Origin of the sequence: Enterobacter cloacae complex sp. 2024EL-00214 (assembly GCF_043945575.1) — a bacterium.
Classification (GTDB): Bacteria; Pseudomonadota; Gammaproteobacteria; order Enterobacterales; family Enterobacteriaceae; genus Enterobacter; species Enterobacter cloacae_P.
This window is the reverse complement of sequence record NZ_JBIMRC010000012.1, coordinates 114492-170027: the sequence shown is the minus strand read 5'-3', so window position 1 is coordinate 170027 and position 55536 is coordinate 114492. Positions and strand designations below refer to the sequence as shown.

The 55536-nt window shown below is 50.8% G+C and carries 49 protein-coding genes, 1 tRNA gene and 3 pseudogenes (1 of these 53 cut by a window edge); 28 read left to right on the top strand and 25 right to left on the bottom strand.

Translation table 11 applies throughout. The features are described 5' to 3' along the window. Positions 1-304: 304 nt before the first annotated feature. Both ACHHZ6_RS15040 and ACHHZ6_RS15035 read right to left on the bottom strand, forming a co-directional pair. A pseudogene (locus ACHHZ6_RS15040) lies at positions 305-1264 on the bottom strand (S8 family peptidase); the annotation flags it as partial. A gap of 640 nt (positions 1265-1904) precedes the next feature. Then, entirely contained in the window at positions 1905-2987 is a 1083-nt protein-coding gene (locus tag ACHHZ6_RS15035) for an AAA family ATPase (protein ID WP_395122537.1), read from the bottom strand. Positions 2988-3283: 296 nt separating this feature from the next. Here ACHHZ6_RS15035 and ACHHZ6_RS15030 point away from each other — a divergent pair. Further along, positions 3284-3702, top strand: a pseudogene (locus ACHHZ6_RS15030) (transposase); the annotation flags it as partial. A 108-nt stretch (positions 3703-3810) separates the two neighbouring features. On the opposite strand, the gene ACHHZ6_RS15025 reads toward ACHHZ6_RS15030, so the two are convergent. From ACHHZ6_RS15025 to ACHHZ6_RS14990, 8 genes are all read right to left on the bottom strand, one after another. Further along, entirely contained in the window at positions 3811-5064 is a 1254-nt protein-coding gene (locus tag ACHHZ6_RS15025) for a tyrosine-type recombinase/integrase (RefSeq protein ID WP_395122535.1), read from the bottom strand. Positions 5065-5638: 574 nt separating this feature from the next. Next, positions 5639-7972, bottom strand: coding sequence for a primase-helicase zinc-binding domain-containing protein (locus ACHHZ6_RS15020; protein WP_395122534.1), 2334 nt, complete (start codon positions 7970-7972; stop codon positions 5639-5641). A gap of 13 nt (positions 7973-7985) precedes the next feature. Then, positions 7986-8306 (bottom strand): DUF5375 domain-containing protein, encoded by a 321-nt coding sequence (locus tag ACHHZ6_RS15015; protein ID WP_182919334.1) that lies wholly within the window; start codon positions 8304-8306, stop codon positions 7986-7988. Beyond that, entirely contained in the window at positions 8303-8563 is a 261-nt protein-coding gene (locus tag ACHHZ6_RS15010) for a hypothetical protein (protein ID WP_395122533.1), read from the bottom strand. The genes ACHHZ6_RS15015 and ACHHZ6_RS15010 overlap by 4 nt, the downstream gene beginning before the upstream one ends. 71 nt (positions 8564-8634) lie before the next feature. Beyond that, positions 8635-9084: a hypothetical protein gene (locus ACHHZ6_RS15005; protein ID WP_395122531.1), complete on the bottom strand. Its 450-nt coding sequence runs from the start codon at positions 9082-9084 to the stop codon at positions 8635-8637. Then, entirely contained in the window at positions 9077-9370 is a 294-nt protein-coding gene (locus tag ACHHZ6_RS15000) for a Derepression protein (protein ID WP_395122529.1), read from the bottom strand. The genes ACHHZ6_RS15005 and ACHHZ6_RS15000 overlap by 8 nt, the downstream gene beginning before the upstream one ends. After that, positions 9363-9923 carry a host cell division inhibitor Icd-like protein gene (locus tag ACHHZ6_RS14995; protein WP_395122527.1) on the bottom strand — a complete coding sequence of 187 codons (561 nt, stop codon included), beginning with the start codon at positions 9921-9923 and terminating at the stop codon, positions 9363-9365. The genes ACHHZ6_RS15000 and ACHHZ6_RS14995 overlap by 8 nt, the downstream gene beginning before the upstream one ends. Next, a complete protein-coding gene (locus ACHHZ6_RS14990; RefSeq protein ID WP_395122526.1) occupies positions 9920-10186 on the bottom strand; it encodes a helix-turn-helix transcriptional regulator in 267 nt (88 codons plus the stop codon). Before ACHHZ6_RS14990 ends, ACHHZ6_RS14995 begins: the two co-directional genes overlap by 4 nt. A 550-nt stretch (positions 10187-10736) precedes the next feature. On the opposite strand from ACHHZ6_RS14990, the gene ACHHZ6_RS14985 reads away from it, so the two are divergent. The 4 genes from ACHHZ6_RS14985 to ACHHZ6_RS14970 all read left to right on the top strand — a co-directional run bounded on the left by ACHHZ6_RS14985 (position 10737) and on the right by ACHHZ6_RS14970 (position 14775). Continuing rightward, positions 10737-11471: a glycoprotein 3 gene (locus ACHHZ6_RS14985; RefSeq protein ID WP_395122524.1), complete on the top strand. Its 735-nt coding sequence runs from the start codon at positions 10737-10739 to the stop codon at positions 11469-11471. Further along, entirely contained in the window at positions 11468-11695 is a 228-nt protein-coding gene (locus ACHHZ6_RS14980; protein WP_395122522.1) for an ogr/Delta-like zinc finger family protein, read from the top strand. Before ACHHZ6_RS14985 ends, ACHHZ6_RS14980 begins: the two co-directional genes overlap by 4 nt. A gap of 18 nt (positions 11696-11713) precedes the next feature. After that, positions 11714-12280, top strand: coding sequence for a phage polarity suppression protein (locus ACHHZ6_RS14975; RefSeq protein WP_395122520.1), 567 nt, complete (start codon positions 11714-11716; stop codon positions 12278-12280). A 506-nt stretch (positions 12281-12786) separates the two neighbouring features. Beyond that, the gene (locus tag ACHHZ6_RS14970) at positions 12787-14775 is read left to right on the top strand and encodes a hypothetical protein (protein WP_395122518.1); all 1989 of its coding nucleotides are present in this window, start codon (positions 12787-12789) and stop codon (positions 14773-14775) included. Between the two features lie 105 nt (positions 14776-14880). On the opposite strand, the gene ACHHZ6_RS14965 is transcribed toward ACHHZ6_RS14970, so the two are convergent. Both ACHHZ6_RS14965 and ACHHZ6_RS14960 read right to left on the bottom strand, forming a co-directional pair. Beyond that, positions 14881-16140: a tyrosine-type recombinase/integrase gene (locus tag ACHHZ6_RS14965; RefSeq protein ID WP_395122517.1), complete on the bottom strand. Its 1260-nt coding sequence runs from the start codon at positions 16138-16140 to the stop codon at positions 14881-14883. A 678-nt stretch (positions 16141-16818) separates the two neighbouring features. Beyond that, positions 16819-17277 (bottom strand): helix-turn-helix domain-containing protein, encoded by a 459-nt coding sequence (locus ACHHZ6_RS14960; protein WP_131824837.1) that lies wholly within the window; start codon positions 17275-17277, stop codon positions 16819-16821. Between the two features lie 122 nt (positions 17278-17399). Between ACHHZ6_RS14960 and ACHHZ6_RS14955 the strand changes: the two genes are divergently transcribed. The 3 genes from ACHHZ6_RS14955 to ACHHZ6_RS14945 all read left to right on the top strand — a co-directional run bounded on the left by ACHHZ6_RS14955 (position 17400) and on the right by ACHHZ6_RS14945 (position 20027). Next, a complete protein-coding gene (locus ACHHZ6_RS14955) occupies positions 17400-18152 on the top strand; it encodes a hypothetical protein (protein ID WP_063137463.1) in 753 nt (250 codons plus the stop codon). Between the two features lie 235 nt (positions 18153-18387). Beyond that, positions 18388-19503 (top strand): hypothetical protein, encoded by a 1116-nt coding sequence (locus tag ACHHZ6_RS14950; protein ID WP_063137464.1) that lies wholly within the window; start codon positions 18388-18390, stop codon positions 19501-19503. Beyond that, a complete protein-coding gene (locus ACHHZ6_RS14945; RefSeq protein ID WP_395122514.1) occupies positions 19500-20027 on the top strand; it encodes a hypothetical protein in 528 nt (175 codons plus the stop codon). The genes ACHHZ6_RS14950 and ACHHZ6_RS14945 overlap by 4 nt, the downstream gene beginning before the upstream one ends. A gap of 199 nt (positions 20028-20226) precedes the next feature. On the opposite strand, the gene ACHHZ6_RS14940 is transcribed toward ACHHZ6_RS14945, so the two are convergent. Beyond that, positions 20227-20787 (bottom strand): recombinase family protein, encoded by a 561-nt coding sequence (locus ACHHZ6_RS14940; RefSeq protein WP_395122513.1) that lies wholly within the window; start codon positions 20785-20787, stop codon positions 20227-20229. Positions 20788-20928: 141 nt separating this feature from the next. Next, a complete protein-coding gene (locus tag ACHHZ6_RS14935; protein WP_395122511.1) occupies positions 20929-21735 on the bottom strand; it encodes a DUF6602 domain-containing protein in 807 nt (268 codons plus the stop codon). Positions 21736-22623: 888 nt separating this feature from the next. On the opposite strand from ACHHZ6_RS14935, the gene ACHHZ6_RS14930 reads away from it, so the two are divergent. Both ACHHZ6_RS14930 and ACHHZ6_RS14925 read left to right on the top strand, forming a co-directional pair. After that, positions 22624-23196 (top strand): hypothetical protein, encoded by a 573-nt coding sequence (locus ACHHZ6_RS14930; protein ID WP_270755010.1) that lies wholly within the window; start codon positions 22624-22626, stop codon positions 23194-23196. Between the two features lie 102 nt (positions 23197-23298). Continuing rightward, on the top strand, positions 23299-23850 hold the full coding sequence (locus ACHHZ6_RS14925) for a DUF4468 domain-containing protein (protein WP_050437741.1): 552 nt from the start codon (positions 23299-23301) through the stop codon (positions 23848-23850). A 257-nt stretch (positions 23851-24107) separates the two neighbouring features. On the opposite strand, the gene ACHHZ6_RS14920 is transcribed toward ACHHZ6_RS14925, so the two are convergent. Continuing rightward, complete coding sequence (locus ACHHZ6_RS14920) at positions 24108-24638, bottom strand: hypothetical protein (RefSeq protein WP_395122509.1); 531 nt, start codon at positions 24636-24638, stop codon at positions 24108-24110. Positions 24639-24728: 90 nt separating this feature from the next. Here ACHHZ6_RS14920 and ACHHZ6_RS14915 point away from each other — a divergent pair, with 90 nt between their 5' ends. After that, positions 24729-25013, top strand: a complete 285-nt coding sequence (locus ACHHZ6_RS14915; protein WP_395122544.1) for an NIPSNAP family protein — start codon at positions 24729-24731, stop codon at positions 25011-25013. 134 nt (positions 25014-25147) lie between these two features. Here the strand turns inward: ACHHZ6_RS14915 and ACHHZ6_RS14910 are convergent, their stop codons facing one another. The 5 genes from ACHHZ6_RS14910 to rraB all read right to left on the bottom strand — a co-directional run bounded on the left by ACHHZ6_RS14910 (position 25148) and on the right by rraB (position 29367). Further along, complete coding sequence (locus tag ACHHZ6_RS14910; protein WP_395122508.1) at positions 25148-27097, bottom strand: tyrosine-type recombinase/integrase; 1950 nt, start codon at positions 27095-27097, stop codon at positions 25148-25150. Positions 27098-27187: 90 nt separating this feature from the next. After that, positions 27188-27272: transfer RNA gene (locus tag ACHHZ6_RS14905), tRNA-Leu, on the bottom strand. Between the two features lie 105 nt (positions 27273-27377). After that, positions 27378-28109 carry a topoisomerase II gene (locus tag ACHHZ6_RS14900; protein ID WP_395122506.1) on the bottom strand — a complete coding sequence of 244 codons (732 nt, stop codon included), beginning with the start codon at positions 28107-28109 and terminating at the stop codon, positions 27378-27380. Between the two features lie 30 nt (positions 28110-28139). Next, complete coding sequence (gene miaE / locus ACHHZ6_RS14895) at positions 28140-28898, bottom strand: tRNA isopentenyl-2-thiomethyl-A-37 hydroxylase MiaE (RefSeq protein ID WP_395122504.1); 759 nt, start codon at positions 28896-28898, stop codon at positions 28140-28142. Between the two features lie 46 nt (positions 28899-28944). After that, on the bottom strand, positions 28945-29367 hold the full coding sequence (gene rraB / locus ACHHZ6_RS14890) for a ribonuclease E inhibitor RraB (RefSeq protein ID WP_182273565.1): 423 nt from the start codon (positions 29365-29367) through the stop codon (positions 28945-28947). 99 nt (positions 29368-29466) lie between these two features. On the opposite strand from rraB, the gene ACHHZ6_RS14885 reads away from it, so the two are divergent. Together ACHHZ6_RS14885 and argF (ACHHZ6_RS14880) are read left to right on the top strand one after the other, a co-directional pair. Further along, positions 29467-29562, top strand: coding sequence for a hypothetical protein (locus tag ACHHZ6_RS14885; RefSeq protein WP_230857839.1), 96 nt, complete (start codon positions 29467-29469; stop codon positions 29560-29562). Next, on the top strand, positions 29532-30536 hold the full coding sequence (gene argF / locus ACHHZ6_RS14880) for an ornithine carbamoyltransferase (protein WP_395122501.1): 1005 nt from the start codon (positions 29532-29534) through the stop codon (positions 30534-30536). Before ACHHZ6_RS14885 ends, argF (ACHHZ6_RS14880) begins: the two co-directional genes overlap by 31 nt. Before the next feature lie 188 nt (positions 30537-30724). On the opposite strand, the gene ACHHZ6_RS14875 is transcribed toward argF (ACHHZ6_RS14880), so the two are convergent. Continuing rightward, entirely contained in the window at positions 30725-31177 is a 453-nt protein-coding gene (locus ACHHZ6_RS14875) for a YhcH/YjgK/YiaL family protein (RefSeq protein ID WP_182273563.1), read from the bottom strand. Positions 31178-31850: 673 nt separating this feature from the next. Here ACHHZ6_RS14875 and arcA point away from each other — a divergent pair. The 5 genes from arcA (at position 31851) to ACHHZ6_RS14850 (ending at position 37158) form a co-directional block, all read left to right on the top strand. After that, the gene (gene arcA / locus ACHHZ6_RS14870; RefSeq protein ID WP_182273562.1) at positions 31851-33071 is read left to right on the top strand and encodes an arginine deiminase; all 1221 of its coding nucleotides are present in this window, start codon (positions 31851-31853) and stop codon (positions 33069-33071) included. A gap of 10 nt (positions 33072-33081) precedes the next feature. Beyond that, the gene (gene arcC, locus ACHHZ6_RS14865; protein WP_182273561.1) at positions 33082-33993 is read left to right on the top strand and encodes a carbamate kinase; all 912 of its coding nucleotides are present in this window, start codon (positions 33082-33084) and stop codon (positions 33991-33993) included. A gap of 152 nt (positions 33994-34145) precedes the next feature. Next, positions 34146-35150 carry an ornithine carbamoyltransferase gene (gene argF, locus ACHHZ6_RS14860; protein ID WP_182919319.1) on the top strand — a complete coding sequence of 335 codons (1005 nt, stop codon included), beginning with the start codon at positions 34146-34148 and terminating at the stop codon, positions 35148-35150. Between the two features lie 48 nt (positions 35151-35198). Continuing rightward, positions 35199-36602 (top strand): YfcC family protein, encoded by a 1404-nt coding sequence (locus tag ACHHZ6_RS14855; protein ID WP_182273559.1) that lies wholly within the window; start codon positions 35199-35201, stop codon positions 36600-36602. A 76-nt stretch (positions 36603-36678) separates the two neighbouring features. Beyond that, positions 36679-37158: an arginine repressor gene (locus tag ACHHZ6_RS14850; protein ID WP_182273558.1), complete on the top strand. Its 480-nt coding sequence runs from the start codon at positions 36679-36681 to the stop codon at positions 37156-37158. Positions 37159-37161: 3 nt separating this feature from the next. Here the strand turns inward: ACHHZ6_RS14850 and ACHHZ6_RS14845 are convergent. Next, positions 37162-37279, bottom strand: a pseudogene (locus ACHHZ6_RS14845) (hypothetical protein). Here ACHHZ6_RS14845 and ACHHZ6_RS14840 point away from each other — a divergent pair. From ACHHZ6_RS14840 to ridA, 4 genes are all read left to right on the top strand, one after another. Then, positions 37259-37363, top strand: coding sequence for a pyrBI operon leader peptide (locus tag ACHHZ6_RS14840; RefSeq protein WP_168769597.1), 105 nt, complete (start codon positions 37259-37261; stop codon positions 37361-37363). The pseudogene ACHHZ6_RS14845 and the gene ACHHZ6_RS14840 sit on opposite strands and share 21 nt — an antisense overlap. A gap of 34 nt (positions 37364-37397) precedes the next feature. Then, the gene (gene pyrB / locus ACHHZ6_RS14835; protein WP_182273557.1) at positions 37398-38330 is read left to right on the top strand and encodes an aspartate carbamoyltransferase; all 933 of its coding nucleotides are present in this window, start codon (positions 37398-37400) and stop codon (positions 38328-38330) included. A gap of 12 nt (positions 38331-38342) precedes the next feature. Further along, positions 38343-38804 carry an aspartate carbamoyltransferase regulatory subunit gene (gene pyrI, locus ACHHZ6_RS14830; protein ID WP_182273556.1) on the top strand — a complete coding sequence of 154 codons (462 nt, stop codon included), beginning with the start codon at positions 38343-38345 and terminating at the stop codon, positions 38802-38804. 73 nt (positions 38805-38877) lie between these two features. Then, a complete protein-coding gene (gene ridA / locus ACHHZ6_RS14825) occupies positions 38878-39264 on the top strand; it encodes a 2-iminobutanoate/2-iminopropanoate deaminase (RefSeq protein WP_014068687.1) in 387 nt (128 codons plus the stop codon). Between the two features lie 682 nt (positions 39265-39946). Here the strand turns inward: ridA and ACHHZ6_RS14820 are convergent. Both ACHHZ6_RS14820 and mgtA read right to left on the bottom strand, forming a co-directional pair. After that, positions 39947-42322: a beta-N-acetylhexosaminidase gene (locus ACHHZ6_RS14820; protein ID WP_395122497.1), complete on the bottom strand. Its 2376-nt coding sequence runs from the start codon at positions 42320-42322 to the stop codon at positions 39947-39949. Positions 42323-42505: 183 nt separating this feature from the next. Then, positions 42506-45214 carry a magnesium-translocating P-type ATPase gene (mgtA, locus tag ACHHZ6_RS14815; RefSeq protein WP_182274615.1) on the bottom strand — a complete coding sequence of 903 codons (2709 nt, stop codon included), beginning with the start codon at positions 45212-45214 and terminating at the stop codon, positions 42506-42508. A gap of 387 nt (positions 45215-45601) precedes the next feature. On the opposite strand from mgtA, the gene treR reads away from it, so the two are divergent. The 4 genes from treR (at position 45602) to ACHHZ6_RS14795 (ending at position 50698) form a co-directional block, all read left to right on the top strand. Next, positions 45602-46549 carry a trehalose operon repressor TreR gene (gene treR, locus ACHHZ6_RS14810; RefSeq protein WP_395122495.1) on the top strand — a complete coding sequence of 316 codons (948 nt, stop codon included), beginning with the start codon at positions 45602-45604 and terminating at the stop codon, positions 46547-46549. A gap of 128 nt (positions 46550-46677) precedes the next feature. Beyond that, a complete protein-coding gene (gene treB / locus ACHHZ6_RS14805; protein ID WP_395122542.1) occupies positions 46678-48096 on the top strand; it encodes a PTS trehalose transporter subunit IIBC in 1419 nt (472 codons plus the stop codon). Positions 48097-48147: 51 nt separating this feature from the next. Continuing rightward, complete coding sequence (gene treC / locus ACHHZ6_RS14800) at positions 48148-49803, top strand: alpha,alpha-phosphotrehalase (RefSeq protein WP_196390744.1); 1656 nt, start codon at positions 48148-48150, stop codon at positions 49801-49803. A gap of 148 nt (positions 49804-49951) precedes the next feature. Continuing rightward, positions 49952-50698, top strand: a complete 747-nt coding sequence (locus tag ACHHZ6_RS14795) for an oligogalacturonate-specific porin KdgM family protein (protein ID WP_182273552.1) — start codon at positions 49952-49954, stop codon at positions 50696-50698. Between the two features lie 8 nt (positions 50699-50706). Here ACHHZ6_RS14795 and ACHHZ6_RS14790 read toward each other — a convergent pair whose 3' ends face one another. Then, positions 50707-51366 (bottom strand): MurR/RpiR family transcriptional regulator, encoded by a 660-nt coding sequence (locus ACHHZ6_RS14790; protein ID WP_182273551.1) that lies wholly within the window; start codon positions 51364-51366, stop codon positions 50707-50709. Between the two features lie 178 nt (positions 51367-51544). On the opposite strand from ACHHZ6_RS14790, the gene ACHHZ6_RS14785 reads away from it, so the two are divergent. Both ACHHZ6_RS14785 and ACHHZ6_RS14780 read left to right on the top strand, forming a co-directional pair. Further along, the gene (locus ACHHZ6_RS14785; RefSeq protein WP_182273550.1) at positions 51545-52942 is read left to right on the top strand and encodes a PTS fructose transporter subunit IIC; all 1398 of its coding nucleotides are present in this window, start codon (positions 51545-51547) and stop codon (positions 52940-52942) included. Between the two features lie 10 nt (positions 52943-52952). Beyond that, a protein-coding gene (locus tag ACHHZ6_RS14780; protein WP_395122491.1) for a glycoside hydrolase family 38 C-terminal domain-containing protein crosses the window boundary here: on the top strand, positions 52953-55536 show its 5' portion. Its footprint extends 35 nt past the window's final position; 2584 of the gene's 2619 nt are visible here — the first part of the coding sequence; its start codon is at positions 52953-52955; its stop codon lies off the right edge, out of view.

Sequence of the window (55536 nt, the reverse complement as noted above, 5' to 3'; positions counted from 1 at the left end):
TGGTGGAAAAAATAGCCTAAATAGGCTGATTCGATGTGTTTGCGGGAAAAAAATCGGCCCAGATCCGCGAAATTTTAATCAGCGAGTCAGCTTGGGAAGAAATGACCTGCTTATTCGCACCTTCCCTTGAGAAGCAGAATGTTGCCCTCAAATTCACACGACCTTTCATTAAAACTTCGGGAACAGGAATAAGCGCTCGCATGTGTTGGGATGGCTTCAGTTTTCCTTGATAGATAACTTTTACCTCATCATCCCCGCAGAATATCACTTGACTCAGATCATGAGGGAAACGGCCCCAACCTACCTCATGGCGATTAAGTTTTCTACATTCAGCATGATGTATAAGGAGTGCCTTAGAAGTCAGAGGCGTGATGTTGTATTGCAGTGATGAACTTAACGCTATCGCCTGTCGCAACACCAACGGTGCTGAAAAACTCGTTCCGGCGGTGCTGGCAAGCCCATTAACCATTGGACTGTATACCTGAAAAGGTTCATCCTCATTCCCGCCAAATGCGACCCCATCAGGCTTTACAAAGCCGGGGCTTCGCCCAGGACCTATGCAACTGTAATAACAACGCTCCCAGTCATCAGATAAAGATGTCGCCGCACCGACAGACAAACCATTAACTAAGTCTGCCGGAGGCTGGATTCTGTTCAGTTGCGCAGGGAGATGACCATCATTTCCTACTGCGATAGTGCAAAGCGTTTCACCAGTTGCAAGAATTTCCTCAAGCGTAGAAGTCCACACATGAACATCATCATCATCTACGGGTAATCTTGGCCCTAAGCTTAAATTCACATAATCATAATGATTCTGCTCCAAAACACTTTTAATTCGGATCAGAACATCAAAAAGATCAACATCCGAATTATTTACATTGGAGTCCAATACACGATAATGATCAATATTGCAAAATGGCACCGTCAATTTTTCGGTTTCCGCACCCAGAACACCAAATAGAACGGTAGAAGTTACATCCTGCCCATGGGAGAGTAGCTTAGCACTTGTGGCAGAATTACCATTAAAGGTGTATTCAGTAACCCACGGGCTGAAATCATCTACCCCAAGGCCGCCGTCAAATATAGCCACCTTCAAATTTTGGTTTATAGCCCCTTCTGTCGGCAAACTAAGATGAGATATTTGTTCCACAGAGCGCGCGATAACTGGTTCACTCAATCTTAATTCTGGAAGTTCTCTTAACGTTCTAAGGAAAGAAAACTCCGCAAGTTTCAAAGCAACATCTTTACTTGCTTTAATTGGCATAAAGGTTAAGCCTTTAACCTTTATGCTTCTTGCTGTATCAATGACTGCACCATTTTGCAAAGCAAAGGATTCAAAAATATCAATTACGCTTGAAGTATTTTCTGGTGTATGCAGTGCCACCTCAATGCTCATCACTTCATGACCATTGATTGCTTTTACTTTATCAGAAACTTCAAGCATCGAAATGCTTTCCAGCGTAATAAAATCATCCTGCTGTCCCTTCGTTAATGCATCTTTATTGATAGCATCAAGGAATTGCTGAAAATCTTCCTGCTTACCGGAAACATAAATACAGGCCGTAGTATACTCGTCTTTTCGCCCTTTCTTCTTGATATCCTTTCTAGGCTTAATTTTAATAGCTTTACTACCGATGCTACTGAGAGAAAATCGGTCCAACAACCCTACAGGAAAATAGCTTTTAGCTAGAAATGTTGGGTGTAATACAAATTTTGCCACAGCCTTACCTTCCGGCATTGCTGAAATCGAAATTTTATTGATTTCAGCAATCAGCTCACTCAACTGCTCGGATATAACAGGTTTATTTTCAGAGTAGGTATAAGGTTTATTCTTATTACCACCGCCCCGGTTCAATTTAATTGAACCAGTAAGAGTTTCCCCATATCCTAGCAACATATTTTTATCATTCATTTCCTTCACCCTCTGCCTTCACAAACTTACTGACCTGAGTTCTAGGTATACCTAGGTCACGTGAAATCTTCCTTTGCGAAACATCTTCAGCCAACATTGTTCTAATAACATCTTCAATAGACTCACCTTCTAATAGTTCATCTATCAATGATGAACTTAAAGGAGAGCTTTCTATAATAGAATTACGCTTCGCCTGGTTAATTGCTCTTTCAATTACAGCGTAAGAAACCTTATCTAATCTAGCCGAAACATACTCAGCCAAATTATCACCAATATTTTTAGACATTAAATATCTTTTGATTAGGTCTTTTGTTGGATAGTCAAAATCAATCACTCTATCAAATCGTCTCCAGGCCGCTGGATCGAGTAATTCTGAATGATTTGTAGCAGCAATTAGTACAGAAGTATTAGGCCACTCGTCAATAGCTTGTAAGAGCACAGTAACTAATCGCTTGAGTTCTCCAACATCTGTTGCATCATCTCTTTTCTTAGCAATTGCATCAAATTCATCAAGCAGCAGCACACATGGAAATGACGAAGCATAATTAAGAACCGCTTTTATGTTATTCCCCGTTTTTCCTAAATAGCTGCTCATTACACTCGCAAGATCAAGTGTAAGAAGAGGCATATCAAGCTTACAAGCCAACCATTTTGCAGCTAACGTCTTCCCAACTCCCGGAGGCCCTCCCATGAGAAGAGACCTGGAAGGGTGAAGCCCCTCTTTATAAAGACGTTCTTTCATTTCCCATTCGATCACAAACCGATTTAATTGCACATCAGTTTTGCTAGGCCAGACAGGTTCAACATCAATAACCACAGGATAAGTTTCAACTAACAACTTTTGCCTACTGTCAGCATCAACGGGAGCGGCTTTAGGTATAAGTGGCTGGGCGCGCTCAATAGCAACGGCACCACTGGTATGCATCAGCAAGCTTTCCAGTTTGTTCGCTAACTCTGGAGATTCTTTCTTGAGTTTTTTTGCCATAACTCTCAGTCGCATGAGAAGGCTTTCCCTCTTCCCTGCAAGAGCATCACTGACTACATCAATGAGCATTTCATTCGTAACATTAATCATTCAACCACCTTCACGGCAAACACCAACCACAATGAAAACAATCATACACCAATAATGCTAAATAGCAGCCAGGCCAGAGCCAAAAAACCGAATAACCCAACCAGTTTGACCAAAAACCGAACCACATCACGCATGCAATGAGAATGATGTAAAAATTACATCCAATTACTGCCATCAGCGCGCACTCATATCCTCGCCACGCCTGCCCGCTTTATGTAGCGATCATACATTTGCATAACTGGTCTAACCCGCCTAGCAGACAATCCTGCCCTATAGTTTGAGCAAAGGAGGACCGTATGGGCACACCACGATTTAGACTTGAATTTAAGGAAGAAGCCGTCCATCAAATAACGGAGTGTGGCTATTTCGTGACTGAAGTTTTCGACCGGCTGGGCGTTTCTGCATACAGCCTCTACAAGTGGCTACGGGCTATCAAACCTGATAACAGCGAGCAGCATGCCCGGGATTTACTGAAAGCCAAAAGCGAGATCCTGAAACTCTGGGCGCAGCTAAAACGCACCGAAGAAGAACGGGATATCCTGAAAAAGGCCGCGCGGTACATTGCAAGGGAGCCCGACTGAAGTACCGCTTTATCAATGAGCACCGCTCTGTATGGGGTGAGATGACGATGTGTCGGGTACTGAATGTCGCCCTAGCCGGGTTATATGCGTGGCTGCACAACCTGCTCCCGGCGTTACAGTCATCTCGGCGGCGTCAGTCCGGAGGCCTTTGAACAGGCCTCGTCGTGATACGAGAAATGTCTACGATTATGGGGTCATTCCCAAAGCTCTCGTTGTGCCGTGAAACTGAGTATCCTAGTAATTCAACGACGTTTCGCAAAATCGAATGGGTTTACCCCCTTCTCCCGATTCGCATCCAGATAATCAGCCCACCACTGCAACATTAGCCTACGCTCCCCTATATGCTCCGCCTTATGAATATAAGCCGCCCGAACAGAGTTGCGTTCCTGATGACTCATCTGCCGCTCTACCGCATCTCTAGACCACAGCCCCGACTCAATCAACGAACTACACGCCATCGTCCTGAAACCATGTCCACAAACTTCCGTTTTCGTGTCATAGCCCATCACTCGCAAAGCCTTGTTCACCGTGTTCTCACTCATGGGTTTACGCGGATCATGATCACCAACAAAGATCAGCTCTCGATTTCCATTCATGCTTTTGATCTTTTCCAGAATAGCTAAGGCTTGGCGCGACAAAGGAACAAGATGTGGAGTCCGCATCTTCGAACCACGCTGAGAATGTTTAACACCTTCCAGCGGTTCACGCTCACCTGGAATCGTCCACATGGCCGTTTCAAAATCCACTTCTGACCAACGGGCAAAACGCAGTTCGCTTGAACGAATGAAAACCAACAATGTGAGTTCGACAGCCAGTCGAGTTAACGGCCTACCGGAGTAGTGATCAATTCGATGAAGTAATTCAGGAATGCGGTTAAGTTCTAATGCCGCACGATGCTGTCTTTTAGCCGTAGCAACCGCACCGGCAATTTCTTGCGCAGGGTTGTAGTCGATTAACCCACTCTGCACAGCAAAGCGCATAATCGCGGTAGTTCTCTGTTGCAAACGAGCCGCAACTTCGAGACGCCCGGATGACTCCACCGCTTTGATGGGTACAAGCAAATCCCGTGTCTTCAACTCAGCAATGTTCCGCTTACCGATAGCAGCGAAGAGATTATCTTCCAGGCTTTTCAATACACGAGCACTATGCGATGCCGACCACTTTTGATTGCTGGCGTGCCAGTCTCTGGCAACCACTTCAAACGTTATCGCCTCTTGCTCCTGCTCTACCTTAACGGCTTTCTTGTTCTCACTGGGATCGACGCCATTAGCTATTAGCTTACGGGCTTCATCCCGGCGACCCCTGGCATCGGCCAGCGAGACTTCAGGGTATTTCCCCAGCGCCAGCATCTTCTCCTTACCGCCAAAACGATAACGAAGCCGCCAGTATTTGGAGCCGTTAGGGTGAACCAGCAAAACCATGCCTTCACCGTCAGTTAGTTTGTAGGCTTTTGCTTCAGGCTTTGCCGAACGAACCTTCACATCACTCAGAGCCATGATAAGTATCCTTTCAAGGTTTCTGTGTGGGTACAAACACTATCGAACCGGGATATACCCGCAGTTGTACCCGCATCAGTAAGTTGATGTAAATTGAATCAGGTTGACTTAGGTTGAGTGAAAAAGCGAGGAAAGCCTTGCGGATACTGGATTTCAGGCACAAAAAAAGACGTCCGTTGACGTCTATTGATGTTCCGATGGTGCGAAGGCCGGACTCAAATCACAATGTAACATATTAAATATAAACAGTTTATTTGTATATGATCATTAAAGTGCCCCCTTTTGTGCCCCCATCAATTTTTTACCCCCTCCCATATGCAACACATTGATAAAAATGGTAAAGAGCTCTAAAGGCACTCTTCGGTTTGGATCCGTGCTACGGATCCAAACCGAAGATTTGAGAGCACGCAAAAAAACTTTTTTTTAGAAAAACTGTTCACACTGTTCACTCGGTATTATTTTCTATTTATTTCAGTAAGATAGGCAGTGAACAGTCCGTGAACAGTGAACACTTTACTGTTCACTTTCCGGGATTACAGGTAAAAAAAGACCGGCTGATGCCGGTCAGGGTAGGTTACAGGGCTGTGGTTTCGTCACACCGGGGCAGCCAGTCGGCGTTGCTTTCGTCCCTGAGGGCGAGATTGGTCTGCATCCCCTGATTCGTTCGCCGCTTGCCGTAATTCAGCCCGTATTCTTTCAGCATGGCCGACAGCCCTTTGCCGAACATGGTAAGGCTGAGCGTATTCTTGTAGCCGTGCGCCTCCATATAGACCAGATAGGCGTGATAGAGATACAGGCGCGGCTGTTTCGGAATGATGTTCGCATTTCCCATATACATACCGTCAGGCTCGGGCAGCGCTTCAAGGTAGCCACAAAAATCAAATGTCGGGTCTGAATCGCGTTTGATGCTGAGCGCCTCATCGGAGTTTTGCTGTGACTGGAGCAACGTGCGCGCCGTCATCGGGTCGCTGAATTTCTGCATAAGCTGACGCACAATGACGGCCAGCTCGCGTGCAATTTTGTCTTTCAGTTGCGGGTCGCGCTCTTCCGGAGCGATTTGCTCCGGGAAGTGGATTATCACCCGGCGACGGGAAACGCCGCCGCTGCGGTCGGTGAAGCGCATGGGGTTATTGTTCACGGCCAGAATCACCGCCGGGATATGCGTTGAATACGCATCGCGGTATTTCGGGTCAACCGACACCGCATCGCCGCCGGTGATGGCCTTAAGCCCTGCACCGTCCCCGCTCCATTTCTCCTGGTCAGGCAGGCGTATCAGCGAAAAGCCAATCAGCGCCGCACGTTCGCGTGGTGATTCCAGCGTCTCAATGGTCGCCGACGTGGCGTTATCCTCCCCGGCCAGCATCGTCGCGATTTCGGCCAGAATACTTTTCCCGCTGCCACCGGGGCCGGTGACTTCGAGAAAGAGCTGCCAGTCATAGCGGTTCGCCAGCACCATAAACAGCGCGGCAAGTATCACGTCACGCTTGTCAGCACGTGAACCGGCTGCGCGGTCGAGCCAGCGCCAGAAGTTCGGCGCATGGGCTTCCAGTGTTTCCCCCTTCACCGGCGGGGTAAAATCCACATCGCACAGGGTACGCAACCAGTGTGCCTTGCTGTGCGGGCTGAATACGCCGGTGCTGGTATCGAGTACGCCGTTGCGAAAGCCAATCAGGCGACGCGCCGGGGCATCCTGCTGGGGAATAATCAGTTTCAGGGTGTCGACCACCGAGGCGATTTTCCCGGATGAGAACGGGGCGCGCAGGCGCTGGAAAAGTCCTGCCACATCACGTGCAAAGTCCGACGGCGGAATAATTTTCCATATCCCGGCCTCATAGCGGGACAGGAGCTGGCCGTTTGCATCCACGGCCAGCGCTTCGCCGTAATGCTCATGCACCCGCATCGCCTTTTCACTGGTGCTCATGGCGGTAAACTCCGCCTCACTCATGGTAGTGAAAGGGCTTTCAGTCGCTGGCCGGATGGCGTCATAAATCGTTTTGCGCGTGGCCTCCTCCCCTTTCTGTATAAACGCATCATTCCAGTCACCGAACACCGGCGGGAGGGCAACCGTGCCCTCACAGGCCTGTGCGGCTGCTGCGGCTCTGGTCTGGCCGTCGCCGTTAAGGTCGCGGTCAGCGGCGAGGATAATCTGACAGGCCGGGTGCTTTTGCCGGGCAAGGCTCGCCAGAGAAAGGAGGTTCACCGACGACAGCGCCACCATGACGGTTTCCCCGGTCAGGTGATGCACGGTGAGGGCGGTCGCATAGCCTTCTGCTATCCACAGACGTTTTCCGGCCTGTTTCTGCCCTTCGATGGTGTGGCATGCCCCTTTCACCTGTCCGCCTTTCAGGGTGCGTTTGAGACCCTCAGCACTGATAAGCTGAACGTTAACCAGCGCGCCGGTATCGTCATGCAGCGGGACAATCACATCACCGGCGCGGTACGTCACGCCGCCGGTTTTATGCGTGGCCGTGAGCATGAAAGATTCCCGACCGGGAAATCCCTTTCGGGTCAGGTAGGCGTTGCCGGTTCCTGTGCGGGTTTTCTCCATGAGCCTGACGGCCAGCGCGGCCGCTGCTTTGCGGTCAGCATCGGTTTCAGCCCCTGAGGCCGCCATCGCCTCCGGGGTAACCGGCGGCAGACTGCCGGTCACGGCATTCACTTTCTGGGCTGCCTCAGACGGTTTTACGCCGAACACCTTCTCAACCAGTTTCAGGCCGTCACCCGCGCCGCACTGGTTACAGAACCACGTCCCGCGCCCTTCCTTATCGTCAAAGCGGAACCGGTCAGAGCCGCCGCACACCGGGCAGGCCTGATGCCGGTTTTTAATCACCTTCACCCCCAGCGCCGGGAGAATGCGCGGCCAGTGGCCGCACGCCTGTCTGACGGTTTCCGTTACGTTCATTTTCATCGTTTTTTCTCCCTCAGTGCACAACCGGCACGGCGATATGACGGGCGCAGAGTTCATCCATCACGGCAAGGCCGAGAAAGGACAGCGACGGGGCGGCTTTCAGCGGGCTGGCTTCCATTAAATCTTCCAGTAGCGCACAGGCAATCTGACGGCCTTTTTCCTCGCCGTGCTGACGTAAATAGAAACCTTCCAGTTCCGTGGTCATGGCATTTTCCAGCGCATCGAGGGTGAGCTGCGGATAGCGGTGCTGACGGGCGCACAGATTAAGCCAGGCACAGGCCACGGCGCGGCGATACAGCGCGGCGCGTAATACGGGCGGTAACGGCTGTTTCATACGTGACCCTCCCCGGTGAGCCAGCGCTGGTTGCAGCGTCCGACCACACCGTCGAGCTGGGCGGTCATGAGGTAAATCACGGAGGTGAGCTGTAACTGCTGCGCCGGGTCGCGGCGCACGGTGGTGCAGTCCTGCACCTGCATCAGTTCGCCGACGAGCCTGCCGACGTTACAAAGGTGTTCCAGACATTCGAGGTCATTCTGACTGAACGCGGCAAGGCGCTCTTTCTGTATTAAGGCCGGGTTATTAACAGGCATGATTCCGTCTCCTGAGCACGTGCGTATCCCTGCGCAGATACGCACATTTTATTTTTGGGTGTCGTTTTTAATTACAGATAATGGCGGTAGCTGTTATCCGGTTTTATTTCCGTTTCCGTTGCGACATTATTCCGCCATTTTCGCGCCACCGGCGCTGGCCGTCTGACCGGGGAAATATCATCCGGATACTTGTCGATATTTCGCGCGCGGTATTGCTGTAATTCCGGGTCAGCGGCAATTTCACGTAAAACAGCGTGACGGTTTTCAGGGCTGCGCTTAAATACGTCAGGACGCTCACAGGTAAAGTCCCGCAAAAAACGACGGAGCGGAATTTCTGCCATGCCGCCACCGGCAATAATACGAATAAGGATGGTGTAGGTGCGCCGGTACGGGTTCCAGACCAGCCCCGGACAACGGTACGGCATATCCCACGGAATACCACCGGCCAGCACGCCCGACACCACCACGTCAGGAAAACCTGAACAGCGGTAGATTTCACCCGGCTGAGGGAAATCAAACATGGTGCTCACCTCCGTTCGCGGACGACGGGGCAATAAAATTCCGACACAGGCCTTTGGCCTTGAGCTCCTCCAGCACGTAGCTGATGTCCTCATGCAGATAACTCAGAATATGAGGGACGGAAAGCTGGTGCAGGCCGGAGAGCTCACGCTGTTTCAGATCCAGCCCGACAAAATGCGTCATGGCGCTGGCGCGGTTGAGTTTGTGAAACGATTCGGGGCTCAGGTGCTCACTGATGGTATTGAGGTCATCACGACACGCTGAGACGGTCTGAGTGCTGTTATGCATGGCACACCTCCGCAACCGGCAGGCGGGCAGCAAGGGAAAGAACGTAATCGCGAACAAGGGAGCGACGTGCGGTGTGTTCGTCACCGGCAACAGTGCGGAGCATACAGATACGGGGCGTGCGGTCTGCGCGGCGAACGGCGGCAAACACAAAAATAAATTTGGGGTGTAACGGGGTGAGGGTCGTAGCCATTAGGGCAGTCTCCATTGAGTAGCGGTTACTGCTACCACCGGAAACGCCAATTTCACTGGTGGCAGCCCGAACGGGGTTGGCGTAACCGGCCTCAATGAACACCGGCCAGCCCGAAGGCTGCCCCGCCCGGACTACCATTATATGACAGGAACCATGATGTACACATAAACACCACAGCCCAGAAAATGGGTGTGCCTGAGCTACGACATAAAAAAAGACGCATAGCGCGTCCGATGTCGCCATTGAGTTACACGGAACGCCAATTCCGGCTGCCGATTTTGCGACAGCGGGAAAACTGTACCAGGAAACACACAACAGATGCAAGCCAGAAAAAGGGGCTTTTTGAAAGCGGCTCTGATTCATGCGTCACATTTCCGGTTGCGGTGAGCGATACGTTCCGCCATCCATGCAGTCACCTCGGACTGAAGCCAGGCGACGTTTTTCCCCCCGAGGGAGACCTGAGCCGGAAAAGCGTCACGGGCGATTAAATCGTAGAGCGTCGAGCGGGACAGGCCGCACTGATGGATCACTTCCGGGAGGCGTAAAAAACGCTCCAGAGTCGGGGCTGAAACTGGCGTTAAATGTGCGCCAGAGCGGGAAGCTGGAACTGATAAAGCCGTGTGCATAACGCTACCTCATGAATATCCACAGAGATCCGAACGTATCCGTCCGGAATCGGGTAGCTCTCTATTTTGTGAATATTTCTGCATGATGCAACAAGTGCATTTTGTATAAAGCATGACACAAGCTGTCTGAATATTAAGCAATGAAATTTCGAATGGCTTTAAGTTGCTTTAAATGGCTTTGAGTGTGAATGCAAATTGAGAATTGATTATTTATATCAATGGGAATAAATAAATTAATAGGAATTAACATAAACCGTAAAAATAGCAAAACTCCTGTGAGTGAACAGTAGTGAACAGTTGGTGAACACTTTACCCTCAACTGTTCACCTCTTAACTTACTGTATTAACTATATTTTTATTTGAAGTGAACAGTAGTGAATAGTTATATGTAAAAAAACAAACAGAGAGAGGGTTATCCTGCGACCTTTCTCTGGCCAGCCGCGTTTTTTAGCCTTCGTTTGTGCTGTTTCTGCCACAACGGCAATGGGTCGAGTTGTTGTGCGGGGCGATGCAGAATCTCCTCAGCTTGACATCACTGAGGAGTAACAACATGACCACCACGACCATTCCTGACTATCTGACTCCGGCATTCCGGCAACTGGATGCGGCCAGAGCTGAGCATATTGAAAACGCCCGAATGATGGATGACACCGCCACCGCGATTGCCCGTACCGCACAGCAAAAAACCGAGCTTGAGCAGGAGAGCGGGAGTGACGCGAGTGAATGGCGCACGGCATTTCGTGCAGGTGGTGCAGTGCTGACGGATGAGCTGAAAAAACAGCATCTGGCGCGTGTGGCTTCCCGTGAACTGGCACAGGAGTGTGACCAGCTTGCTGAGGTGCTGACTTTTGAATACGACCGGCTGAAAGGTAACTGTGACAGCACGGCCAGAGCATACCGTCAGGCGCATCACAACGTGCTCAGCCAGTACGCGGGAAAAGAGCTGGATAACGCACTGCATGATACGTGCGGGGTACTTGTCCGGGCGATGAAACTGAAAATGCTGGCGATGAGTAATCCACTTGCGAATAACATCGGGACTCAGGGTTACACCGAACCGGATAAAGCGGTCATGCAGGAGGTAAAAGCGTGGCTTGAGCAAGCGGTGAAAGACTGCCACATCAGCCTGGCTGATGAACCTGTGCTTTACAGAAGCGGGCTGTCAGCGGAGACACTGCCACATATGAATTACGGCGTGGCCGCCACTGTCGGCAAACGTAAGGTCTGGTTTGAAAAATTACGTGAGCGTGAAGCTGACCTGAAAGCCCGGGGGTTACTGGCATGATGCACTGCCCGTTCTGTAAGTGTCCGGCACATACCCGTACCAGCCGCTATCTGTCTGAAACCGTCAAACATGCCTATTACCAGTGCACCAACATTCTCTGTTCGGCCACATTCCGGACGATGGAGTCGGTCGACTCGGTCATCCGGCCACCTTCAGAGACGGATTTAACGGATGACGAATTTATCTCGGATCATGCCAGTAAAGCGAAAAAACAAAGTCTGTAACGTCGACGGAGACGCCCGATGACAACATTAATGCTGGAGCAGGCTTTTGAAACCTGCCAGAACAACAAAACCAGCTGGCTGACCCGCAAACAGGAGCTGGCCGACACCGAACAGGAATATGGCGAGCTGTTAGTCAGCGGCGACAATGGTCGCCCCCGGACGCTGAATATGCTGCGCGATATTATCGACGTGAAAAAATGGGAGATTAATCAGGCCGCCGGGCGCTATATACGGTCGCATGAGGACGTGCAGTGCATCAGCATACGTAACCGCCTGAATGATTTTATGCAGGTGTACGGCACGGAGCTGGCCGCTGCGCTTGCTCCTGAGCTGATGGGCTATAACAACCAGCATCCCGCTGTAAAACACTGCGTGATGCAGCATTCAGTCGATTATCTGCGTGAAGCGCTGTCAGTGTGGCTGGCCGCCGGTGGAAAAATAAATTATTCCGCACAGGATAATGACATTTTAACGGCCATCGGATTCAGGCCTGACGTGGCTTCGCGGGATGATAATCGTGAAAAATTCACGCCTGCACAAAACCAGAATTACGTCCGAAAACGCGCTGAACTGGCCGCGCAGTAGCCTGTCAAAAAATCCCCGTAAATCCCGCCCTTTTTCCCGAGTTAAGCCATGCATGCATAAGGTGCATGGTTTTGCATGCGTTTTCACGCTCCCGCCTACCCCGCCAGCGCCAGCTCTGGCGCGGCCTGAGGTCGCCCATGCACCTGCATTAAAAGCGACCCATTAAGCGGGCAGGCGGGGCGGGGAGAGCATTGCGCGCGCAGGCAGGAGCGTATACAGAGTGGTTACCACCTCATCAAGCCGGACACGTAACTCAGTCACCATAGGACAGCACCCTGTCAAATACACCTGAGAGCATCTCTGAGAATTAAGAACTAAAATTGATAACTCAGTGCTGAACTGAGTTCAAGGCCTCATAACAAACCTTCAATTAGTGGTACTATAGAAGATAGTATTTTCTTAATGCCTAAACTTGCGTAACTAAATAAAAACCCATTAATATAATTAAAACTTCCCCCTCCAAGATTACAACCACATTCACAATTAATTATTTCATGGAGAAAAAAATGAACTATGAGTTGTTTTTAAATTTATGTGATAAGTTAGTTACAAATATAACCCTCCCTCAAATAGACAGTAAGGATGGCTATGTCAAAATAAAAAGCATTTCAGGAGATAATATCTACCTAATCAGAGAGAAACTAATATACCTACAAAAGAAAATAGTTTATGAGCACATAGTTAATGGAAGGCCATTAAATCCATACATGTCCTATGTATGCACGTTAATTGATGGCTCAAGAGACAATACAAAAAATAAAGAGCAAGGAAAAGCCTCAACTATTAAATGGGATGAAATAATAAGCGTTTTAGGGGAAATTAAAGACACCAACAGCCTTATGAGTGAAGATGGACATTTCGAAATTACATATGCAAAATATTTTGACTTTAGCCGCTCCTGTGCAAGACTAATAAAAAACGGATTTCCAATAATCGAAATAGAAGACAGTTTCTATTTCGACAGTAATTACCATCACCAATTATCCATAGAGATTGGAAGACTTGCCACTTCAATTGGTGGATGTAATATCTTGCATGCAGTTTTTGAGAGCATTTCCAATAGCTATGACTCCAGCCAAAAAAGATTCCATATTCATCGCTCACTTTCTATGGGTCATGATAGGCCTTTACCTGCTATACCATGGGCATATTTGATTGCGTTAGGCACAAAATATTCAAATAGTTTTGGCGATAGTAACCGCGAGAACAACTTTCCCAAATTAATTAATTTATTAACCGATATAGTTGCTGTCTTTGAAGTTCAGGATTATAGCCCATATGAATCATGGTACGTTGACCATTATGGTTTAACCAAATTTTTATCTGACGAAGTTGTGTTCGACAACCTGTATTGCATAGCCCAAATGCACAGTGGCCACGTGACTGAAATCTTAAACTATGTAGTAAACTCATCTGAATTTAAAAGTTTAAAAAGCCATGGTTTTTCCATAGGAAAAATATACAAAAGCGGGTTGACATTACTTAGTAAAACTTTAGATCATCAGATCACTCATATTGATCATAACAACATAAAGAAAATATTGAATTTAGACCCCAAAAAAAACACAGCTATAATTAACAATATCCTTCTCAATAAATCCCCTAACCACTCTTTAGAATTCCCTCCCAAAAGCACCAACATTGATAATAACTTTAATATATTGACCCCATTGAAAAGTTCCTATCTTCTATTACCACGACCTTTATCTTCTTTAGCATTTCTTAATAATACATTAAACTCTATCATTGCTCCTGATGGCAAAAGAAATAAACATAACGATGCAACACTAGGACATGTAATCGAGAGATTTGTTAAGGATAAACTATTATCTTATGGGATTTTCTTTCATAGCGGAAATTTTGTTAGTAAAGATGGATTAGTATATGGGGAAAGTGATATAACAATTGAAACTGACAACGCCATAATTTTTATTGAGATAAAAAAGAAAGGAATGACAAGACTATCAATGTCAGGAGTCGATTACTCAATTCTGTCTGATTTAGGTGGTGGATTGATTCATGCCACAAGCCAATGTTTCAAGGCTGAGCGCGTTTTACGATGTGATGGTAAAATTAACATCGAAGGATCTTCCCCTATAATATATAAATCACAAAGAGTAATTAAAATTGCCTTAACTCTTTATGATTATGGAAGTTTTCAAGACAGAATGACGATTCGTTCAATTTTAACTAACTCATTGGGTGCAACATTTAAAGGAGCCAATTCGAGCATTGATAAAAAACTTAATAATTGGAAAGAACACATAAATGAATTATCAACACATATTCAATGCCTTAAGGATTCCAACCAACTTGATGCCGAACCATTTCACAATCTATTTTTCATGAGCATATCTCAGTTGCTGATGATACTAGAAGATAAAGGTTCTAGCGAAGGTCTTGTGAAAGCTTTAATAACGCTTTCCTCAATATCACATTCGACTAGAGATTTCTACAAAGAGTATTCCCTTTCCAAAAAATACATTAAGGCCTAAAGCGCCCCCAAAAACAGTGGATTATCTTTGACAGTTGCTAAATTAAATTAATACGAGTGACTGTCAAAGCCATCTCGATTTAACAATTAAAAATTTCGACAATTTTCATTTTCCAACAAGAGCATAATCGTAAGGTGTTATAGTTTTGTTCTTATTTATATCAAGATAATCAGCCCACCACTGCACCATTAACCTACGTTCATCCAAATGCTCAGAAGTATGAATATAAGCCGCACGTACATTATTACGCTCTGTATGGCTCAACTGACGTTCAATCGCATCATCGCTCCACAGCCCCGACTCACCCAACGCCCCACGCGCCATCGTCCTAAATCCATGCCCGCAGACCTCAGTTTTAGTGTCATATCCCATCGTACGCAATGCGCTATTTACCGTATTTTCACTCATAACCTTGGATGCATCATGATCCCCCGGGAACAGGAGCTCCTTATCACCACTAATCTGCTTTAACTGCTCTAACAAAATCACCGCTTGTCGACTAAGTGGAACAATATGCTCCTCTTTCATCTTCATTCCACGATACGAATAACGCACGCCTTTAATTTCTTCTCGTTTTGCAGGTACTCGCCAGAGAGATTTATCGAAGTCGAACTCATCCCAACGCGCGAAACGTAACTCACTGGAACGCACAAAAGTTAGTAAGGAAAGCTCGACCGCGATCCGTGTCATTACACGACCACGATAAGCAGCAAGACGAGCAAGAAATTCAGGGAACCGGCTTGAGGGCAAAGCGGGGTAATGTCGCGCTTTAGTTGTCGATAGCGCACCGGCCATATCACTGGCTGGATTTGAGTCGATGTAATCGTTCTGAACTGCATAACGCATAATAGCCGTGACACGCTGCTGAAGACGCTGCGCGACGTCATGCTTACCACTGGCATCAACTTTTTTAATAGGGGCTAACAGGTGGCTAGTTTTGAGCTGGCGAATGTCGGACGAGCCGATATGAGGGAAGATATAAAGCTCAAGATAGCGAAGAACGCGCGATCGATGGTCTTCGCTCCAGCGCTTGTTACTGGCATGCCATTCACGAGCGATAGTTTCGAAAGTATATGCCCCCGAGTTCTCGGCCTGAGCCTCTTTCTGTTCGGCTTTTGGATCAATACCCTGCACTAGCAACTTTTTGGCTTCATCGCGTTTTGCTCTTGCCTGAGCAAGTGTCACAGTAGGCCAAACACCAAAAGCGAGGCGATCCTCTTTTTTGTCAGAGGGGCGTCTGTATTTCATACGCCAGTACTTAGAACCCTTGGCCGAAACTTCGAGATACAAACCGCCACCATCGGCCATTTTGTAGGTTTTGTCTTTTGGCTTTGCGGTCTCGACCTGTCTGGCGTTGAGCTTCATTTGGGGGCACATTTCTAATCGAAGTTAAGATGCCCCCAATTATGCCCCCAATGACATCCGGATTTCAACGGACTACCTCGGACAACTCGGGACGGAAAAACCGCTGCAAGCATTGATTTTAAAGGGTTTGATGGACTTTCTCGGATGGTCTTGGAAGTATTAATGGTGCCGAAGGCCGGACTCGAACCTAAGTCTCCATAACCTGCTGTAATCACGTTCCTATTAGCCTTTAAAAGAACAATCGTAGGACCTTTTTGTTCTAGGGGCTATATCTTAAGTTTGATCCGGTGAACGGAATCAAACCGAATGTTCGTGACGTCACAAAACACCAACGAGCCATACCTGTCTTTTGATGTTTATGGAGGTTTACTGGGTCGGGAGGAAAGAACATTTGTCAGCTATGTGAACGTTAAGTAAACGCCACTGCGTTCGGATTTTGAATCCAGTTAAACCCCGACAGACCTTGTTCAGAATAACCATTTAACTCAATGTTATTTATATGAATTAAGCCATTCAGCGTCAAAGTGAAACGCCACCGTAACGCCTACGTAATGCACCCGCATTTTGCTGTTTTATTCACTCTTATAGAAACAAAGGGCTGATGAAACGTAAGACTATCAGCATCTAATGAATACTGTTCATCCATACAGCATGAAAATTCATAAACTTACACTTGAGCTACTTTCTCAGTTTGTCCCACCGAACCGCAGATACGATACCCCAGTTGCCGCTAGGATTAGGCCTACGCCATTTTGCTGTCTCCATGCTACGAAGATACTCAAGAGCTTCAGAAAACGTGCCAAAACGCTTCTGAGCCGCTTTATCACCTACACCAAACGAACCATCGCGGGTGCTTGCCAGTCCGGGATGAAAACACGAGCCATCAGCTGCATAGGGGACCAGTAATTCCGGGTCACTATCTTCAGATGAATCAGACACCAACAGTTGCCACGGCTCAACACTCAGAGCGTTAGCCAGCACCTCAATCGCATCCAAAGACGCATTAGAACCGCCGCGTTCAATGCGGCTCATATAGCTACGAGCAAACCCACACCGATCGGCAAAGGCTTCCTGGCTCATTCCGGTGGCAATGCGCAACTCTTTTACTCGTTGTCCAAACAGTTTTCTCAGGGTCATTTTCATGCCCTGAATTTGCGCAGATGTCCACTAAAGAGCCACGCTCCAATAGTGACATTTCGAATCAATAGTCTATGATGCGATAACTGACACCGCTGGGGTGGATTCTGAGGGATAACAACATGTCAAAAACACGGCTTAGTAAGCCCGGATTTTCAGCCAAGTCTGTGCTGACCATTATGTTAATCGCTGCGTCATCTGCATCTTATGCAGCAGAAAGCATCGATCAACTGGCGACGCGCATCGGTATGGATCACTTCCGGGAAGCGATCAAAAAGGGTGATCGCAGCCCCTTCAAAACGCTGCCGGCAAAAGGCTATAAAAACGGACTTACCGGGTTGCTCATCAAAACTAACACCTACATTAACCCCGAATACAGCTTTGCTGATTGCGATACGGACACCGTTATTATCTCGGTGCAAGAACACAAAACACTCCCTGGTTGCCGCATATCTCTAAAGCTAGCGACTAAAGATGCTGACGGTAGCTATCACGATAATGGCATTCGCATTGAATATGGTATTGCCACCGGCTCCAAAAAGTTTATCGCCAACAATTCAGCGTGGGCGCAACATGCCATCAGCGGTGATAAAGTGCTGGAAGGAGCTCTCCACCCGGATAAAACGAATAACCATAAAGATCAAATGTGCATGGGTATGGCACAATTCACCTCAAACGTAACCGAAGGCCGAAACAGTGGAATGACGAAAGAAGAATATTATCAACGACTTGATAATATGAACGGTAAGTCAGATGTCACACCTCAAATGATCACGCTATACAAGAGCTTTGTTGACTACGTGTATGATCATCCAAGACAAGATGCTAAAGTTTCGGCGGCATTTATTTACGCTAACTGCCTGAATACCTTCTAGTTATGCTCTGAATTTAGAAATTAGCCTAAGAGCATACTTTGGAACTAATCTCTCTTGTTAATTCACTCTTGCACGGCAACAAAGAGGGCGAGACACATTTAGAACTAGCAAAGAAATACTACTACTTTGCACAACTTCGTTGCGATCTTGCCCTATGTGTGTCTCCATAATTTTTTCTTCATCTTTCAATATTTTCGTGAAATACTTCGAAAAACCACATTTGAGAGATGACTGTATGAGCGTTGGCATTGTCACATTTCACAAGCATACCCAGCTTGGTTTTTACCGTTATGGTCATGATGATTATTGTGAACCACTTGAAATGGATGCCCTTCTCTCATCTCTCCATGTGTGGTTTCAAGATAGAGTGTCACTTGAAGACACGCTTCTTTGGGATGACGAAACTCCTGGCTACTCTCATCGTAAAAAGGTTTATCTAAAATCAATCGAAAAAGATGAGGAGACTGGCGAGTATATTCTTGTCCTTTGGAGAGCGGTGGGAAGTGGGGATGGTGTTTACGGCATTAAAGCTGATGCGCGGCTTGATGACAACACTTTATATGATGCTAATAATGCAGCAGATGGAGCGCGAGTCATTTGGGGTGAAGCCTCCTATTACTGGTTTATCCCATCTAAAAACTTGTTTGCGTCTATCCGATTCTCTAACTCAATCGCAGATACTAACCTGATGAATTTATTTTTCAGGGATTTTGTCTGGTTACACGCAGACATAAGAGAAAAACGACGAGAAGTTAGAGAGGGAAAAACAGGAGCTTACACAACCGTATCGTTTCCTGCACAGCAAGCCGGTGAAACTGGAAATCTGTGGTTTCGTATCAGTTCAAAACAATATACAAAACTCACAACACGAGCTGATCTTGGAGCTATCGCCCGTGACATAACGCATTTTGTAAAGCGTGAGGTGATTGCCGCAAGAGAAGTCGATCAAGCCGACTGGACAAGATTTTTCGGAAGGCTTCCATTCGTCTCTGCTGAAATTACAAAAGATACCCGTAAAGTAGAGATAAATATTGAAGCGAAACCTACGGCAGAAGAATTGCAGCAAATTTTCGAGCAATATGCCGAGGATTATAATGGCGGTTTAGACGGCTGGCGTAACCTTGGGTTTAGAAAAGAAGGTGTTGGTGGTATTTGTTGGTTAAATAGCTTCGTTGTAAAAAATGTTCTGCCAATAGATGATACAACTGGTGGCGGCGTGGACGATACAGGCCATTATACGGCTCAGCGGCTGTTTACTGCTCTACAATTCAAACGCGATGGTTTGCTTGCTCCATTCGGCGTTGGCGTGGCTGAAGCTGCTGCCCCCCAAGCAGTTCGGGAATTACCATGAAGAATTACACAATTATAGCCTGGCATCTACCTTTAGCTGTGGCAGTAACTTATATTAGTTACTGCTTTAGGCTAGATATTACCTTTAAAGATGTTGAACCTATAATCTCAATTTTGCAAAACACATCAGCAATGATTTTTACAATCATGGGTATCTGGATTGCCTATGTTTATCCAAATGCTGTTTTAAAAATTGTTCAACCCTCAAAAGTGACCACAATTTTCTCAGAAGATGACCTAAAAAGAGTAAAACTATTAGTCGGGGTGGTAATTTCCTCAGCATTTATTCTCTTATTATTATTAACTGGAGTTACGTTAAAAACATTCCTGATAAAAACTGTTATTTTTGCACAACACCGGCAAGCATTTACAGGCGTTGGGCTATGGTGTTTACTGTCTCTAATTTATGCGCAATTGTTTTGTATTTATGCGGTAATCGCATCAAGTGTAAACTTCATTATCGACTTAAAAAACCTAAATACAAAAAAGCGTTTATCGGAAAAACTTGATGGAAAACAACGATAACATACATCTTAATTATAAAAGCGCATTTTAATGCGCTTTTATTTTCTTTAACGATCTCAATTGTTAGTGAATCATATCCTTCGCTGTCATTGAAATTAAAGTAATGTTTGCGATATCGACTTGGCAGACAGCGGATTTCAAATAAAATACCCTCGTAAGCAGGTCATGCCAAATCAATTCACACATAGGCCTTCTGACATTAATCTAAGATCGCTGCTATCGTAGCTCTGGAAACACCGTATCTGCGCGCTAACGCGCTGACACTCATACCGCTATTATTTTGCCCTATAATTGTTCTACGGTCTTCTGGCGCTATTTTAGACGGTCTTCCCAATTTCTTGCCTTCCGCTTTTGCTCGCGACAAACCCGCTTGAGTGCGTTCAATCAGTAGATCACGCTCCATCTCCGCAACCGCTGCCAACATCGACAATAGAAGCTTACCGGCAGCAGAAGTGAGATCAGTTGTTCCAAGCTGGTGGACGATCACCTTGATGCCGCGATCAGATAACAATCGGACTGTCTGGAGCACGTCAATAGCATCACGCCCCAGACGGTCGAGTTTTGCCACTACCAGTGTTTCACCGGTTCGAATTTTGCCAAGCATTTCAGCAAACGCCTTACGCTGAATTGCTTGAACTTTCCCGCTAACAATATCGGCAAACCAAAAGTCAAACGTCCAACCAGCTTGCTCAAGCTCCAACCTCTGGTTCTCCGTATCTTGCTGAGCGGTAGAGACACGCCCGTAGCCGAAAATCGCCATTCTCAACACCTCTCAATACCTGTCAGAAAACGGTGTCAACAATAGGACGCCTGCCAACAATTGCCAAGGCTAATTTTCCAACAGTCTAAAAGCGACCTGCGGATAGGTGCCGGAAAACGGTCGTTTGTTGGCATTCATCTATCATCCAGTGCGGAGAGCAACTCTCAAATTTTTCATATATGGATTTAAATTCAAAAACGTTCCATTAATATTCATAGAGGCTTGGGTCAACATTTGGAAAAGCCATAACAAGCTTCCTCGCTGCGCAGTTACCGCCACCCATTTATTTTTTGGTGTCTTCTGCCGATCTTCATCATCCAAAAACCCGTTCGGGAAATTATCGAATGTAACAAAACCTCTATCGAGTAAAAATACCCCATCTATCGATTCACTTGGGACGCTAATTCTCTGCTCTCCCAAGGGTAAATCGTTTCCAGTAATACCTAATTTATTCTCTATATCAATGATCCAACCAAGAACCGTATCCATCAGCTGAGGACCATCATAGGCGACAACGAAGTTGAGAATGGCAGGAGGGATATAACCACTACTGAAGGACCACTGTTCATTTTTTTTAAGTCTCTTCGCCTGATAGGCAGCAGTAATAGCTTGCTCCATTCCCGCTTTATCAAGGGTGGACTTAACTTCTATCGTTGCGATCACTGACTCCACGAGAAAGCCACTCACACCACCACCAAAATCGAGCTTAGGAAGGCTACGTTTATAAATCACAATATCAAACTGCCGCCGTGGTGAATTTGGCGAGGAGTCACTATCGATTATTTCGCCTGTTCCAATTGCAAGTGTTGAAGGTAAGTGGGCCTCTAAAAATTCCCTGATGAAAGCTTCTCTCGGCGTTCCTTTGTGCAAAGAGTGACCAGAATTTGCCGGAATTTTAGAAGTGGCAAGAAGTTGCTCTTCCACTGCCGACATATGAGCTAATAACATTGAGCCACCTGTTAACCTATTGTATTAATGTTAATCATTTATAACGACAAGCCAAATCGACTACGGTGTCGACAATCAATTATACAGATACTGATGCTATGTGTTGTTCGACATGAGTCAAGTGCGTTCAGAATATGAACGCACTTGACTGATATATAACACTTTTATTGAAGTTAAGCCTATGCTATTTTGGTCGAGACATCTATCTCATGCGGTAAACCGGTCCGGATAGATGGAGCATTACCGCTCTTTTGCGGAAAACGTCAGGATGGGAACTCTGCGTAACGTTGATTGTGGTAGGTAGGGCGCGCAAGCGTTTGATGCAGCCAAGCAGAGGGTGAAAGTAGCTATCGGCGGATTCTTGAGTAGCTTCTTTTGCGCATAATGCATCTTTCAAGAAAGGTCGTCACACCACGAGGAAGACTTGATCTTCATCTGGCAAGGGGAACCGAGCAAACCTACAGGCTATCTTCTCAGATGGCCTTAGGGTTGATATGTCCGGCTTCCCCCCCGAGGAAGGGTTAACCTCTTAAAGAACAATTTATGTTTTAACATTTTTAACTATTACACTTCTCTGCTGTTTGGTGTCTTAAAGCGTTCCCATCAAAAGTAAACCTGCCGCTTTTGCCTCACCTGCCTAGCAACCAAACACGAACCAGAAGCTGCTAACCTTCAACGTGTTCGCGGTGCAAATGCAGCCAGATATGCTATGCGCGAAAAAGTGAACCTCCTAGGTTTGGAAGCGCCCCTCTCAGGCATTGCGTCCAAAAACTTCGGTGGTGGCAAAATCATCCTTATACTTGCAGATAAACATTGTTGAAAAATTCTCTCCCACATAGTTCAATTAACCACTTAGGATTTTTCTGATCTCCTTTCTCAAGGAAGCTTATGCCCGTATCCAATTATTACCAAGCCCAACCGGATTGTTATGTGCGCTTTGATTGGGGTGGGATTTCCCTAGAAGGCGAGTTTTTCAGCTATGAGGAGTATGGTCGAGATATCGATCCGAAATGGGGATACATCCGACCATTTGATAGAGCCATCAGACAACAACTAATCGATAATTTACAAGCAACTCACGGGATTGATCTTCTGACATTCACCTCTCAAGGCGACCTGATCACCTGTGATGCTTTTGTCACCCATAAAGATCTGCAGGCAGCACACCAAGTTCTCGTAGAGTCCTTTGATTTCGTTGATGAATCGGAGCTTACAACTGAAAGGGAACACATCGGTAACTGCCGTATCGATTTGATAAGACGCCAATACATTGTCGGCAGTAATCTTAAAGGGCCCAAAGAGTCTTTGGACAACCTCAATGCAGAGTTTCTTAAATGGGTAACACCTTTCTACACGCCGTTGCGTTACGAGCGGAAATGGTTAACCAAGCATCGTAAAGGGTTATTACGTTTTGGCGCGCTCGTTGCTGTCGCTGTTTTTGCCTATATCCACTACGGCTGATAATAGAAAAGCGAGACCTGTCCTGCGGTTTTGAGAAACCAACTTCATTCCGCACCATATTTACATACTGCACTTAATAAAAATGCGATAAGGACAAATCGAATGAAAAAAGTAATGATGAAAACTGTTTTAGCCAGTTTGGTTGTATCCAGTATTACTGTGTTGACGGGTTGTGTGACCTCACCAGATATGGAAGCAGCTAAACAACCGCTGGGTAGTATAGTCAGTGTTGTTAACGTTCCCGGGGTTAAAAAGGATGCACTTTACAGTAGTTCCAAAATTTGGGTTGCAAAGGCCTTCACTGATTCTAACAGCGTAATCCAATATGCCGATAAAGAAGAAGGTTCGATTGTTGGCAAGGGGAATGTTAAATACCCATGTGACGGTTTTAATGATTGCCTAGCTAATGAAGATGTTCGATATAAATTCACTATGAAAATCGACACAAAGGATGATAAAGCTCGCATCACCTTTGATGATATCCACATTTATCGTCCGGCCCATGTAACCAGCGGGATTGCGTTCCCTGCCATAGATTCGCCAAATATGACTGTTGGTGGACAAGCAAAAGCCAAAAAAGCGTTGAATGATATTGTGGAACAATACAAACGCGAGATCGTGACTGAAAGTAGCTCTGCTGCAAAAGACTGGTAACAGCCATCAGCTCAAAAACTTGCCGGATTAGTTTTTGAGCTTTTATATCTGGGATTATGTGTGGCCGCATAATGATAGTTATGACAGGTTATCACACGGCATTTTTATTCCATTCGAAAGCAACCTGTTTCACTTGGCTACGCTAGCAACTTTATGAGAGCGCCGCAAATTCCGCGCCATGATTTCCACTACCTTCTTTAAAAAACTCGCCAGAGAGCTTCCTGGCGGGTTAAATGCGCATGTCATCACCTATACAATCAGCCAGATGTCACGATGAAACGAAGTTCATAACCTCTACCAGTAGGCCAGACTTTTTTTACTGAAGAGACTTTCCACCCATCGACGCTCCATTCACCTTCTTTCCCATCACTGAGTAAACCAACAATGTCGGCAACTTTTCCGGGAGAATGAGGAAACATCTTTTTCATTATTTCAAATGAACCGTTTATAAAATAACCTCGGGCAATTTTGACGGCATTTGGATCTTGATTATTCATATTAAGCATGAGCATCAATTTCTTTGTTTTGTCCTGATTACCTGATACGTAGTAAGCGATGTTATTGTTCATAGTGTCGCCACTATTCGGCGTTTCTATCTCAAAATAGGGTGTTCCGCACGTATAGTCTTCGCTGCCTTCAGCATATGGTTTATAGGTTGACGGAGTTTTAATGAATGGCATTTCTGAAAGAAAATGGCAAGCATCTGAAGGAACCGGGTCAGGTATGCTAACGGCGAAACCTGGAGAGGAGATAATGGACAGCAACAAAAAAATAACCTTTTTATTCATGGCAAAAAATCCTGATCAAGCGAACCCTGTAAGATGTGTTTTATTGACCCGAGCACCATGCATGAAAGGTTACAATGTCAGGTCGTAACAATCCGTGTAACTAGTTTATCGGTCAGTTCAGCAGACACTTTATACCGCCGCCATGGTATCGATGTTGTTTCGTTTGGCAACTCGCTTCATGACCCGGATTGCTACTACCTCATTCGCGCCTTTGACAGCGCTGAAAAAATGGCTGCGGTTCTCAATGCTTTTTATGCAAGCGATGACTGGCACAGAGGTCCACGCGAAAACATCGTTGGCAGCATAGAGACCAGCATTAAAACAGTGATGAATCTACCACCTAAAAGCGTGGAAGGGCAGCGGGTGCAATCGTAGGTTATATGGATTCACCAGACGCATTTTAAGCGCCTCAAAATTTGGCACTATGAAATCCATTACCCTTAAAAAAAAATGCGCCAGGAAACGTCCCAGCGCATTCAAGAGCACAACTCAACTGAATAGTAACTGACTCAACCTGTTTGTTTGCCACGCTTTCTTCGCAGCGCATCTCTTACAGCATCCAGCCCATCAGGAATGTTGAATCTCGCTATCTCGGGCAAAGAAAAATCAATCTTTTCGACAACCTCAACCATGTGAACCGGTTTTAAATCTTTGCTGTATCGCACTTCAGTTTCTGTTTTGCCGCGCACATGCCCAAGTAGCTGCCCACGTAGTTCCGAACTAACACCCTTCTCTTTAAGCAAAGTTGAAACAGAATGCCGGAAAGAGTGGAAAGATTTGCTTCTGTCTCTTTCAAGTTTTAATCGACCCGCAAGCAATGATTCATTGAACCATGCGGAAACCGGCCTACCATAGCCTTTAGTTTTATGTGGTTTAAGCTCGGGAAAAAGACGGTCATACCCGGCAGCTTTCAACGCATCCACATACTCGATAAAACCGAGTTCAATCAGCGTAGAATGAACCGGAATCTTGCGTCGGGAATTGGCGTTTTTTAGTTTCTTTCCGTTTTCGCTATCGCTTTCAAGGTTCAGGTAATAAACGCCGTCATCTGCCAGAACATCGTCCAGCATTAACTGTGCAATCTCGTTAACCCTTGCCCCCGTCATCAAGCCCAACAACGGCGCCCAATAGTGAAACGGGCAATATTGATGGAATCGCCCTTGCGCATTACGTTCAACAGTTCCAGCCACAAACCACGGTTGCGAAAAAATTGCCTTAGTTTCATGCGGTTCAAATATGTCAGTGTGATCCTGCTCTCGCTCACCTTTGTCATCGGGAGGGAAAAAGTTGTCGCATGGCGATTTCAGAAACTTACCATCATCAACAGCCCACTCCATTGCACCATAAAGGCCGTTGATATACTTTTTGACAGACTCTTCTGTCATCAGTTTATCGCCACATTCTGCCGCTTTGGCGATTAACTCATCCAGCGTCTTAACCCCGTGCTTACCTTTCATCAAATTACGGTTAGCAGGAATTGTGCGCAACTTGCTCTCATAAGCCCGGAGGAAATCACGGTCGAAATCTTCCAACTGAATATCCCCCATCACTTCAATCATCAAATCGAAGTAATAGCGAATATCGCGAAGCGCCGCTTCTGATACCTTGCCCTTACGCCGATGTTTCAAATACTCTTCACGAAGCCATGACAAGTTTTCATTGTAATGTTTGCGGTGAACATATTCGTTAGCGATAACAGGAGCGACAAGAGGCACGGCAGGGTGAATGCTAACTGCTGGTGGCGTGGTCTTAACCAGCCATGTAAGTCGAAGGCCTTCAGCATGAACTTTGCTAATCAAGAGGCTATCAGCAGTTATATCTACGCCGGGTAAATCGAAGAACCAACCTCCACTTTGGTTATCACCACTAGTTCGAAATGCAGCCTCTCCTTCGGATACTCCAGCGCTCAACAGACAATCTAAAGTATGCCGGGGATTGAAGGGGCGGAGATAACCATTTGCGAAGCTCTCGATACCCAGCTCAAACGCGCTATTGAGAATGATGACTTCTTTAGGTTGATCCTTTTCATCATCAGACTGTTTTTCTCGTTTTGCACCGGGTTCCCGCTCTACTGCATTAAATTCATCAACATAGAAACCGAACTGACCAGTCGCCAGCCAGAATACCGGGAGGTTACGATTAATCACCTCTCGAATCAATTGCGATATAGGCAACTCGATTGACTGAGCAAAGTTAGAAAGCGAGATCATACCCTCACCAGCAAGCAGTGGGGCGCAGTCACTTAAAGTTCGATAGTCCAATTGTTCATACTCTTGTAAGGTCTGATACCAGACCGCCAACAGGAGCGCGGACTTCTGCTTTGCTTCATGAAGATCGTGAGTGCCTGTTGAAGTGTGAATCTCACACTGTCCTGCGTATCGACGAAAACGTTGGGGAACGCTAATGCGGACAACATAAATGCCGCTGGTTCGACGATAGAGGTTATAACGCTGAGACATCGCCTCGTATACCCTTTTGTAAGAGGGGCTACGCGATTTCAAGCAAGATTATGCATTAAATTGTTTTAAAACAATGACTTAGATGATACTTGGTGCCGAAGGCCGGACTCGAACCGGCACGTATTTCTACGGTTGATTTTGAATCAACTGCGTCTACCGATTTCGCCACTTCGGCACTGAAGGGGATGCGGAAACGTTGTGGATTATACCTGTCGCGCGCCGCCATGCAAGCGGCGACGCACCAAACCCGCGCTAAGTGTCGAAAAAACCAGCGCAACCCTCAGTCCAGCTCTGAAACTGCCAGCCGAATCACTCCCGCGGCCTGCTTCTCCGGCAGCGTCAGCACCTTCGCCCACATCTCCTGCACCATATCGCAGGAAAGCTTCTCTTTGCCCACCGCCTTCTCTGGCATCTGCAGCAGCTGAATATCCTCGCCGTATTTGTCGGCCAGCGCTTTCATTATCGGGCGGACATCGGTCGCGGCGGCTTCACGTTCTGCCGGGGTCACGGTGTGGCGATCTTTGCCGTAGGCCGAGCGCATCATGTCGGCATCGGCCTGCATGCGGCGCTGCATCATCGGTTTATCCAGCACGCGCATTGGGTTAACGCCCCCCTTCACCGCCGGGTAGAGGAAGCGAAAACAGGCGTCGTCACTCACCTTCTGGATAGCAGCGGTCTGCTCCATGTTGGCCTTCATATACGCCACCACGCTGACGTCCGGGGCGTATTGCAGGCGCGACATCTGCAGGTTCAGGATCTGCGGCTGGATCACGTCGATGATGTGCTGCTCAGACTCACCCGCTTTCTGCATGGTGAGGATCTGGTCGCGGATGCGTTTCTGTAACGCAGGCTCCTGCTCTTTCAGCACCTGCCAGGCGGGCATGGCATTGAGGGTAGTATCAAGCTGTTGCTCAGGGTCTTGCTGCAACCGTTGCTTGTCAAAATAGACCCAGAACGCCACGGCGGCGGCCACAATAGCCACCACGGCAATACGCATCCACGTTCTTCTCATCTCGATATCGCATCCTGTTGATGTGTCGGTTTACACCGGCACGCCGCTATGGAAGCGAAACGCGTTATCCGGTGTCGAGATAAGTGTGGCTTCAATTTCACCAAAAAGCTTTATTCGGGGGGAGATATCATTGTCACTCACCCGTTGGGCAAGCGTCAGATAGTCCTGATAATGCCGTGCTTCCGAGCGCAGCAGCGAGAGATAGAACTTCTGCAACTCGTCGTCCAGGAACGGGGCCAGCGCGGCGAAGCGTTCGCAGGAGCGGGCTTCAATGTACGCACCGCAGATAAGCTTGTCGATCAGCGTCAGCGGTTCGTGGGTACGCACTTCTTTCAGCATCCCTTTGGCGTAGCGGCTGGCGGTGATTTTCACATACGGAACGTTGCGCGCCAGCATCGCCTCGCGCACCTGCCAGAAGTGGTGCAGCTCTTCTTTTATTAGCAACACCATGCTGTCGATCAGTGCCTGGCCCCACGGGTCGTCGGTTTTGGGCATCACGCTTTTGCCAATCTGCTTATGCAGGGCCACAAAATCCGGCTCCGGGCCGTCGCGGAAGGTAAAGGCTTCGTAAGGTTTGAGCCAGTCGAGCAGCGCGTCGGCTCCGCTTTCATCGGCGACGTATTTGCGCACCAGCAGCAGCGCGGTCTGTGCAGCCTTCAGCTCGCACACCATATGGTCGGTGAGCAGCAGCGGCAGGTTAGCCGGGTCGCGGGCTTTGTCAATCCATGCTTGCGGGGTTGGGCACTGGAGGAAGTTGAGTACGGGGGCGAGAATCTGCGGGTAATCCATTTTTTAACCTTGAAAAAGCGGTGGCAAATGCCACCGCCTGAAACGCTTAGTGACGCACGCCATCGTCGTCTTCATCGACGTAATCTTCGTCGTCTTCGTCGCCGTCTTCACCGTTCGGATCTTCGAAGTAGGTTCCCCAGCCGTCGTACTCCACGTCAAACTTCTCGGCCAGGTTCATCAGCTGTTCAACCTGTGCGTCGATAAGCTCCGCTTTCAGCGCGCCTTCACTCAGGATGTCGCAGCAGATGACGGTGTCGCCCTCTTCCACTTCCAGCTCTTCCGGCTCAGTCACTTCGTAACCCAGTTTGAAGGCTTCAACCGCCAGTTTTTCCAGCGCATCGAAATCGTCGGCAGAGAAATGGTGCTCGATGGTGTACAGCGCGTCCGGATCGCTACCGTCTTCCAGCAGCTCTTCAATAATCAGACGCGTCTCTTCGCGTTGCTCTTCCAGGTGTTCCGGGTTTGCCATGGCTCATTCCTCTTTAAAGTGCGGCAGATACTTCTATTTTCACACACGGACGTGTTTGCCTCCACCTTTGTAAGAAAGATTTGTTAAACAGGGTTGCAAATGAATATTCATACATATAAAGTGAATTTTAATTCAATTAGTGGCGTTTGCCATGTGAGGATAAAATGTCTGATCTGTATAAGAAACACTTTCTGAAATTGCTCGATTTTACGCCTGCACAGTTCACCTCTCTGCTGACCCTTGCCGCACAACTCAAAGCGGATAAAAAAAATGGCAAGGAAGTACAAAAGCTTACTGGTAAAAACATCGCGCTCATCTTCGAAAAAGACTCAACCCGTACACGATGCTCTTTCGAAGTTGCCGCATTTGACCAGGGCGCACGCGTTACGTATTTAGGGCCGAGCGGCAGCCAGATTGGGCATAAAGAGTCAATTAAAGACACCGCTCGCGTGCTGGGCCGTATGTACGACGGCATTCAGTATCGCGGCCACGGTCAGGAAGTGGTCGAAACGCTGGCGCAGTATGCGGGCGTACCGGTCTGGAACGGGCTGACCAACGAGTTCCACCCGACGCAGCTGTTGGCAGATCTGCTGACCATGCAGGAGCACCTGCCGGGCAAAGCATTTAACGAGATGACGCTGGTCTACGCAGGCGATGCGCGCAATAACATGGGCAACTCAATGCTCGAAGCGGCGGCATTAACCGGGCTGGATCTGCGTCTGGTGGCACCAAAGGCCTGCTGGCCGGAAGAGAGCCTGGTGGCCGAGTGCAGCGCACTGGCAGAGAAGAATGGCGGTAAGATCACCCTGACGGAAGATGTGGCGGCTGGCGTGAAAGGGGCGGACTTCATCTATACCGACGTGTGGGTATCGATGGGCGAGGCGAAAGAGAAGTGGGTGGAACGTATCGCTTTGCTGCGCGGCTATCAGGTGAACAGCCAGATGATGGCGCTGACCGGCAACCCGAACACCAGGTTCCTGCACTGCCTGCCCGCCTTCCATGACGACCAGACCACGCTCGGCAAGCAGATGGCGAAAGAGTTCGATCTGCACGGCGGAATGGAAGTGACGGACGAGGTGTTTGAGTCGGCGGCAAGCATTGTGTTTGACCAGGCAGAAAACCGGATGCACACCATTAAGGCGGTGATGGTCGCGACGCTTGGGGAGTGATCCTCTGCGGTCTGGTGCCCTCACCCCAGCCCTCTCCCACGGGGAGAGGGAGTAAACATTAAAAAACGACAACAAAGTTGTCATTTTTGCTTTTGCCTTGCACGGGGAGAGGGAGTAAACATTAAAAAACGACAACAGAGTTGTCGTTTTTGCTTTTGCCTTGCACGGGGAGTGGGAACAAGCCCGTTTCAGGCAACCCGCATTTTGACGACGACTTTTCTGACCTGCGCAGGCGCACCCACCGCGCACAGCGGCTTGTGTACTTCACCCGGCCAGAACACCACAAAATCCCCTTCGCTTAGCACCACGGTTTTCTCCTGCTCACCTTCCGGCAGAAACGCGATGTCTTTGTCCGCCAGCCAGTCGGTGTCCGGCGTGCCGTGCGGCAGGGTGCTGAAGGTCATCCCTTCCTGGCCTTTCATCATGATCTGGATATCCAGATAGTGCGCATGGTACTCGGCGCGACGCTCAGCAAACGGCTGGGTCATGTCTTCGGAAACCAGGTAAAACAGGTTGTTGCCGTTGATATCGTGCTTGCCCAGCGCCGTCGCGTCGGTGACGTGCGCTTTAACGTGCTCAATGGCCTGACGCAGTTCTTCTGGCAGCCAGGACTGCAGGTGGTGAATGTTGCCAACGATCATGATTAAACCCTCAATATAAAACGTCGTTTCAATTCAGCTTTTATACGAGAATTCAAACTACCATACCACTCATTTTTCGATGAGGTTTGCGCGAGCGCATGTTTATCGGGAAATGTGTTAACCCGCTGTTAATCACACTCAGGCAATTATGCAGTGGTTATGCATAACATCAGTTTTCACCCTTCAGCCTGAAAAGCTAACCTCCTGATCAACAACCCTTAATAACAAAACCCGCTGCTGCTTCACACTTTGTCATTTTGATAATTTGCTATAAAAACCCATAATTATTTATTAATTTTTATTAAGTCAAAAATAGTTAATTATCATTATTGCATAGTCATTCTATGAAATTTATTTATTCATTTAAAATCAATGAGATAACAAAACATTTCAAAAGATTAAATTCTACAAAATAATAACAATCACAAATAATGCCAACGGAACATGCTTAGCTATTCACCCGCCAATAATATCAAATTAGCTATTATCTGATGCGAATCATGCAATTGAAAACAAACCCTTTAATATCCATTTTCGCGTGAGCAGCATCACAATACAGATTATTTAACTGCCTAGTATTGGCTCTGAAATCAATTGAGCTAAGCCGCCATGCAAATAAACGAAGCGCATGGCCAAGCCCTTTTTATTCTGAAAAACAGTTAAAGGAATAATTATGGAAAAGCATTACGTCGGTTCTGAAATTGGTCAATTGCGTAGCGTTATGCTGCATCGCCCAAATTTAAGTCTGAAACGTTTAACACCATCGAACTGTCAGGAACTGTTATTTGATGATGTGCTCTCGGTTGAACGGGCGGGTGAAGAGCATGATATTTTCGCAAACACGCTGCGTGAGCAGGGTGTGGAAGTCCTGCTGTTAACCGATCTACTTACCCAAACGCTTGATATTGCTGCAGCAAAAGCCTGGCTGCTGGAAACGCAAATCTCTGACTATCGCCTGGGGCCAACCTTCGCGGGTGACGTGCGGGGCTGGCTGGCAGATATGCCACACCGCGAACTGGCGCGTCGGTTAAGCGGCGGGTTAACCTACGGTGAAATTCCGGCAGCCATTAAAAATATGGTGGTGGATACCCACACGGCGAATGATTTTATTATGAAGCCGTTGCCTAACCATTTATTTACCCGCGATACCTCCTGCTGGATTTATAACGGTGTATCCATTAACCCAATGGCTAAACCGGCACGTCAGCGTGAAACCAATAACCTGCGCGCAATATACCGCTGGCATCCGGCATTTGCCGATGGCGATTTTATTAAATATTTCGGTGATGAAAACATTAATTACGACCACGCGACATTAGAAGGGGGTGACGTATTAGTGATTGGCCGCGGGGCAGTATTAATTGGCATGTCCGAGCGCACCACCCCGCAGGGCGTGGAGTTCCTCGCCAACAGTTTGTTCAAACATCGCCAGGCCGAACGCGTGATCGCCGTTGAACTGCCAAAACACCGCTCCTGCATGCACCTCGACACCGTCATGACCCACATCGACGTGGATACCTTCTCCGTTTACCCGGAAGTGGTGCGTAAAGACGCCCAGTGCTGGACGCTCACTCCGGACGGACGCGGCGGCCTGCTGCGCACGCAGGAAACCGACCTGCTACACGCCATCGAAAAAGCCCTCGGCATTAACCAGGTACGCCTGATCACCACCGGTGGCGATGCCTTTGAAGCTGAGCGTGAGCAGTGGAACGACGCCAACAACGTGCTGACCATCCGCCCGGGCGTGGTGATTGGTTACGAGCGCAACGTCTGGACGAACGAGAAGTACGACAAAGCAGGCATTACCGTGCTGCCGATCCCGGGTGACGAGCTGGGTCGCGGTCGCGGCGGCGCGCGCTGCATGAGCTGCCCACTGGAACGCGACGGAATTTAAAGGAGTCATCATGGAAAGAAAACCCACTCTGGTTGTGGCCCTCGGCGGCAACGCCCTGCTCAAACGCGGCGAACCGCTGGAAGCGGAGATCCAGCGCCAGAATATCGAGCTGGCGGCTCGCACCATCGCCGGGCTGACGGAACAGTGGCGCGTGGTGCTGGTTCACGGCAACGGGCCGCAGGTCGGGCTGCTGGCGCTGCAAAACAGTGCTTACGACAAAGTGACGCCTTACCCGCTCGACATCCTCGGAGCCGAAAGCCAGGGAATGATCGGCTACATGCTCCAGCAGGCGCTGAAAAATATCCTTCCCCAGCGTGAGGTCAGCGTACTGCTCACCCAGGTGGAAGTGGATGCCAGCGACCCGGCCTTTACCAACCCAACCAAGTACATCGGCCCGGTTTACAACGAAGCGCAGGCGAAAACGCTACAGGCGGAAAAAGGCTGGGTATTCAAGGCCGACGGTAGCTACTTCCGCCGCGTGGTGCCCTCCCCGCAGCCGAAACGCATCGTCGAGAGCGACGCCATCTCGGCGCTGATCCAGCGCGATCACCTGGTGATTTGCAACGGCGGTGGCGGCGTGCCGGTGGTGGAAAACGCCAGGGGCTATCACGGCATCGAGGCGGTGATCGACAAAGACCTCTCTGCCGCACTGCTGGCGCGTCAGATCGAGGCCGATGCCCTGCTGATCCTGACCGATGCCGATGCGGTGTATCTCGACTGGGGTAAACCGACGCAGCGCCCGCTGGCACAGGTGACACCGGAACTGCTCAAAGGCATGCAATTCGACGCCGGTTCGATGGGGCCGAAAGTGGCCGCCTGCCGCGAGTTTGTTGAAGCCTGTCACGGCATTGCCGGGATCGGCGCGCTGGCCGACGGAGCAGAGATCCTGGCGGGCGAGAAAGGCACGTTGATTCGTAACTGAGTCGAAATTTCCCCTCACCCTAACCCTCTCCCAAAGGGAGAGGGGACGATTACACCCTCTCCCCATGGGAGAGGGGGCGATCACACCCTCTCCCCGTGGGAGAGGGACGGGGTGAGGGCATCAGACAGCTAAATTTTAAAAGGATTTCCCACATGACCATCAACCTGAAAAACCGCAATTTCCTCAAACTGCTGGACTACACCCCGGCGGAGATCCAGTACCTGATCGACCTCGCCATTGAGCTGAAGGCCGCCAAAAAAGCCGGACGCGAAAAGCAAACCCTGGTCGGGAAAAACATCGCCCTGATTTTTGAAAAAACCTCCACCCGCACCCGCTGCGCCTTTGAAGTCGGCGCATTTGACCAGGGTGCGCAGGTGACCTACCTCGGCCCAAGCGGCTCGCAGATTGGTCATAAAGAGTCGATGAAAGACACCGCCCGCGTGCTGGGACGGATGTATGACGGCATTGAGTATCGCGGCTACGGCCAGGCGATTGTTGAAGAGCTGGGTGAGTATGCAGGCGTACCGGTGTGGAACGGCCTGACCGATGAGTTCCACCCAACCCAAATCCTCGCCGACCTGATGACCATGCTGGAGCACGCTCCTGGCAAAACCCTGCCGGAGCTGAGCTTTGCCTACCTGGGTGACGCACGTAACAACATGGGCAACTCCCTGATGGTTGGCGCGGCCAAGATGGGCATGGACATCCGCCTTGTGGCACCGAAATCCTTCTGGCCTGAAGCGGGTCTGGTTGAACAGTGTCGCGCCATCGCCAAAGAAACCGGGGCGCGCATCACCCTCACCGACGACGTGGAAGAAGGCGTACACGGTACCGATTTCCTCTACACCGACGTGTGGGTCTCAATGGGCGAGCCGAAGGAGGCCTGGGCCGAGCGCGTCAGCCTGATGACCCCGTACCAGATCAACACGAAGGTCATGAAGGCCACCGGTAACCCGAACGTCAAGTTCATGCACTGCCTGCCTGCGTTCCATAACGAGCACACCAAAGTGGGCCGTGAAATTGAAATGGCCTACGGCCTGAAAGGGCTGGAAGTGACAGAAGAGGTCTTTGAATCACCGAACTCTATCGTCTTTGACGAAGCCGAAAACCGCATGCACACCATTAAAGCGGTCATGGTGGCGACACTCGGCGACTAATCACCCCCCCGGCACGCCACGGGGTGTGCCGGGTTTCAGGAGAACATCATGGGCAAGTTCAAGTTTCCTTCCGCTTACACCATTCTCTTTTTTCTGATTGCCGTCGTTGCGGCGCTGAGCTGGGTTGTGCCTGCCGGTCAGTACCAGATGGCCCTGAATGAAACCCTCGGCAAAGAAGTACCGATTGCCGGAACCTACGCACACGTTGCGGCACATCCGCAGGGGGTAATCTCCGTGCTGATGGCACCGATTGCCGGGCTGTACGATCCCGTCTCCGGCCAGGCCGGGGCGATCGACGTGGCGCTGTTTATCCTGATCATCGGGGGCTTCCTCGGGATCGTCACCAAAACCGGCGCGATTGACGCCGGGATCGAGCGCGTCACCACCCGCCTTCGCGGACGTGAAGAGTGGATGATCCCGATCCTGATGGCGCTGTTTGCCGCTGGCGGCACCATCTACGGCATGGCCGAAGAGTCGCTACCGTTTTACACCCTGCTCGTACCGGTGATGCTGGCCGCCCGGTTCGACCCGGTTGTGGCAGCCTCCACCGTGCTGCTCGGGGCGGGGATCGGCACTCTCGGCTCCACCATCAACCCGTTCGCCACGGTGATCGCCGCCAACGCCGCCGGGATCCCGTTCACCAACGGCATCATCCTGCGCGTGGCGCTGTTAGTGATTGGCTGGCTCATTTGCGTGGCATGGGTGATGCGTTACGCCCGTAAAGTGCGCCTCAATCCGTCGCTCTCTATTGTTGCGGATAAGCAGGAAGAGAACCTCGCCCATTTCCTCGGCAACAAAGGCGAGCAGTCGCTGGAATTTACCCCGGTGCGCAAAATCATCCTGGTGATCTTCGCCCTCGCCTTCGCGGTGATGATCTACGGCGTGGCGGTGCTGGGGTGGTGGATGGCGGAGATCTCAGCGGTGTTCCTCGCCAGCGCCATTATCGTCGGCCTGATTGCCCGCATGAGCGAAGAGGAGCTGACCTCAACGTTTATCAACGGCGCGCGAGATTTGCTGGGCGTCGCGCTGATTATCGGCATTGCGCGCGGTATCGTAGTGATCATGGATAAGGGCATGATTACCCACACCATTTTGCACAGCGCCGAAGGGCTGGTCAGCGGGTTATCCACGGTGGCGTTTATCAACGTGATGTACTGGCTGGAAGTGGTGTTGTCGTTTCTTGTGCCTTCTTCGTCCGGCCTGGCCGTTCTGACGATGCCGATCATGGCACCCCTTGCCGATTTCGCTAACGTCAACCGCGACCTGGTGGTTACGGCTTATCAGTCGGCATCAGGCATCGTTAACCTGGTCACTCCTACCTCTGCCGTCGTCATGGGCGGGCTGGCTATCGCCCGCGTGCCTTACGTGCGCTACCTGAAATGGGTTGCGCCGCTGCTGGGGATTTTGACAGTGGTGATCATGGCGGCGTTAAGCCTGGGGGCGTTGTTGTGATTTTTTGACGTTGTAGGCCCGGTAAGCGTAGTGCCTGCCGGGCGTTTTGTTTCAGCCACATACATGGGAAATAGTTATGACGGAATATGGTGATTACTCTCCAAAAGAACAGCTACAGCTGACGGTCTGCCAGCGTCTGATCACAGAAAAGAGTTATCTCTCCCAGGAAGAAATTCGCCGCGACTTGCAGGAGAGGGGCTTTGACAGCATTAGCCAGTCTACCGTTTCGCGTCTGCTCAGGTTGCTCGGTGTCATAAAAATTCGAAATGCTAAAGGGCTAAAGATTTATTCGCTGAATCCTCAGTTGCACCCTACCCCTGACGCCGCGCGTTCGGTTTCCGAAATGGTGGTTAGCGTGGAGCATAATAGCGAGTTTATCCTTATCCATACCGTCGCCGGGTATGGTCGCGCAGTGGCGCGAATTCTGGATTATCACCAGTTACCGGAAATTTTAGGAGTGGTGGCCGGAAGCAGTATTGTCTGGGTCGCCCCTCGGATAGTGAAGCGCACTGCGCTGGTACACAAACAAATTAATTATTTACTCAGAACGAATTAATATTCACAAAGAACCGTTTGCACTGAGTAAAATATGCATTAAATCGCTTGATCCGAAAACCGGGCTGCGTATAATGCCCGACAATTTGCCGGGAGGAAGCATGGTCAAGCGTGTACGACATAACGTCTTACCGCGTCTGAAATCAGACGCTGGCCTGCCGTTTTTCTTCCCGTTGCACAATCTATTCCCAGAGCCCCTCATTTGAGGGGTTTTTTTTTGCCCGGCGTCAGGAGATAAACATGAATCCGCTTTATCAAAAACACATCATTTCCATAAACGACCTCAGCCGCGAAGAGCTGGAACTGGTTCTGGAAACCGCGGCAAAACTGAAAGCGAATCCGCAACCGGAGCTGCTGAAGCACAAGGTGATTGCGAGCTGCTTCTTTGAAGCGTCTACCCGCACCCGCCTCTCCTTTGAAACGTCCATGCACCGCCTGGGCGCAAGCGTGGTGGGTTTCTCAGACAGCAGCAACACGTCGCTGGGTAAAAAAGGCGAAACCCTGGCGGATACCATTTCAGTTATCAGTACCTACGTTGACGCTATTGTGATGCGCCACCCACAGGAAGGTGCGGCACGTCTGGCGACCGAGTTTTCCGGCGGCATTCCGGTACTGAACGCCGGAGACGGGGCGAACCAGCACCCGACGCAAACCCTGCTGGATCTGTTCACCATTCAGGAAACCCAGGGACGTCTGGAAAATCTGAATATCGCGATGGTCGGTGACCTGAAATATGGCCGTACCGTCCACTCGCTCACCCAGGCGCTGGCGAAATTTAACGGCAACCGCTTCTTCTTCATCGCCCCGGATGCGCTGGCGATGCCGCAGTACATTCTCGACATGCTGGACGAGAAAGGTATCCCGTGGAGCCTGCACGCCAGCATCGAAGACGTGATGGGCAACGTGGATATCCTCTACATGACCCGCGTGCAGAAAGAGCGTCTGGATCCGTCCGAGTACGCCAACGTGAAGGCGCAGTTTGTGCTGCGCGCCAGCGACCTCGAAGGCGCACGCGACAACATGAAAGTGCTGCACCCGCTGCCACGCATCGATGAGATCACCACAGACGTGGATAAAACGCCGCACGCCTGGTACTTCCAGCAGGCCGGAAACGGCATCTTTGCCCGCCAGGCGTTACTGGCACTGGTTCTGAATCGCGAATTGGCTCTGTAAGGGGAAACGACAATGACACACGATAACAAACTCCAGGTTGAAGCCATCAAACGTGGCACCGTGATCGACCATATCCCTGCGCAGGTCGGCTTTAAGCTGCTGACGCTGTTCAAACTGACCGAAACCGACCAGCGCATCACCATCGGCCTGAACCTGCCGTCGGGCGAAATGGGCCGCAAAGACCTGATCAAGATTGAGAATACCTTCCTGACCGACGAGCAGGTTAACCAGCTGTCGCTGTATGCGCCTGACGCCACCGTGAACCGCATCGACGAGTATGAAGTGGTCGGCAAGTCCCGTCCGAGCCTGCCGGAGCGCATCGAAAGCGTGCTGGTCTGCCCAAACAGCAACTGCATCAGTCATGCTGAGCCGGTTGCCTCCAGCTTTGCAGTGAAAAAACGCGCTGATGACATCGCACTCAAATGCAAATACTGCGAAAAAGAGTTTTCTCATTATGTGGTGCTGGCCAACTAATTGAGGTTGGTAATGAAATCCCGGCTGTTATAATGGCCGGGAACATTTAATCAGCTGTTATTCTGGAGAAATCATGACCAAAGTACTCGCGACGGAAAATGCACCAGCGGCTATCGGCCCATACGTTCAGGGCGTTGATCTGGGTAGCATGATTATTACCTCTGGCCAAATCCCGGTGAACCCGAAAACGGGCGCAGTGCCGGAAGACGTAGCCGCTCAGGCGCGTCAGTCGCTGGAAAACGTGCAGGCTATCGTTGAATCTGCGGGTCTGAAAGTGGGCGATATCGTGAAAACCACCGTATTCGTTAAAGATCTGAACGATTTCGCGACCGTTAACGCCACTTACGAAGCGTTCTTCACCGAGCACAACGCCACCTTCCCGGCGCGCTCTTGCGTGGAAGTGGCGCGTCTGCCAAAAGACGTGAAGATTGAAATCGAAGCGATTGCGGTTCGTCGCTAAGGCGTTTTCGGCATGGCACTTTGCTATTTCAGTGGCATCGTTCCGTTCACTCAGACATTCCTGCTACCTGCATAATCCGCTGCGGTGAACGTGTTAAGGGGGCTATCGCGCCCCCTTAACAATCCCGTCTCCCGGCAAAGAAAATCGCCGCTTCGCGGTACCCTCAGCTTATTCCTTCCGGCTTCGGGTCGGGCATCCCTGCGCCTCGTCCCGGCCTCCAGGAAACGCTTCGGCGATTTTCAGCCGGACTCACGCTCCCTCAACCTTCTTCATCGCCTGAATGTGGCACGGGTGTTGAGTCCCCGCTGAAATCGGCGAACCGGAGACCGGATGACAAGGGCTGGACGCCAGGGATGGCGGCCAGAGGCGAAACGAGACAGGACAAAATTGCCGGGAGCAATTTTGAACAACGCTTGCGTTGGCCCCGAAGGGGCGAGTCCCAGGGATGGGACGAGTAATCTTGAGTCGAGCCGACCGCAGGCAGCGGGTCGGGAGGTGAGCGCAGTGCGAAGCACCGATTTCTCCGCGGGGCCGCGGGGATTGATAAGGGGGCCGCGGTGGCCCCCTTATCCCGTTCACAGGTTGTGAGCGTATTATTTTCTGCGGATAGTAAGGTGAACGGAATTATCCACAGTGCTTAACTGATCGGCATTACAGCCTGCGCAGCCTTTTTTGTGGCCTGCTACAGATTCCGCGTCGCCCTGAGTAGCGTTTCCAGCGGATACACCGCCGCTATCACCACTTCATCCTGCACCTTCGCCGCGTTATCCAGCTCGCCCTGAATTGAGGCGATCTCTTTGTCATCCAGCGTCCCCTGACGCGCCACCAGATCCGTCAGCCGCAGGCCAATCGAGGCCAGCTTATCCACCACCAGGATCACCGGCTTGATGGCCTTCAGCTGGTAGCTGTTTTCACTTAACGCCAGCGCGTCGCTGGTATTGCTCTGCCAGCGGTTAAAGACGTGGCGCAGCGCGTCGGCACTTTCAGCATCTTCCGCGTCGCTCACCAGGCGCTCCGCCCATTTTTTCATCTGGCGCACGGTGTTACTTTCAGCGTTCAGCGCATCGGCAAAGCGGTTGAGCGGCTCAAACTGATGGTAGTTCCCGGCCTGGAACTTCAGGTGCTGACGGGTGTAATACTGCGCCGGTTCAACGGCCTGGGCGAGAATTTGCAACGGTAGCGTGTCGGCACTGTTCGCCAGTCGCGTGAACTGCACCTGCTGCTGGGTATGCTGCTGTAACCCGACCGATACCGTCGACCAGCTGTCCATCGCCTGCAGGCGGGTGTACATGTTGTCAACATCGTTGACGTCCTGCGCCGACCATAACCGCTCCGCCACCGCAAAGGCACGCGGCCACAGGCGGATATCCAGCACCGGTGCAACCACGTTTTCCGCCCACAGCGCGGCCTCACCGCCGAGCAGGTTGACCTGATGGGCGCTGTCCGGCACCACCGGCGGAATGCCTTTAGGTACCTCATCAAGACGTTTACCCTTAATCGGATAACGGGCGTTACCCACCAGGAAATAGCCGCTCAGCGTATCGTTATCGACAGAAACGACCGGGCGCGTTTCCCCCATCCAGGTATCGACGGTGAAGGTCACCTGGTTGTCATTACGCCATGCAATATCCTGCACCGCACGACGGGATTTACCCGCGAAATCAATAAACCCGCGCCAGCCAGAATCCCCTTTCACCAGCGTGAAGCTTCCTTCCACCGGCTTGCCTTTCAGGCGCGGCATGGTGAAAGACCAGCTCTGAGGGCTGTCGGTATCCGTAATGACATCCACGCCGTTCAGCCCCTGCGGCACAATCTCATTGCGGTAGTGATAGGCAGTGGACTGGGGCTGGTCGAGGTAGAAACCCGTCGAGAGAATACCCTTGTAGCCGTTCTGCGCTACCTGCCCCAGTGCGTCCTGCCCTTGCCAGGACTGGATCAAGATGCTTTTTGGCAGATCGGGATGGTAGATCTCATCCCAGCCCACCATCTGCCGGTGATGTTTTTCGAGGATCGTCTCCAGCTTGCGGTTGAAATACGCCTGCAGCGCATGGCTGTCCGCCAGCCTGTTGTCGCGCATAAATTTCTGAATGGCGGCGTTCTCTTTCCACTGGGTGTCATCCACCTCGTCACCGCCGATATGCAGATACGGATCGGGGAAGATCTCTGCCAGTTCGCTGACCATCGCGTCGGCGAAGGCATAGGTCGCTTCTTTTGTCGGATCCAGCACCGGTTTTAGCACGCCCCAGTGACGCTCCATGTCATACGGCCCCGGGGCGCTCATCAGTTCAGGATATGCCACGGCGATCGCCGAAGCGTGGCCCGGCATGTCGATTTCCGGCACCACACGGATACCGCGCTCAGTGGCGTAGCGCACAATCTCGCGCATCTGTTCCGGGGTGTAATACAGCCCGTCGCTGGCAAGCCGGGTCAGCTTTGGATAGCGTTTTGAGGTAAAGCGCCATCCCTGATCGTCGGTTAAGTGCCAGTGCAGCACGTTCAGTTTCGCTGCCGCCATGCCGTCGATCTGGCGCTTGAGATCCGGCAACGGAATAAAGTGGCGTGCCGAATCAAGCAGCAGGCCGCGCCACGGGAAGCGCGGTGAATCCTCTACAGACACCCAGGGCAGCGAGGTGTTTTCCGCACCATTCTGAATGAGCTGGAGCAATGTCTCCATTGCACGCAACGCACCGAAACGGGTATTGGCAGAGATATCGACGCCGCTGGCATCTACCGTGAGCTTATAGCTTTCATCGCTGTCCGGCAGCGGCTGCGGCTTCACCTTTTTGGCAATCTTTATACGGATGGTCGGTTTTCCCCCCTGGGGTTGCAGCGTCCAGCCGGTTTGCAGGGCGATGCGCTGACGCAGACGGTTGACCGCATCGTCGAGTTCGTCGCCGCTGACGCTGACGGACACGTTGTTGCTGAGTACCAGCATCCCCTGGGTGACAGGGCGTTCAACCTTCGCAGGCCAGGGCATCAGAGGGAGATCGCCTGCCGGAGCGGCAAACGCTGACGCGCCGAGCATCAGCCCGGCGGTTAAGAGGCTGTACCGTAACATGAATGTTCCTTATCTGACGGGCCAAAGTAAGGCAAAACATTCTGTTAACATGCGTACAATTTGTCGTCAAGCAAACGGCATGACGAGGATCACAGGTTGTTGAATTTGGGAGGAAAGCCAGCCCCCTCACCCCGTCCCTCTCCCCTTTGGGGTGTACGGTCCGGGGAGAGGGTTAAGGTGTTTTTACTGCCACCCGTATCGACGGCTATAGAACCCTTTCACCATCTGCGTCAGCACCATGTAACCGGCGAGGATCGCCACCAGCCACGGGAAGTAGCTCAGCGGCAGCGCCTGGAGCTGCAGGTAGCTTGCCAGCGGTGAGAACGGCAGCGCAATACCGAGCAGCATCACAATCCCCGTCATGATAATCAGTGGCCACGCGGCGCGGCTCTGAATAAACGGAATGCGGCGCGTGCGGATCATATGCACAATCAACGTTTGTGACAGCAACCCGACCACGAACCAGCCGGACTGGAACAGTGTCTGATGCTCAGGCGTGTTGGCGTGGAACACAAACCACATCAGGCAGAAAGTCAGAATGTCAAAGATGGAGCTGATCGGGCCAAAGAACAGCATGAAACGGCCCAGATCGGACGGGTTCCAGCGCTGCGGCTTCTGGATCTGCTCGTCGTCCACGTTATCAAACGGGATCGCCACCTGAGAGACATCGTACATCAGGTTCTGGATCAGCAGGTGCAGCGGCAACATCGGCAGGAACGGCAGGAACGCGCTCGCCACCAGCACGCTGAAGACGTTACCGAAGTTAGAGCTGGCGGTCATTTTAATGTACTTCAGCATGTTAGCAAAGGTACGACGTCCTTCGATAACGCCCTCTTCCAGCACCATCAGGCTCTTTTCCAGCAGGATGATATCCGCCGCTTCACGGGCGATATCCACCGCGCCGTCAACGGAGATGCCAATGTCTGCCGCACGCAGCGCAGGCGCATCGTTGATGCCGTCACCCATAAAGCCCACTACGTGCCCCTCGCGGCGCAGCAGCGTCACGATGCGCTCTTTATGCATCGGCGTCAGGCGGGCAAACAGCGTGGTGCGCTGCGCCAGTGTTGCCAGGTCGTCGTCGGAAAGGTTCTCGATGTCGCTCCCCACCACCACGTCACCTGCATCCAGCCCCACTTCGTGACACACTTTAGCAGCCACCAGCTCGCTGTCGCCGGTGAGGATTTTTACGGTAATACCGCTCGCTTTTAACGCTTTCAGCGCAGGTGCAGTCGTCTCTTTCGGCGGATCGAGGAATGCGATGTAACCCTCAAGGATCAGATCGGATTCGTCAATGCGCTGATAGTCCCCTTCACGCGCAGGCAGAATTTTGCTGGCCACTGCCACCACGCGCAGCCCCTGACGGTTCAGGTTATCGGTGACGCGTTTGATACGGCGCAGCATGGTGTCGTCCAGCGGCACAATGTCGTCGTTATACCGCACTTGCGTGGAGACATTGAGGATCTCCTGCAATGCCCCTTTGCAGATCAGCTGATGTACATCCGGCTGCTCGCTCACCACCACCGACATACGGCGGCGTTCAAAGTCGAACGGGATCTCATCAACCTTCTGCCAGCGACCAGAGAGCGTGCGAGCCACCCCTTCATCAACCCCTTCCAGCACGGCGACGTCGAGCAGGTTTTTCAGCCCTGTCTGGTAGTGACTGTTCAGCCAGGCGCTGTTCAGCACGCGATCGCTGGTCTTGCCGGTGATATCGGTATGGTTCTCCAGCACAATTTTGTCCTGGGTCAGCGTGCCGGTTTTATCGGTACAGAGAATGTCCATCGCACCAAAGTTCTGGATGGCATCCAGGTGTTTGACGATCACTTTTTGCTTAGAGAGTTTTACCGCCCCGCGTGCCAGCGTGGAAGTGACAATCATCGGCAGCATTTCTGGCGTTAAGCCCACGGCGACAGAGAGCGCAAACAGCGCCGCTTCCCACCAGTCACCTTTGGTGTAGCCGTTGATCAGCAGCACAATTGGCGTCATCACCATCATAAAGCGGATCAACAACATGCTGACGCGGCCAATCCCTTTCTGGAAGGCATTCGGCTCGTTTTCCTGCTCGCTGACGCGCCCGGCAAGCTGCCCAAACCAGGTGTTGCCCCCGGTGGCGGTCACAATTGCCTGCGCCGTGCCGCTCACCACCGTGGTGCCCATAAAGCACAGGGTGTCGCACTCGAGTGGGTTCATTTGCTGTGGGTCGCGGGTTCGCGCCACCTTTTCAACCGGCAGAGATTCACCGGTCAGCGAGGCCTGCGCCACAAACAGGTCGCGCGCCTGGATGATACGTAAGTCAGCCGGGATCATATCCCCGGCCGCGAGTTTAACCAGATCGCCCGGTACCAGCTGGTCGATGGGCAGCTCAACCCAGGCATTTTCACCCAGATCGTTAATCACACGGGAGACGGTCGCCGTGTTGCTGACCATCGCTTTCAGGGCATCCGCCGCTTTGGTGGAGCGGGCTTCCTGAATAAAGTTCAGCATGGTGGAGATCCCCACCATCAGGGCGATCACGCCTGCGGCAAACAGGTCTTCAGTGGCGTAGGAAATAATGCCCAGCACCGTCAGCAGCAGGTTGAACGGGTTGCGGTAGCAGGCCCACAGGTGAACCCACCATGGGGCAGGCTTTTGCGCCGGAATTTGGTTGTCACCATGTACTGCGCGGATTTTTTCCACTTCCGCCGCGTTCAGCCCTTCCGGATGACCACCAAAGGCACGCCAGACTTCGTTTTCATCCATCGCCGCCACGTTCAGGCAGTGTTCTGCCAGGCTGGCGGGAATGGCCGCCCCCGCGATGTTTTTGGCGTTAGGCAGTGGGTCGCGCTCAGTCAGGCGACGAGGCAGGTGGCGGCCCAGCAGCGCTTGCAACTGCCGGGTGATATTTTTCAGCATAGTCATTCCCCCGCATCCGCAAATGCGGACACAGTATTTCCTGCAGGCGTGGCAAAGCCGTACCTGACAGGCACTCTATTTTTTTAAGCAGGAACGTCTGGACGTTGCTGCCTCACGCCGGTGAGACAGCTTAAGGCTGGCTTACCGGAAAGAACGTATTCTCCCGTTCAGGAGAGATGTGGGATCGGGATCCATGTAACCTCCGGTAAGTAAATGAGGGTGTCGCCGCGCAGTATAAGGATTTAACCATACCGTTTGTGACCATTCGGGCGGTATTATAGCACCACGCAAATAAACCAAACGTAAACCAGACTTTGCCCATAGCGAAATCACGCTATAGCATTAAGGCTTGATTCACTACTTTGTCGTTGTTACAGGGAATACAGCATGCAGAACCGCCTTACGATTAAAGACATCGCGCGTTTAAGCGGCGTGGGGAAATCCACCGTGTCGCGCGTGCTGAACAACGAAAGTGGTGTCAGCGAACGCACGCGCGAACGCGTCGAGGCGGTGATGAATCAGCACGGCTTTTCCCCGTCCCGCTCTGCACGCGCCATGCGTGGGCAGAGTGACAAAGTGGTCGCCATTATTGTCTCGCGCCTGGACTCACTCTCGGAAAACCTGGCCGTTCAGACCATGCTCCCCGCTTTTTACGAGCAGGGGTATGACCCGATCATGATGGAGAGCCAGTTCTCCCCGCAAATGGTTGAAGAGCATCTGGGCATGCTCCAGCGCCGCAACATTGATGGCGTGGTGCTGTTTGGTTTTACCGGCATTCAGGAAGAGATGCTGAAACCGTGGCAACCCTCACTGGTACTGCTGGCGCGCGATGCCAGCGGATTTGCGTCTGTCTGCTACGACGACGAGGGCGCAATTATTACCCTGATGCAGCGCCTGTACGATGCGGGTCATCGCCACATCAGTTTCCTTGGCGTACCGCACGCAGACGTCACCACCGGCAAACGTCGTCATGAAGCGTACCTGGCATTTTGCAAAAAGCACAACCTCTCTGCCGTGGCCTCCCTGCCAGGGCTGGGCATGAAGCAGGGTTACGAGCAGGTCGCCAACGTGCTAACCCCACAGACCACCGCGCTGGTGTGCGCCACGGATACCCTGGCGCTGGGCGCGAGTAAATACCTGCAGGAACACCGTATCGACGATTTACAGGTCGCCAGCGTGGGCAGCACGCCGCTGATGAAGTTCCTTCATCCTGAGATTATCACCGTCGATCCCGGTTACGCCGAGTCCGGAAGACAGGCTGCAACCCAGTTGATCGAGCAGATCAACGGCCGCACGGAACCGCGTCAGATAGTCATTCCAGCCCATCTTTCATAAACGCCATTAAACGGATTATTGTGATCTTCGCCTGATTTCGGGAACGTTCCCATTTTCGCCATCACGCGGAAGGAGTAGGCTTGCGCTCAGGTCATTACACCCCTCTCCATCTGTCATGAGGTTTCATGATGAGTAAAGTCAAACAAGCAGATATCGATCAGCTGATCGTCCTGGTCGGCGGCCGTGAAAACATTGCGACCGTCAGCCATTGCATTACCCGCCTGCGCTTTGTGCTGAACGACCCGGCCAAAGCCAACCCAAAAGCCATTGAAGAGCTTTCAATGGTGAAAGGTTGCTTTACCAACGCCGGGCAGTTCCAGGTCGTTATCGGCACTGAAGTGAGCGATTACTATCAGGCTCTGCTCGCAACCACCGGGCACTCTTCTGCCGATAAAGAGCAGGCGAAGAAAGCCGCACGCCAGAACATGAAATGGCACGAGCAGCTGATTTCCCACTTTGCGGAGATCTTCTTCCCGCTGCTGCCCGCGCTGATTAGCGGAGGCCTGATCTTAGGTTTCCGCAACGTCATCGGCGATGTCCCGATGAGCGACGGCAAAACCCTGGCGCAGATGTATCCCGCACTGAAAACGGTTTACGATTTCCTGTGGCTGATTGGCGAAGCTATCTTCTTCTACCTGCCGGTCGGTATTTGCTGGTCAGCGGTACGTAAAATGGGCGGTACACCGATTCTGGGTATCGTACTGGGCGTTACGCTGGTCTCTCCACAGTTAATGAACGCTTACTTACTTGGTCAGCAGGTACCGGAAGTATGGAACTTCGGCCTGTTCACCATCGCCAAAGTTGGCTATCAGGCGCAGGTTATCCCGGCATTGCTGGCAGGTCTGGCACTGGGCTTTATTGAAACCCGCTTAAAACGCATCGTGCCGGATTACCTCTATCTGGTGGTCGTGCCGGTTTGCTCGCTGATTATTGCGGTCTTCCTTGCCCACGCCTTTATCGGCCCGTTTGGCCGCATGATCGGCGACGGTGTAGCCTTCGCGGTTCGTCACCTGATGACCGGCAGCTTCGCGCCAATTGGTGCTGCCCTGTTCGGCTTCCTGTACGCCCCGCTGGTGATTACCGGTGTACACCAGACAACGCTGGCCATTGATATGCAGATGATTCAGAGCCTGGGCGGTACACCAGTCTGGCCTATCGTCGCACTGTCTAACATTGCGCAGGCTTCAGCGGTCACTGGCATTATCCTGGTCAGCCGTAAGCATAACGAACGTGAAATTTCCGTGCCGGCAGCTATCTCAGCTTACCTCGGCGTGACCGAACCGGCGATGTACGGTATCAACCTCAAATACCGCTTCCCGATGCTCTGCGCGATGATCGGCTCTGGTCTGGCGGGCCTGGTCTGCGGCCTGAACGGTGTGATGGCGAACGGGGTCGGCGTTGGCGGCCTGCCGGGCATCCTCTCCATTCAGCCGACCTACTGGCAGGTGTTTGCCCTGGCGATGGCCATCGCGATTATCGTCCCAATGGCGCTCACTACCGTGGTTTACCAGCGTAAGTTCCGTCAGGGCTCGCTGCAGATTGTTTAACTTCATCTTTCGGGGCGCAGTTGCGCCCCTTCGCATTTGCAGGAACGTACTATGAATACCCTTCCTCAGTGGTGGCAGAACGGTGTCATCTATCAGATCTACCCAAAGAGTTTCCAGGACACCACCGGGCGCGGCACCGGCGATTTACGCGGCGTGACGCAGCGCCTGGACTATCTGAAAACGCTTGGGATCGACGCCATCTGGCTGACGCCGTTTTATATCTCCCCGCAGATAGATAACGGTTACGACGTGGCGAACTACATCGCCATCGACCCGGCCTACGGTACGCTGGATGACTTTGACGAGCTGGTCGCCCAGGCGCACGCACGCGGTATTCGCATCGTGCTGGATATGGTGTTCAACCACACCTCGACGCAGCACGCCTGGTTCCGCGAATCGCTGAAAAAAGAGAGCCCATACCGCCAGTTTTATATCTGGCGGGACGGTACGCCAGAACAGCGTCCCAACAACTGGCGCTCCAAATTTGGTGGCAACGCCTGGGACTGGCACGCCGAAAGCGAGCAGTATTATCTGCACTTGTTCGCGCCTGAGCAGGCCGATCTCAACTGGGAAAACCCGGCCGTACGTGCAGAGCTGAAAAAGGTCTGCGAGTTCTGGGCCGATCGCGGTGTCGACGGTTTACGTCTCGACGTGATTAACCTGATCTCCAAAGACCAGGATTTCCCGAATGACAACGCAGGTGATGGCCGTCGTTTCTACACCGACGGGCCGCGTATTCACGAGTATTTGCAGGAGATGAGCCGCGACGTCTTTACCCCGCGTCACCTGATGACGGTGGGTGAGATGTCTTCAACCTCGCTGGAAAACTGCCAGCAATACGCGTCACTGGACGGGCGCGAGCTGTCGATGACCTTTAACTTCCACCACCTGAAGGTTGATTACCCCGGCGGTGAAAAGTGGACGAAAGCAGAGCCGGACTACGTGGCGCTGAAAACCCTCTTCCGCCACTGGCAGCAGGGTATGCACAATAAAGCCTGGAACGCACTGTTCTGGTGTAACCACGATCAGCCGCGCATCGTCTCGCGCTTTGGTGACGAAGGGGAATACCGTACCCAGGCCGCGAAGATGCTCGGCATGGTGCTGCACGGGATGCAGGGCACGCCGTATATCTACCAGGGGGAAGAGATTGGCATGACCAACCCGCACTTCACCCGCATTACCGATTACCGCGATGTGGAAAGCCTGAACATGTTCGCCGAACTGCGGGAAAAAGGTCGTGATCCTGAGGAATTACTGGCCATTCTGGCGAGCAAGTCCCGCGATAATGGCCGCACGCCGATGCAGTGGGATGCCTCGCACAATGCGGGCTTCACTGAGGGAGAGCCGTGGATTGGCGTCTGCGATAATTACGAAACCGTGAACGCCCGCGCGGCGCTGGACGATCCTGACTCGGTGTTTTACACCTATCAGTCGCTTATTGCGCTACGCAAAACCCTGCCGGTACTGACGTGGGGAGATTATCAGGATCTGCTACCTGAGCACCCTTCCCTGTGGTGCTACCGCCGCCAGTGGCAGGGGCAAACCCTGGTGGTGGTTGCCAACCTCAGCCGGGAGTGCCAGGAATGGCGACCAGAAGCCGTCAGTGGCGACTGGCAGGTGATGATCAGCAATTACGAAGAGACGGCGAACTGCCCACAAGCAATGACGCTACGGCCGTTTGAAGCAGTGTGGTGGCAACAAGCTTAAAAACCACAAGAGATACAAAAAGGACTTTGTATCTATTTGTTATTTAAAGTGTATAACGATACGCTGAATGTATGACAATAACTTTTACAGATCGTAATAATTAAAATAAAAATGTCACTGTCAATATTAATAACATCGGCAGGACATCATGAAGAATTTAATTATTAAAGCAAGTTGTATGAGTGCATTGCTTATTAGTGGTCAGGGATGGTGTGGAAATACGTCTGTAGATCTTCGTTTTGGTCATAACACCAGCTCTGATGTTAATGATTCCCGTATTAAGGTTATGCATCAGGCAGATAACGGTTTTTATTTCTCCGTTGAAGCCGCACAGAACCACAATGACACCTTTTTTGGTGATACCGACAGATACAACTCTGATGATAAAGGGGTAACAGAAGCGGCTCAGGAAATAGAAACTCGCTGGCGCTTTGATTTGGGTAATGGTTATGCCGTGGCTCCCGGTCTGGTCACCGTATTCACAGCCAGTAATACCCATTATCGTCCCTTTATTCAGGGCTGGAAATCATTCGATAATGGTCTGAACCTCTCCGCACGTTACCGCTATAACACCGTTAATGATGCACACAGCGACAGAGAATTAGACGGTAGCGGTTATACACGCCGTGAATCACATCAGTTCGATCTCTGGTTCGCTTATAATATCGGTAAATTCGGTATGTCCTATAACCCACGCTTCCGCTATCAGGACGGTGTTGACCAGGGCACTGGCGACGATACCTACTGGGAACATACCGTATCCTTCAACTATAAGCTCGATGATGGCTGGACGCCTTACGTTGAACTCGTCTCACTGGATAAAACCTATATCAATGATGATGGTAATCATGAAAATGATTACGCCATTCGACTGGGTGTCGTTAAGCAACTCTAAGCCTGAGGCTATGCCGCATCGTGTTGCAGCAACCAGCAGCCGATGCGGTCAACAGCATTCAGCAGCTCCAGCTGGCCTTCCCGCTGATATAAAGAGATCGCGTTTATGTTGATTTCCAGAGGCCAGCACAACGTAGATACCGACGCCAGCGTAGATCCCTCGCGAGTTATCGCGATAATCTTTAACCCTTTACGCAACGCGTTACGCGCCATTTCAATTAACGATTGTGTCTCGCCTGACTTACTGATCAGTACCAGTGTTCCTCTGGAAACACGCGTTAGCTGATGCACATCATTAAGAATTAAATGTGGTAAACTTGCCAGAGATAAAAACCGTGATAAATAATTCAGGCTAGTCAGTGATGCACCCCGTGCATATAAATAAATATGGCTGGAGTGCAGTAACAGTTCAGATAATTGCGTGACAATATTATCTTCACCAGTGAGCGTAACGGGCCACGAAGGTGTCGCCGTTAACTGATCGCGTAAAAATTTGTATCGTAGTTCAGTGTAACTATTATACCCCATTTTTTTACACACCCGGTTAACAGATGTTGTCGTGGTAAAGGTATCTCGCGCGATCGCTTTCGCTGAGATAGTAGAAATATCATGTGCATGGTGTTGAATATACTCGAATATTAATCGCTCACTTCCCTGGAAAGAATTCATATTTCGCTCTCATAAAAAATATAATTTAATATTAACAAAGAACCGTTTTCTTCTCTGGAAGGAGAATCACATATTACGGAAATGAGTATCACGGTACGCAATTAGTATCAGCAAACGTTAAGGGTTGTTTTTATTTGTATTTATAATCGCCTCAATTCTCTTTGAGGAAATTATCACCATGACTAAACAAAGAATTGTTGCCGTGACGGCCTGTCCTACCGGTATCGCTCATACGTTTATGGCTGCCAATAAAATTACAGCATGGGCGAAAGAAAAGGGTATTGATGTCAAAGTCGAAACCCAGGGAAGCGACGGTGTTAAGAACAAACTGTCGGCCCACGATATCGCCAGCGCCAGTGCCATTATTCTCGCCACCGACGTTCCCCTTCAGGACGCCGAGCGTTTCGACCATGTGCCGCACCTGAAAACACGCACCCAGGAGCTTATCAGGCATACCGATCGTTACCTGCGCCAGGCGCTGGCAATGGAAAAAACGGTCACGCACATTGAAGACCACGCTGAAAGCAGCCGCTCCGCTTACCAAATCTTTATTGGCCATATCATGGCCGCCATCAGCTACATGCTGCCGGTTGTTGTGCTGGGTGGCCTGCTGATGGCGACGGCGAAAATTACCGGGCAATTTATCAGCATCGAACACACGCCGTTTAGCGTGCTGGATAAGCTTGGGTTCATGACCATTAAATTTATGTACCCTGTTTTTGCCATGTATCTCGCGTTTTCAATTGCCGGTAAGCCTGCGCTGATCCCCGGGCTGATTGGCGGCATCATGTCTGATGAGGTTTACAAGCGCTTCTTTGACATTGAAGGGTTTATGCCATCAGGCTTTTTTGGCGCGATAGGTATCGGCTTTTTTGTCGGCTATCTGGTGCGCTGGCTTAACGATACCATTCAGGTTCGCCAACAGCTTACAACGATTAAGACCATGTTAATGGTACCGCTGATTACCGGTATTACGCTGGTGATGGTGATGGAATACCTGATTAACCCTGTTTTTGGTGCGCTCAACCAGCTGATGGTTGAATTCTTTACTTCCGCCGGGGATACCGGGCGCGGTTTCTATTCCGCGATGATCGCCGCAGGCACCGCTTTTGACCTGGGTGGCCCGGTGAATAAAGCCGCCGGTTCCGTGGCGCTGGGTCTGAATGGCGTCAGTGAAACCTTTGATTTAACCGCCAGAGAGCTGGCGATTGTTATTCCTTCCATTGGTGTAGGTATCGCCGCATTTCTGAACGGGCGCTTCGGCCTTCCTGCCGTGTTCAGTAGTGAAGAGAAAACAGTGGGCAGCACATCATTGCTGCTGGGTCTCATCGGCATATCAGAAGGTGCGATCCCCTTCATTCTGAAAAACCCACGGCTGATCCCCGTCTTCATGGCTGGCGCAATGTCCGGCGCACTGCTGGCTATCGCACTGGGAGTAAAGCAAACCCTGCCACTTCCGGCGATATGGGGATGGCCGCTGGCAACCAACGTCACGGGATATCTGCTAAGCGTTTTCACTGGTGCACTGGTCTGTGCGCTGGGCGTTCTCTATGCCAGCCCACGAATGGCGAAGTAAGGACAGGAAGATGAGTCACATCCACGTCGTCGCACATACGCACTGGGATCAGGAGTGGTATTTCACGCTCCAGGACAGCAACATTCTGGCGTCTTACAATTTCGCTGAAGTGATTGCCACGCTCGAACAAGATCCGTCATATACCTGCTACCACCTTGATGGGCAAATGGCCGTCGTTGAGGATTTCCTGGGCATTAACCCCGAATATCGCCAGCGCCTGAATACACAGGTACGCGACAAGCGTCTGTTTATTGGACCGTGGTATTCGCAAACCGATACCTACAACGTTCACGGCGAGTCAATTATTCGCAACCTGAAATACGGTATGTTGTCCGCGAGGGAACATGGCCATGCCATGATGGTGGGATACCTGCCGGATACGTTCGGCCACAATGCACAAATGCCGACCCTGCTACGCGGCTGCGGCATTGATAACATTGTATTCTGGCGCGGCATTAACCACGACGATCAGGCCAGCAAGAGTCAGTTTATCTGGCGAGCCCCCTCAGGAGCCGAAATCATCGCCTGCGCGATGGCATTTGGCTATGGCGCAGCAAAAAATATCAGCGCCGATGCTGAACACCTGCATGGCAAAATTTACCCGCTCGTCAATGCGCTTCGCCAGCGCGCCGGGCTGGAACATTTATTACTGCCCAGCGGCGGCGATCAGGTCAATATCGATCCTGATTTACCCGGTATTCTGCGCACGGCGAGCCAGCACTCACCAGAAAATGACCAGTACCGGATCGGCTCGCTGGAGCACTACGTCGGGCTCCTGCGACAGCGGCAAGGCAGTTTTGAGCGCTGGGAAGGTGAACTGAAATCCCCTCGTTATACGCGCATTCACAAAACGATCGGCTCCGTCCGTTATGACATCAAAAAGAAAAATTACGATATTGAACAATTTATCCTGCGTCGGCTGGAGCCCACGATTGCGTTAGCGCGTCATCACGGTATTCACGTCAATCTGGAATGGGTCGATCGCATCTGGAAACAGCTATTGCGCTGCCATGCTCACGATTCCATTGGCGGTTGTAATAGCGATGCCACCAACCGTGATATTGCTCATCGCCTCGAGCAAACCGAGCAGCTTTGCCACAGCCTGTGGAATCTGGTGGTGAAAGAACTGGGCTCGGCGTGCTGCCAGGAAGGTGAGCTACTGGTTGTGAATACCAGTGCGGATAAGGCGTCACGCGTCGTGAATACCACGGTATACAGCCGCAGCGATACCCTTGCGCTACGGTACCAACACCAGCCTCTGGCGTTCAGCGTTCTCGACCGGCAGTCCCTCCCTGGTGGGCGGGTTGTTCAACTGACGCCTGAAGGTGAAAAAGAGATCGTATTACCCGACTATTACCGCTGGAACATCGCGCTGGATATGCCGGACTTACCCGCTCTCGGTTATATGGCCGTCACCGTAGCAGAAGCACCGGGCATAAGCGATTGGGCACAGACCGTCCAGGATACCGTTATTGAAAACGAGACGAGCAGGCTGCGAATCGAAGCGGGTTATCTCTCTCTGGAAGATAAACATAGCGGCAGGCGGATTGAAAAACTGTTCACGTTCGAAGACTGCGCCGACGCAGGCGACAGCTACGACTTCTCCCCACTGAAGGGCGATACGCCTCAGTACACTGCTCAATTCAGGCTTCTTGACTGCCAGAAGTGTCAGCTCATCGAAAGAATGACGTTAGAAACGGAACTCTTGTTACCCGTGGATCTGGCAGCTCGCGCGGGAGGCGCAACAAAAACGCTGTCCGTGCGGCTGCAGTGTGAACTGCGCAAATACGATCCTCATTTATATGTCGCGATAGATCTGGAGAACACCGTTTGCGATCACCGTCTGCGCTTGCTGATCAACAGCGATATCACGACGCGGCACACCCTTGCCTCGCAGCCTTTTTCGATCATCCGCCGTCAGGCTGGCGTGAAAAACGATCGGTGGCGTCAGCAGTACCGGGAATTTCCCGTGGATATCGAAACCAGTGAGGGGATTATTGCTGTTGAAGACGCAGGCAAAGCGCTGATCATTAACAGCCAGGGAATGAAAGAGTTTCAGCTCCACGGAACAGAACCCGCCCAAGTTGCACTGACGCTGTTTAAAGCCACGGGGGTACTGGGCCGCGACGATCTTGCCTGGCGACCTGGCCGTGCCTCGGGGATCAATAACACCATTGTTGAAACACCGGACGCACAGCTCCTCAAACCGCTGCACTTTTCTTTTGCCCTGTCGCTGGCAGACAACGCAGAGCACGCCACGTTACGGAAACGGGAAAAACAGGCTATTGGCCAACCCTTTACCTGGCAGCGGCAAACGCTGCATACGCTGGATAACCGTCTTGAGCGGTTCACATTAAACATAAAAACGCGCTCGCTGCCGGGTTATTTCTCGCTTCTGGACGTCCCCGAGCCGCTCATACTTTCCGCTCTGCCACATGCCCAAACGGTGAACGGCACCCTCGTGCGTCTTTTTAACGCCGGTGACCAGCCGGTGCCCGTTCCGGCCTGTTTTACAGCGCTTGCACAGGTCAACTATCTGGAAGAGATCGTCCCCACACAAACCATGATCCCGCCTTCCAGTAGCTGTGATTTTC

Bases quoted from the DNA above. Each gene is read 5' to 3' on its own strand.
- ACHHZ6_RS15010 (WP_395122533.1), bottom strand. From the start codon at position 8,563: ATGCCTGTTAATAACCCGGCCTTAATACAGAAAGAGCGCCTTGCCGCG.
- ACHHZ6_RS14940 (WP_395122513.1), bottom strand. From the start codon at position 20,787: ATGGCGATTTTCGGCTACGGGCGTGTCTCTACCGCTCAGCAAGATACG.
- ACHHZ6_RS14965 (WP_395122517.1), bottom strand. From the start codon at position 16,140: ATGAAGCTCAACGCCAGACAGGTCGAGACCGCAAAGCCAAAAGACAAA.
- ACHHZ6_RS15000 (WP_395122529.1), bottom strand. From the start codon at position 9,370: ATGCATAACAGCACTCAGACCGTCTCAGCGTGTCGTGATGACCTCAAT.
- ACHHZ6_RS15015 (WP_182919334.1), bottom strand. From the start codon at position 8,306: ATGAAACAGCCGTTACCGCCCGTATTACGCGCCGCGCTGTATCGCCGC.
- arcC (WP_182273561.1), top strand. From the start codon at position 33,082: ATGGAAAGAAAACCCACTCTGGTTGTGGCCCTCGGCGGCAACGCCCTG.
- ACHHZ6_RS14945 (WP_395122514.1), top strand. From the start codon at position 19,500: ATGAAGAATTACACAATTATAGCCTGGCATCTACCTTTAGCTGTGGCA.
- ACHHZ6_RS14995 (WP_395122527.1), bottom strand. From the start codon at position 9,923: ATGAATCAGAGCCGCTTTCAAAAAGCCCCTTTTTCTGGCTTGCATCTG.
- ACHHZ6_RS14850 (WP_182273558.1), top strand. From the start codon at position 36,679: ATGACGGAATATGGTGATTACTCTCCAAAAGAACAGCTACAGCTGACG.
- ACHHZ6_RS14885 (WP_230857839.1), top strand. From the start codon at position 29,467: ATGAATATTCATACATATAAAGTGAATTTTAATTCAATTAGTGGCGTT.
- pyrI (WP_182273556.1), top strand. From the start codon at position 38,343: ATGACACACGATAACAAACTCCAGGTTGAAGCCATCAAACGTGGCACC.
- ACHHZ6_RS14930 (WP_270755010.1), top strand. From the start codon at position 22,624: ATGCCCGTATCCAATTATTACCAAGCCCAACCGGATTGTTATGTGCGC.
- arcA (WP_182273562.1), top strand. From the start codon at position 31,851: ATGGAAAAGCATTACGTCGGTTCTGAAATTGGTCAATTGCGTAGCGTT.
- ACHHZ6_RS14970 (WP_395122518.1), top strand. From the start codon at position 12,787: ATGAACTATGAGTTGTTTTTAAATTTATGTGATAAGTTAGTTACAAAT.
- treR (WP_395122495.1), top strand. From the start codon at position 45,602: ATGCAGAACCGCCTTACGATTAAAGACATCGCGCGTTTAAGCGGCGTG.
- ACHHZ6_RS14910 (WP_395122508.1), bottom strand. From the start codon at position 27,097: ATGTCTCAGCGTTATAACCTCTATCGTCGAACCAGCGGCATTTATGTT.
- rraB (WP_182273565.1), bottom strand. From the start codon at position 29,367: ATGGCAAACCCGGAACACCTGGAAGAGCAACGCGAAGAGACGCGTCTG.
- ACHHZ6_RS14820 (WP_395122497.1), bottom strand. From the start codon at position 42,322: ATGTTACGGTACAGCCTCTTAACCGCCGGGCTGATGCTCGGCGCGTCA.
- mgtA (WP_182274615.1), bottom strand. From the start codon at position 45,214: ATGCTGAAAAATATCACCCGGCAGTTGCAAGCGCTGCTGGGCCGCCAC.
- argF (WP_395122501.1), top strand. From the start codon at position 29,532: ATGTCTGATCTGTATAAGAAACACTTTCTGAAATTGCTCGATTTTACG.
- ACHHZ6_RS14985 (WP_395122524.1), top strand. From the start codon at position 10,737: ATGACCACCACGACCATTCCTGACTATCTGACTCCGGCATTCCGGCAA.
- ACHHZ6_RS15020 (WP_395122534.1), bottom strand. From the start codon at position 7,972: ATGAAAATGAACGTAACGGAAACCGTCAGACAGGCGTGCGGCCACTGG.
- ACHHZ6_RS14785 (WP_182273550.1), top strand. From the start codon at position 51,545: ATGACTAAACAAAGAATTGTTGCCGTGACGGCCTGTCCTACCGGTATC.
- pyrB (WP_182273557.1), top strand. From the start codon at position 37,398: ATGAATCCGCTTTATCAAAAACACATCATTTCCATAAACGACCTCAGC.
- ACHHZ6_RS14980 (WP_395122522.1), top strand. From the start codon at position 11,468: ATGATGCACTGCCCGTTCTGTAAGTGTCCGGCACATACCCGTACCAGC.
- ACHHZ6_RS14950 (WP_063137464.1), top strand. From the start codon at position 18,388: ATGAGCGTTGGCATTGTCACATTTCACAAGCATACCCAGCTTGGTTTT.
- ACHHZ6_RS15025 (WP_395122535.1), bottom strand. From the start codon at position 5,064: ATGGCTCTGAGTGATGTGAAGGTTCGTTCGGCAAAGCCTGAAGCAAAA.
- ACHHZ6_RS14955 (WP_063137463.1), top strand. From the start codon at position 17,400: ATGTCAAAAACACGGCTTAGTAAGCCCGGATTTTCAGCCAAGTCTGTG.
- ridA (WP_014068687.1), top strand. From the start codon at position 38,878: ATGACCAAAGTACTCGCGACGGAAAATGCACCAGCGGCTATCGGCCCA.
- argF (WP_182919319.1), top strand. From the start codon at position 34,146: ATGACCATCAACCTGAAAAACCGCAATTTCCTCAAACTGCTGGACTAC.
- treC (WP_196390744.1), top strand. From the start codon at position 48,148: ATGAATACCCTTCCTCAGTGGTGGCAGAACGGTGTCATCTATCAGATC.
- ACHHZ6_RS14790 (WP_182273551.1), bottom strand. From the start codon at position 51,366: ATGAATTCTTTCCAGGGAAGTGAGCGATTAATATTCGAGTATATTCAA.
- ACHHZ6_RS14900 (WP_395122506.1), bottom strand. From the start codon at position 28,109: ATGAGAAGAACGTGGATGCGTATTGCCGTGGTGGCTATTGTGGCCGCC.
- ACHHZ6_RS15035 (WP_395122537.1), bottom strand. From the start codon at position 2,987: ATGATTAATGTTACGAATGAAATGCTCATTGATGTAGTCAGTGATGCT.
- ACHHZ6_RS14975 (WP_395122520.1), top strand. From the start codon at position 11,714: ATGACAACATTAATGCTGGAGCAGGCTTTTGAAACCTGCCAGAACAAC.
- ACHHZ6_RS14925 (WP_050437741.1), top strand. From the start codon at position 23,299: ATGAAAAAAGTAATGATGAAAACTGTTTTAGCCAGTTTGGTTGTATCC.
- ACHHZ6_RS14920 (WP_395122509.1), bottom strand. From the start codon at position 24,638: ATGAATAAAAAGGTTATTTTTTTGTTGCTGTCCATTATCTCCTCTCCA.
- treB (WP_395122542.1), top strand. From the start codon at position 46,678: ATGAGTAAAGTCAAACAAGCAGATATCGATCAGCTGATCGTCCTGGTC.
- ACHHZ6_RS14875 (WP_182273563.1), bottom strand. From the start codon at position 31,177: ATGATCGTTGGCAACATTCACCACCTGCAGTCCTGGCTGCCAGAAGAA.
- ACHHZ6_RS14840 (WP_168769597.1), top strand. From the start codon at position 37,259: ATGGTCAAGCGTGTACGACATAACGTCTTACCGCGTCTGAAATCAGAC.
- ACHHZ6_RS14935 (WP_395122511.1), bottom strand. From the start codon at position 21,735: ATGTTATTAGCTCATATGTCGGCAGTGGAAGAGCAACTTCTTGCCACT.
- ACHHZ6_RS14855 (WP_182273559.1), top strand. From the start codon at position 35,199: ATGGGCAAGTTCAAGTTTCCTTCCGCTTACACCATTCTCTTTTTTCTG.
- ACHHZ6_RS14960 (WP_131824837.1), bottom strand. From the start codon at position 17,277: ATGACCCTGAGAAAACTGTTTGGACAACGAGTAAAAGAGTTGCGCATT.
- ACHHZ6_RS14990 (WP_395122526.1), bottom strand. From the start codon at position 10,186: ATGCACACGGCTTTATCAGTTCCAGCTTCCCGCTCTGGCGCACATTTA.
- ACHHZ6_RS15005 (WP_395122531.1), bottom strand. From the start codon at position 9,084: ATGTTTGATTTCCCTCAGCCGGGTGAAATCTACCGCTGTTCAGGTTTT.
- miaE (WP_395122504.1), bottom strand. From the start codon at position 28,898: ATGGATTACCCGCAGATTCTCGCCCCCGTACTCAACTTCCTCCAGTGC.
- ACHHZ6_RS14795 (WP_182273552.1), top strand. From the start codon at position 49,952: ATGAAGAATTTAATTATTAAAGCAAGTTGTATGAGTGCATTGCTTATT.